This window comes from Streptacidiphilus sp. ASG 303 (assembly GCF_020991365.1).
GTDB lineage: Bacteria > Actinomycetota > Actinomycetes > Streptomycetales > Streptomycetaceae > Peterkaempfera.
The window spans coordinates 1-57,062 of record NZ_JAJLRA010000006.1 but is presented as its reverse complement, the minus strand read 5'-3'; the positions used below and the strand labels follow the sequence as shown (position 1 = coordinate 57,062).

Below are 57,062 nucleotides of genomic sequence, written 5' to 3'. Positions count from 1 at the left end.
CGGCCGGGCACCGCCGGGCCGGCCGCGGACGAGCCGCGTACGCCGGGCGGCCGCGGGGGCGCCCCGGCGTGCATACTCTCCGTAAGCGGACGCGCGGCCGGCCGCCTCCGGGCGGTCGGCCGCCGCCGCGCCCGCGGGGAGACCGGCCACCGGACGGATGGGAACCGCGGGTGCGGCGGCGCGCACGTCGGCACGTCGGCCGGAACCGAACCTTGGGGGATGTGTCCATGGCATGGCTGCTGGTGGTCTGCGCGGGCCTGTTCGAGACGGGCTTCGCGGTCTGCCTCAAGCTCAGCGACGGGTTCTCCCGCCTCTGGCCCACCGTCGCCTTCTGCTGCTTCGCGCTGGCGAGCTTCGGCCTGCTCACGCTCTCCCTCAAGCACCTGCCGGTCGGTCCCGCGTACGCGGTCTGGACCGGGATCGGCGCGGCGGGCAGCGCCACGTACGGCATGATCTGGCTCGGCGAGAGCACGAACACGCTGAAGCTGGTCTCGATCGCCCTGGTCGTGGCCGGGGCGGTCGGCCTGCAGCTCAGCGGCACCGCGCACTGAGCGGGCGGGAGCGCGGAGGGGGCCGGGGCGCGGAGGGGGCCGGGGCACGGAGAGGGCCGGGGGGCGGAGAGGGCCGGGGCGCGGAGAGGGCCGGGGCACCGGGCGGACCGGCCCGGCGGGCCGGCGCCGCGGGTCCGGCGGACCGGCCGGGCGGCTCACTCCTCGCCGGGGTCGCTGTTGGCGTCCCTCAGCACCTGCATGAGCGCGGCCAGCTGGTCGGCGCGGTCCGCCCCCAGCGGGGCCAGGAAGTGCCGCCGCAGCAGGGCCGCGTGGCGGCGGTGCCCCTCCTCGGCGAGCCGCGCGCCGCGCGGGGTGAGCACCGTGTAGGTGACCCGGCGGTCGCCGGGGCAGGGCTGACGGTCGATCAGGCCCGCCGCAGCCATCCGGTCGGCAAGCTTGGTGAAGCCGCCGCTGGTGAGGGAGACGTCGTGGGCCAGCCGCGTCATCGGCAGCCGGCGGCCGGGGGTGCGCAGCAGTCTGACCAGCACCTCGAACCAGGGACCGGGCAGGTCCACCCCCGCCACCCGCTCGACGCGCACCCGGCGCTCGGTGCGGACGCACCCCTCCAGCAGCAGCCCGTAGAGGGTCACCAGCTCGTGGTCGGAGATGTCCGTGGCGGCCGCGCCGCCGGCGGCCGGTCCCGCTGCCCGCTGTCCCATGGGGCCACAGTAGCCATGCGGGGCCCCGTCCGGACCCCCCGATCGGACGGGTCCGCATCCGCCGGGCGCACGAGCCGGGGCGCACCGCGCGCGAGCCGAGGTGACCCGCGGGCGCGCGGGTGGCTACGGTGAGGCCATGCCGGACTACCACGACGACCTCCGCCTCGCCCACGTCCTCGCCGACTCGGCCGACTCCGTCACCCTGGAGCGCTTCCGGGCCCTCGACCTGGAGGTGGAGACCAAGCCGGACCTCACGCCGGTCAGCGACGCCGACAAGGCGGCCGAGGAACTGGTGGCCGGCGTCCTGCAGCGCGCCCGGCCGCGCGACGCCGTGATGGGCGAGGAGTTCGGGCGGCGGGGCACCGGGCCCCGCCGCTGGGTGATCGACCCGATCGACGGCACCAAGAACTACGTGCGCGGCGTGCCGGTCTGGGCCACCCTGATCGCCCTGCTGGAGCTGGGGCCGGACGGCGAGCAGCCGGTGGTCGGCATCGTCTCCGCACCGGCGCTGGGCCGCCGCTGGTGGGCGGCCCGGGGGGCGGGCGCCTACACCGGGCGGGACCTGACCCGGGCGAGCCGGATCCACGTCTCCGGGGTGTCGCGGCTGGAGGACGCCTCGTTCTCGTACTCCTCGCTGTCGGGCTGGGAGGAGCGCGGACGGCTGGAGCCCTTCCTCGACCTCACCCGGTCCTGCTGGCGGACCCGCGCCTACGGCGACTTCTGGTCCTACATGATGGTGGCCGAGGGGGCGGTGGACATCGCGGCGGAGCCGGAGCTGTCGCTGTGGGACATGGCGGCGCCCTGCATCGTGGTGCAGGAGGCGGGCGGCCGCTTCACCGGCCTGGACGGGGTGGACGGGCCCGGGGGCGCGGACGCGGCGGCCTCCAACGGGATCCTGCACGGGGAGCTGCTGTCCCGGCTGAGCGTCTGACGGCGGGCGCGCGGAAACGGGCGCGCGGAAACGGGCGCACGGGCACGGGCGCGTGAACACCGGCGCGTGACGGCTCGTCCGTGCGGGCGCGGCCGGCGCGCACGCCGGGCACGGACGCCGCCGGGCGGACCGCGGACGGCACCGCGCACCGTCCGGGGTGCCGGATTCCCCCGGTTCCGTCCGGCCCTCTGGTCAGGGCGGTACGGGCATGTGAACATGGGAATCCCGGAGCTTGTGAATGTGTGAAGGGATTCCCGAGCTCGCCCGCCCCCCTGCCCAGGAGGTGGTCCGCACGTGCTCGTCCGCGACGCCATGAGTCCGGTGGTGCTCACCATCGGCCCCGCCCACACCCTCCGCCACGCCGCACGCCTGATGTCGGGGCGCCGCATCGGCGCCGCCGTCGTCCTCGACCCCGACACCTGCGGGATCGGCATCCTCACCGAGCGGGACGTCCTCAACGCCCTCGGCCGCGGCCAGGACCCCGACCTGGAGACCGCCCACGCCCACGTGACCACCGACGTCGTCTTCGCCGGCCCCGAGTGGACCCTCGACCAAGCCGCCGCCGCCATGGTGCGGGGCGGCTTCCGCCACCTGGTGGTGCTCGACGGCGGAGGGGTCGCCGGCATCATCTCGGTGCGGGACGTCCTGCGCTGCTGGGTCGGGGCGGGCCGCACGGCGGCCCCCGGGTCCGCCGCAGCCGTCCCGGCCTGAACCCCTCCGGCCCGATCCCCCGCCGGCCCGATCCCCCGCCGGCCCGATCCCCGTCCCGCGCGATCGGCGTCCGGCCCGAACCCGCCGCCGGCCCGAACCCTCCGAGCCGGACCCGCCGCCCGGGGTTCCGGCCGTGCGCGGCGGAAGCGTCCGCCCCGGCGGCGAGGGCGGCCCGGGTCCGTCCCGGGCCGCCACCGGAGCGGTTCCGCGGGGTCGGGCCGCCACGGCGCGCGATCCCGATCACCATCGCGATCGGGCCCCCGGACCACGACATGGACAAAGTCCAATTCACTATCATGACCAATTCACGACATATTACGGGTTCGGACATCCCCTGGTATCCTGACGGAATGAGCGACCTCCTGGAACGACTGCGCACCCGCGGCTGGCGGCTCACCGCCCAGCGGAGGGTCGTCGCCGAGGTGCTCGACGGCGACCACGTCCACCTGACCGCGGACGAGGTCCACGCGCGGGCCGCGCGGCTGCTGCCGGAGATCAGCCGGGCCACCGTCTACAACACCCTCGGCGAGCTGGTGACCCTGGGCGAGGTGCTGGAGGTCAGCACCGACGGCCGGGCCCGGCGCTACGACCCCAACGCCCACCACGCACACCAGCACCTGGTCTGCTCGCACTGCGGGACGATCCGCGACGTGCACCCGGTCGGCGACCCGCTGGCCGCCCTGCCGGCCGGCGAGCGGTTCGGCTTCACCGTCTCCGACGTCGAGGTGACCTACCGGGGCACCTGCCCCGACTGCAGCGCCACCGCCGCCTGAGCACGGCCCGGGAGACCGCCGGGACGGCACCGGTCCGCCGGCCCACCGGGGCCGGACGCCCACCCCTCCCGGGGCGGGACCCGGAGGGCCCGTGCCCGTCCGCGGGTCAGGCGGTCAGCTCGGCGTCCAGCGCCTCCAGCAGGCGCCCAGCCCGCTCCGCCACCTCGGCCGGCCCGGCCTCCGCCGCCCTCCGGCACCAGTTCCGGGCCTGCGCGAGGTCCCCGCGCCGCACGGCCGCCAGCGCCAGCCGCAGTGCGGCCCGGCCGTGGCCCGCGTCGGCGGCCCGGGTGTACCAGAGCGCCGCCGCCGCCTCCGCGCCCTCGCGGGCGAGCAGCAGGCCGAGGTTGAACGCCGCGCTGCGGCTCCCGGCCTCCGCCGCCCTCCGGTACCAGCCCTCCGCGGCGTCCACGTCGCCCTGCGCCGCCGCCCGCACGCCCATCCGCACCTGCGCGCGGCTGTGGCCGCCCTCGGCGGCGGCCTCGTACCAGCGGGCCGCCTCGTCGTCGTCGCCGCCCTGCCGCTCCAGCAGCGAGGCCAGCCGGAAGGCCGCCTCGGCCGAGCCCGCCCCGGCGGCCTGCCGGTAGCGGTGCTCCGCGGCGTCCAGGTCGCCGCGCCGCTCCCTGGCGACGGCGAGCTGCAGGGCGGCCTCGCCGTGGCCCTCGGCCGCCGCCCGGGCGTACCACTCCTGGGCCTCGTGCTGGTCGCCGCGGGCGGCGTGCAGGATGCCCAGGTTGAAGGCCGCGTCGACGCTGCCCGCCTCGGCGGCCTTGGAGAACCAGGGCAGGGCGCCGGAGGGGTCGTCGCGCTGGAGGAGCAGCACGGCGAGGGCGTTGCACGCCTCACGGTGGCCGGCGTAGGCCGCCCGCCGGTACCACTGCTCGGCCTGCGCCCCGCGGCCGGCCGCGGCGCACAGCAGGCCGAGGTTGAAGGCGCCGTTGTGGTCGCCCGCGTCCAGTGCGGCGCGGTACCAGCGCTCGGCGAGGGCCGTCTCACCCCGTTCGGCGTGCAGGGCCCCGAGCGCGTTGGCGGCGTTGCCGTCCCCGCCCTCGGCCGCCTGCCGCCACCAGTCGGCCGCGGCGGCGGTGTCGCCGGAGTCGCGCAGCAGGAAGCCGAGGGCGCAGGCGGCCCGGGGCTCGCCGCCGCCGGCCGACTGCCGGTACCAGCGGGCCGCCTCGTCCCGCTCGCCACGCTCCTCCAGCAGCACACCCAGCCGCAGGGCGGCGCGGGCGTGGCCGCGGGCGGCGGCGGTGCGGTACCAGGTCCCGGCGGTCTCCTTGTCCCCCGCCGCCTCCCGCATCCGGGCGAGCCGGTACGACGCCTCGCGGTGCCCCGCCTCGGCGGCGGCGCGGAACCAGCGCTCGGCGCGGACGTCGCGGCGGTGCTCCAGCAGGTCGGCGAGCGCGTAGGCGCCCAGCGGGTGCCCCTGGTCGGCGGCGGAGTGCAGCCAGTACTCGGCGCCCGACTCGTCGCCGTGGTCGCGCAGGTGCAGGCCGAGGGCGTGCGCGGCGGGCGCGCTCCCGGCGACGGCCGCCTGCCGCCACCACTGGGCGGCCTCCTCGCGCAGGCCGCGCCGGTGGAGCAGGACGCCGAGGTTGTTGGCGGCGGGCCGCAGGCCCGCGGCGGCGGCGCGCCTCAGGTGGGGCTCGGCCTCCTCCAGGTCGCCGCGGCGCAGCAGCAGGGCGCCGAGCAGGCTGGCGGCGCCGGGGTCGCCCGCCGCCGCGGCACCGCGGTAGCGGGCCTCCAGGGCCGCCTCCTCCCGGGCGGCGAGGGCGGCCTCGAAGCCGGCGGCGGACGCGGACCGGTCGGCGGTGCCGGGCCCCGGCAGCGGGCCGCCGTCGTCCTCCGCGGGGCCGTCCGGAAGGTCTGCGGGGTCGGCGGCCGGGCCTGCGGCGCGGTCCGCCGGGAGGTCCGCGCCAGCGGGGTCCGCCGCCGGGAGGGCGGCGGCGCGGCCGGACAGGGGGCTGCGGGGCGGGGCCAGGAGGGCGACGGCCTGCGGGACCTGGAGGTCGACCAGGGAGTGCACGCCGGAGCGCTGGGCGGGCAGCGCCCCCGAGGGGCTGTCGTCGGCGTGGTCGGCGAAGACGGCGGCGAGCGTGTCCGCGAGGCGGTGGAGCAGTGAGCCCGATCCGCCTGCAGGCGTACGCACCTGACCCTTCAAAACCTCTGCACCCTCCCCCATGCCGCTCATCGTCGCACCACCCGGAAGCCGCGTACACCTGGTATACCGCAGGACCTGATGTTACTTCAGCGTTTTATCGACTTCCCGACAGATCAACTCCACAAACCCCGTCGGCGTGTCGCCGGGTCCGACGGGGCGGCCCGCGCGGGCCCCGCCGGCGCCGCGTCGGCGCCCCGTCGGCGGAGCACCGGGGCGCGGCCCGGAGACGGGGGGACGCCTCCGGCGGAAAGCAGAAGGGCCCGCAGCCTGATCGGCTGCGGGCCCTTCTGACGCAGTAGCGGGGACAGGATTTGAACCTGCGACCTCTGGGTTATGAGCCCAGCGAGCTACCGAGCTGCTCCACCCCGCGTCGTTGTGTCCCAACCGTAGCACGCGTTCCGCCGCGACCACGAATCGCTTTCCGACCCGTCGTTCTGCTGCCCGCATCCGGGACGGCGAACCCCCGTGGACGCGTTCCCGTCCGGACACGAACCGTCACGGGCCGCAATCCCCGGGAAGACCGCGGAAAGCCGCCGGGGCGGCGGTCCGGGATCGCGCAGGGGCCGGGCAAAGCGGAAGGCCCGGTGCTGGCGCACCGGGCCTTCCGACGGAGTAGCGGGGACAGGATTTGAACCTGCGACCTCTGGGTTATGAGCCCAGCGAGCTACCGAGCTGCTCCACCCCGCGTCGTTGTGTCCCAACCGTAGCACGCGTTCCGCCGTGATCACGAATCGCTTTCCGCCGCACCGCTCCGCACCCCCTTCGCGCGGACTGCCGGAGTTCCGGGGAACCGGCGGGAAGGGGCCGCGGAAAGCCGCCGCGGCGGCGGCCGGGGATCCGGGGAGGGGAAGGCCCGGGCCGCCGGGAAAGGAGGCAGGAGCCGGAACCGCAGCCCGGACCGCAACCGCAACCGGGAAAAGCGGAAGGCCCGGTGCTGGCGCACCGGGCCTTCCGACGGAGTAGCGGGGACAGGATTTGAACCTGCGACCTCTGGGTTATGAGCCCAGCGAGCTACCGAGCTGCTCCACCCCGCGTCGTTGTGTCTCAACCGTAGCACGTCCCGGGCGGGGGGCGTCACGCCGGACGCCCCCCGCCCCGCCGTCACGGCGTGGGGCTCGGTGCGGGCGAGGGCGCCCCCGAGGGCGCGGGGGACGGCGAACCGGACGGCGCGGGGGACGGCGAACCGGACGGCCGCTGGGCCTTCACCGCCGCGTCGAGCGCGTCCCGGAGCTTCTTCTGCTGCTCGCCGTACGCGGCCCAGTCGCCCTTCCGGAGCGCCTCCTGGCCGGCCTGGAAGGCCGCCTGCGCGTCGTCCAGCGCCTTCTGCACCGCGGGGTTCGCGGGGCCCGCCGGGCCGGTGGGCGAACCCGGCGCGGTCGGCGTCCCGCCGGACGGCGGCGCGGTGCCGCCGGGCTCCGGCACGGTGCCGGCGTCCACCTTGAGCACCTGCTGCAGCGCCTCCTTGAGGGTGTCCGCGTAGGCGACGTTGTCGCTGCCGCCGTAGACGGCGAGCACCTTCTTCAGCTGCGGGTAGTTGATGTTCTTGCCGCGCACGTAGACCGGCTCCACGTAGAGCAGGCCGTCGCCGACCGGGAGGGTCAGCAGGTTGCCGTACTCCAGCGAGGAGTCGCCCTGCTTGAGCAGGTTGATGTCGTAGGCGATGCGCGGGTCGGAGTTGAACTTCGCCTGCACCTGCTGCGGACCGCGGACCGCCTGGTCCCCGCTGCGCTCCGGCATGGTCAGGATGTGCATCCTGCCGTAGTCCGGCCCGGGGTTGGCGTTCACCGCCATGAAGGCCGCCAGGTTCTGCCTGCTGGACGGCACGAAGCTGGTGGTGAGCGAGAACGCCGCCTGCTCGCCCGGCATCCGCACCGTCAGGTAGTACGGGGGCTGGTCGGCGCGGTTCTCGCGGGTCGGGTCGGTCGGCACCTTCCACACGTCGCTGCCGGCGTAGAACGCGGCCGGGTCGGTGACGTGGTAGCGGGTCAGCAGGTCGCGCTGCACCTTGAAGAGGTCCTGCGGGTAGCGCAGGTGCTGCATCAGGGCCGGGTCGATGGCGGACCGGGGCTTCACCGTGCCGGGGAAGGACTTCATCCAGGTCCTCAGCACCGGGTCGCGCTCGTCCCACTGGTAGAGGGTGACCTCGCCGGTGAAGGCGTCGACGGTGGCCTTGACCGAGTTGCGGATGTAGTTGACCCGGTCGGCCTGGGCCAGGACCTGCCGCCCGTCGGCGGTGAGGGAGTCGGCGGTGACGTCGCCCAGGGTGGTGCGGGAGGCGTAGGGGTAGCCGTTGCTGGTGGTGTAGCCGTCCACCACCCACTTCACCTTGCCGCCGACCACGACGGGGTACGGGTCGCCGTCGATGGACAGCCAGGGGGCCACGGCCTCGACGCGCTCCTTGGGGGTGCGGTCGTACAGGATCCTGGCGCCGGGGGTGATCGCCCCGGAGTACAGCAGCTGCGGCTCGGAGAACTTCACCGCGTAGGCGGCCCGGGTGAGCGGGTTGTCCAGGGAGACGCCGCCGCCGCCGTCGTAGGTGTAGGTGACCTCCTTGCCCGCGTCACGGTCGTAGTAGTCGAGCTCCTTGTTGGAGCCGCCGACGACGGAGTACGCGGTGGTCCGCTCGCCGAAGTAGACGCGCCACCTGGTGTCCGCGGGGAACTGCCCCCGGGGCGGCAGGCCGGACTCGGTGAAGACCGGGTCGCCGTCCGGGCCGACGGTGTTGCCCTTGGCGGTCACGGCCGCGTAGCCGTGGGTGTACTTGAAGTGGTCGTTGACCCAGTTGCGGCTGGGGACGCCAGCGAGGTTGAGCTCGCGCAGGCCGATCACGGTGTCCTGGACGCCGGCGCCGGAGCCGTAGCGGTCGATGTCCAGCGGCGAGGCGAAGGAGTAGTAGGACCGCTGCTGCTCGCGCTGGGTGAAGGTGGGCGACACGATGTTGGGGTCCAGCACGCGGATGTTCCCGAGCGTGGCGGTGTCCTTGTCGAGCGCCGCGCGGTCCGGGTCGACGGCGGCCCTGTACTGCTGGACCCTCGTCCCGTCGATGCCGTAGGCGGCCCTGGTGGCGTCGATGTTCTTCCGGATGTACGGCGCCTCCTTGCTCGCCTCGTTGGGCTTGACCTGGAACTGCTGCACGATCGCCGGGTACAGCCCGCCGATCAGCAGCGCGGAGAGCACCATCAGGCCGAAGCCGACCAGCGGGAGCGTCCAGGTGCGGCGCAGCGGCGTGACGAGGAAGAGCAGCGCGCAGATGACGGCGACGCAGCAGAGGATGGTCTTGGCCGGCAGGTAGGCGTTGGCGTCGACGTAGCGCAGGCCGGTCCAGCTGTCGGTGCCGCGGATGGCGCCGGACTTGAGCGCCAGCCCGTACCGGTCCAGCCAGTACGCGACCGCCTTGAGCGCCACGAAGACGCCCAGCAGCACCGCGAGGTGGCCCTGCGCGGCGGTGGAGACCCGCCGCCCCGGGCCCTGCAGCCGCAGCCCCCCGTACAGGTAGTGCACCAGCACGGCGGCGAGCAGCGCGACGACCACGGCGCTGAAGCCGAAGTCGAGCAGGAAGCGGTACCAGGGCAGGTCGAAGGCGTAGAAGGAGACGTCCTTGTGGAACTGGGGGTCCCGGGTGCCGAAGGAGGTGCCGTTGACCCACTGGAGCCAGGTACGCCAGCGGCCGGTCGCCGCGGCGCCGGCGATGAGGCCGGTGACCACGGAGGCGCCCAGCAGCACCCAGCGGCGGTAGGGGGCGACGCCCATGCGGTAGCGGTCGAGGCCCTGCTGCTCCGGGGACATCGCGCTCAGCGGCGGGCGCAGGCGGTGGGCGAGCCAGATGTTCAGCCCGACGGTCAGGGCCATCAGCAGGCCGAAAACCGCGAAGAGCCCGGTCTTGGTCCACAGCCGGGTGGTGAACACCGAGGAGTAGTGCAGCGAGCGGTACCAGAGCCAGTCGGTCCAGAACCCGGCGAAGACGGCGAAGAGGAGTGCCAGCACCGCGAGCACGCCGGCGGTCAGCAGCAGGGCGCGGGAGCGCCGGGAGGACGCGCCGACTCTGAACCGGGGTCCGGAGGGCCCCGCCCCTCCGCGGTCCGGCATCTGGAATACCAAGGTGCACACCTCTGTCGTCAGTGGGTCGGTGGGTCGGTGGGTCGGTGGGTCGGTGGGTCGGTCAGCGTCAGATAGGCAACTTACCCGGCATTCGGCCGAGTTCCCGGGGCTCCCGGATTACCGGCCCCCGGACTCCGCGGCGCCCGGCGGGAGCGGGGCGCGGGGACGGGGCGGGCGGGGCGCGGGGGCGGGCCGGGCGGGGCGCGGGGGCGGGCCGGGCGGGGCGCGGACCGGGGGCCTCCTGGAGGGGGGCGGGGGCCGCCGGGCGTGTGAGGATAGGGCCATGTCCGAGCACCCCGAGACCCCCGACGCGGCCCTGCCCCCCGCCGCGACCCCGCTGACCCGCGCCGTGCTGGAGATCGACGGCTACGCGGCCACCCTGGGCTGGGACCTGCCCGCGCGGCTCTTCGCCCTGGTGGACACCGGCCGCCTGCTGAGCAGCGAGCCCGCCCTGGCCGAGCAGCTGGGGCTGGAGGGCGCCGAGCCCGGCGGCCTGACGCCCGTGGAACAGGACGAGCTGCCCGAGGGCGCGGCGCTCGACGACTTCCTCGGCACCATCGCCTGGCCGGACGTGGTGTCCGGCTGCGCGCTGGTGGTGGAGCGGCTGATGCTGCCGCCGGACGCCGAGGCGAAGCTGCCCGAGGGGGCGGACGAGCAGCAGCTCGCCGCGTGGGTGGCCGAGCACCCCGAGCGCCAGGAGGTGCGGATCACGGCGGCGGTGCTGCGCGACGGCTCCCGGGAGACGGCGCTGCGGCTGCGGTCGAAGGACTCGGCCCGCGAGGTGCTGACCGGCGAGAGCCTGGTCCCGGGCCTCTCCGAGGCGCTGCTGGCGACCTTCGCCTGATCCTGCGCGGCCGGCGCACCCTCCGGACGGCCCGGCGGGCGCCGGGCCGTCAGCGGGCCTCCGGGCACCGGCGGGAGCGGGCCGCCGTCAGCGGGAGCAGGACGGCAGCGCGGCGGTGTCGCCGGTGCGGATGGCGTCCAGCGCCTCGAGCGCGCCGTGCAGGGTCTCCACCTTCACCAGGGTGAGTCCCGCCGGGGTGTCCCTGGCGGCCTCGGCGCAGTTCTCGGCCGGGGTGAGGAAGTACTGCGCCCCCGCGTTGCGGGCGGCGATGGTCTTCATGGAGATGCCGCCGATCGGGCCGACCCTGCCCGCGTCGGTGATGGTGCCCGTGCCGGCGACGAACTTCCCGCCGGTGATGTCGGACGGCTTCAGCTTGTCGACGATGCCGAGGGAGAACATCAGCCCCGCGCTCGGCCCCCCGACGTCCTGCAGGCCGATGTCGATGCTGAACGGGAAGGTGTGCTTGGTGCCGGGCTGGATGCCCACCATGGCGCGGTCGCCGTCGGGGGCCTTGACGGTGGTGACGGTCACCTTGCGGGCCGCGGAGGCGGCCTTCCCGTTCGGGACCACGGTGAAGACGACCGGCTGGCCGGGGCGGTGGCGGGTGACGAGCTTGGCGACCTGCTCCGGCGCGGTGACGGCGGTGCCGTCCACGGCCTTGACGGTGTCGCCCGCGTGCAGCCGGCCCTGGGAGGGCGAGCCGGCGACGACCGAGCCGACGATCACGTCGGTCCCCACCTTGTAGCCGAGCTCGCGGAGGGCGGCGGCCTTGGCACTGTCCTGCGAGGAGGCGAACTCCTCCGCGTTCTGCTGCTCGGCCTCCTGCTCGGTCTGGTGGTCCGGGTAGAGGTTGTCGTGCGGGACGACGGCGACGTCGTTGCGCAGCCAGCCGATGACGGCGGAGACCAGGCTCGGCTGGTAGTCGGCGCTGGTGACCTGGACCGTGGTCATGTTGAGGTGCCCGCTGGTCGGGTAGGTCCGCTGCCCGGTGATGCTGATCACCGGCTTGCCGTTCTGCTGCCCCAGCGTGTTGTAGGTGGGGCCCGGGCTCATCTCCGAGTACGGGACCTTCATGGCCGGCAGCACGGAGGCGCACAGCATCGCTATGAGCAGCAGGGTCGCGGCGAGCATCGTCGCAGAGCGGCGTGGCATGCCACGACAGTACGGGACGGGAACGGGCCTGCGCGTCCCGGCCCTCGCACCCGGCAGGGATCAGCCCCGCTCGGCGGGTACTGGCGCGGCGGTGCTGCGCTCCATGGCGGCCCGGAAGCGCTCGTAGTCGGCCAGCGAGGCGCCGTCGCCGGTCGCCTTCGGCGGCCTGGCGGCCCAGGCGGCCCACAGCGCGGCGGCGACCACCGCGACGACCGGAATGACCAACCAGGCGAGCGCGCCCATACCCGTACTCCCAGCTCAGATGCCTATGAGCAGATTATCCACCGGACCGGGGGACGCAGACGGCGCCCCGGCCCCGTATTCGCCCGGACGGGTGACGGCCCCGGGCGGGGCCGGAGACGGCGGCGGGCCGGGGTCAGCAGGCGCCGACCCACTCCTCCCCGCCGTCCGCGAACACCTGGTGCTTCCAGATCGGGACCTCGTGCTTGAGGTCGTCGATCAGGCGGCGGCACGCCTCGAACGCCTCCGCCCGGTGCGGGCAGGAGACGGCGACGATCACCGCGGTGTCCGTCACCTCCAGGTCGCCCACCCGGTGCACGGCGGCGAGCGCGCGGACCGGGAAGTCCGCCGCGACCTTCTCCGCGACCCGGCGCAGCTCGCGCTCGGCGGTGGGGTGGGCGCTGTACGCCAGGGAGGTCACCGGCCGGCCGCCGTCGTGGTCGCGGACGGTGCCCACGAAGACGGCGGTGCCGCCGGCCGCGGTGTCGCCGACGGCCGCGTACACCTCGTCGAGGGAGAGCGGCGTGTCGCGCAGCGCGAGCAGGCGGACGGGGTCGGGGATCTCCGGCATGGCCCCTACGATACGGCCTCCCCCCGACAGCCCCCGCAAGATCAACCCCGTCGGGTCCGGCGCGTCACCGGGTCGGGCCAGGGATGTCACCGGGTCGGGCCATGCGCACGGCCGGACGGGGGCCGGACAGGGCGCGGGGCCGGGGCCGGAGAGGGCGCGGGAGCGGCGCCGGACAGGGCGCGGGGCGTGGGGGCGGGGCCGGTACCGGGCGGGACCGGGGGCGGGGCCGGAGCGCGGCCGCGCACGGGCGGGCCCGGCGCTGCGGGCGCCGGTCAGGCGCGGCGGCGGCGGCGCGCCCGGCGGACCAGCGCGGCCGTGCCCACCAGCGCCACCGTGGCGCCCGCCGCGCCCAGCGTGGTGGCGGCGTCCTTGCCGCCGAGGCGGCGCCCGGCCACCGCGTGGTTGCCCTCCACCTGGGCGAGCAGCTCGGCCAGCACCTCCTCGTTGGTGTGGACCGGGCGCCAGCCGGCCTCGTGGAGCCGGCTGCCGGAGACCACCCACGGGTACATGGTGTACGCCAGGTCCCCGGCGGGGGCCGGGGTGAGGCCCAGCCGGTGGAGCCGGGCCGCGGTGCCGAGCGCCAGCGAGGCGGGCAGCTCCATCCGCCGGATGCCGGAGAGCTGCTCCACCTCCTCCTGCTCCAGCCAGCCGTCGCAGCCCACCGTGACCTCGCCCTCGACGCGGCCGAGCACGGCGTACTCCAGGGCGGAGGCCAGGTCGTCGACGTGGCAGAACTGCCAGCACGGCCGGGAGCCGGCAACCACCAGCAGCCGGGGCGCCTCGAAGTGCCGGGTGAGGACGGTGTCGACGCCGGGCCCGACCACCACGGCCGGGCGCAGCACGGTGACGTTGAGCCCGGGGTGGGCGCGGGGGGCGCGCCGGCCGAGCCGCTCGACCTCCAGCAGGTCGCCGACGAGGGATGCCTCCTCCGTGGCGCGCAGTTCGGCGTCCTCCGCGAGCGGCACCTCGTTGTCGGGCAGCGCGCCGTAGACCATGGCGGAGGTGCAGAGGACCACCCGGTGCACCCCGGCGGCCGCGGCGGCGGTGAGCACGGTCTGGGTGCCGCGCACGTTGTAGGCGGAGCGGACCTTGGGGTCGGACTCCATGCCGAGGTCCAGGGCGAGGTGGACCACGACGTCGGCGCCCCGCAGCCGCTCGGCGACGGCGGGGTCCCGGACGTCCAGCACGCGCCAGTGCACGCCGGGGACGTCGCCGCGGCGCTCGTCGACGCCGAGGACCCGGCGCACGCCGGGCGACTCGACCAGGCGGGCGGCCAGCAGCCGGCCGAGGCCGGAGGCCGCGCCGGTGACGGCGACCACCAGGGGCCTGCCGTCGTACGGCACGGGGGCGGCGGCCGGGCGGGCGGCGGCGCCGGGCGAGGCGTCCGCGTGCTCCCCGGCCCCGCGGCCTGCGGGACCGTCGCCGACCGGACCGCCGTCGCCGGCCGGGCCCGCGCCCTCCGCCGGGCCGCCGTCCCCGGTCGGCCCGGCATCCCCGGTCAGCCCAGAGCGAACGTCCGAAGGCGGGGAACTCACCGGCCATCCTCCACGGTTAGTTTTGTTGCGTACGTACGTGTGTCACGTACCGACCATCCTGCCCGAGGCGAGGGCATGGCGGTGCACCCGGCACGGGCAGGCCGCCGACAAGGCCGCCCGCGCCGCGGCGGAGCCGCACGGAACCTCGGACGGGCCATACCCGCCACAGCATGCAGTGACGGCCGACGAGATCGAGGAACTCGTGAGCGACATCCCCTTCGGATTCGGTGTCCCCCCTGAGGAGCCCGAGGACGGAAAGCCCGGCAGGGGCGGTGAGGGGTCCGGCTCCGGCCAGAACTCCGGCGGCGGCCAGAACGCGGGCGGCGAGGGTCCCGGCGGCGGGAAGGGCGGACCGGGGCAGGGCCCCGGCGGCACGCCGAACCCCTTCGGCTTCGGCGGCAACCCGCTCGCCGGGATGTTCGGCATGGGCGGCGCCCCGGGCTCCGGCGGCCCGGCGGACAACCCGTTCGCGGCCATGATGGGCGGCGCCTTCAACCCGGCGGACCTGGGGGCGGCCTTCCAGCAGCTCGGCCAGATGCTCTCCTTCGAGGGCGGCCCGGTCAACTGGGACCTGGCCACCGGCATCGCCCGGCAGACCGTGGTCGCCGGCGACGCCGAGGGCGGCGGCAAGGACCGCTCGGTGCGCGACGCGGAGCGGGCCGCGGTCGCCGAGGCCGTGCGCCTCGCCGACCTGTGGCTGGACTCGGTGACCGACTTCCCCTCCGGCGCCGGCACCGCCGTCGCCTGGAGCCGGGCGGAGTGGATCGAGGCCACCATCCCGGTGTGGAAGGACCTCGTCGACCCGGTCGCCGAGCAGGTGGCCGGCGCCATGGGCGGCGTGGTCCCCGAGGAGATGCAGGCCATGGCCGGCCCGCTGCTGGGCGTGATGCGCAGCATGGGCGGCGCCATGTTCGGCACCCAGATCGGACAGGCGCTGGGCGCCCTGGCGGGCGAGGTGGTCGGCTCGGCCGACGTCGGCCTGCCGCTGGGCCCGCCCCGCCAGGCGGCGCTGCTGCCGCAGAACATCGAGAAGCTCGGGGAGGGGCTGGACATCCCCGCCGAGGAGGTCCGGCTGTACCTCGCCCTGCGCGAGGCCGCCCACCAGCGGCTCTTCGCCCACGTGCCGTGGCTGCGGCAGCACCTGTTCGGCGCCGTGGAGGCCTACGCCCGCGGCATCAGGGTCGACACCGCGCGACTGGAGGACATGGTCGGGGAGCTGGACCCGTCCAACCCCGAGGCGCTGCAGGAGGCGCTGCAGGGCGGCGTCTTCCAGCCGGAGGACACCCCGGAGCAGAAGGCGGCGCTGGCCCGGCTGGAGACCGCGCTGGCGCTCGTCGAGGGCTGGGTCGACGCGGTGGTCCACGCCGCGGCGTCCCCGCACCTGCCGCACGCCGCCGGACTGCGCGAGACGCTGCGGCGGCGCCGGGCGACGGGCGGCCCCGCCGAGCAGACCTTCGCCACCCTGGTCGGCCTGGAGCTGCGGCCGCGGCGGCTGCGGGACGCCTCCCGGCTGTGGGCGTCGCTGGCCGACGCGCGGGGCCTGGAGGGCCGCGACGCCCTCTGGGGGCACCCCGACATGCTGCCCACGGCGGACGACCTGGACGACCCGGACGGCTTCGTCCACCGTGAGGAGCTGGACCTGAGCGGCTTCGACTTCTCCGACCTGGAGAAGCCCGGCACCGCGGGGCAGGCGCAGGAGGGCGGCTCCGGGCGGGAGAATGGCCCCGGCCCGGAGAAGGGCACCGGCCCGACCCCCCCGGGGGAGGACCCGGACGGCGGGACCGGCGACGGGAAGGACGACCCCACCGCATGACGCTGCACGACGACGCCCTCCGGGCACTGAAGGACTGGACCGCACCGGACACGCCCGAGGGCGGCCAGGAGCAGCTGCGGCTGGACTACATCGAGCACCTCGCGTCCCACCGGGACGGCCTCTGGCGGTCCTGCACCCCCGCGCACGTCACCGCCAGCGCCGTGGTCGTGGACCCCGGTCACGGTCGGGTGCTCCTCACGCTGCACCCCAAGGTGGGCCGCTGGCTGCAGATGGGCGGCCACTGCGAGCCGGAGGACGCCACGCTGGCCGGCGCCGCCCTGCGGGAGGCGACGGAGGAGTCCGGCATCCCGGGCCTGGTGCTGCTGGACGCCGGCGACGGCGTCGCCCCGGTGCGGCTGGACCGGCACCGGGTGCGCTGCGCCGGGCGCGACCGGCCGGAGAACGTCCACCTGGACGTCCAGTACGTCGCCGTCGCCCCGGCCGGGGCGGAGGCCGCGATCAGCGAGGAGTCCCTGGACCTGCGCTGGTTCGACTACGGCGCGCTGCCCGAGCTCGCGGACCGCTCGGTGCGCGCACTGGTGGAGCGGGCCCGCCTGCTCACCGGCTGACGCCGCCGCCGCGGAGAAGGCCGCGCCCGGCCCCGGCCCCCCGTCAGCGGGGGCCGGGCCGGGCCGCCGGCACGCGCAGCGGGACGCGCTGCGGGGGCAGCAGCTCGCTGGGCTGGACGACGACGTAGCCCGAACCGGAGAACGCCATCTCCCAGCCCTCGGTGGCGGTCCCGCGGCGCCGCCACACCTCGGTGTTGCGGCTCTGGGCCTGGAGCTGGACGTCCAGCTGCGAGGACCAGGCGACCACGGCGTCGGCGTCCGCGTAGCAGTACGCGCCGGGCTCGACGCGCATCACCAGCGGCTGCCCGGAGGTCATCAGCACCACCCGGCCGCTGCCCGACAGCTCCAGGCTGTACGCGCCGACGCCCGCGATGTGCTCGCCGCCCTGGATGTTGACGACCTGCCAGCGGACGGCGGAGTCCAGCGCGAGGACGTAGGGGCTGGTGACGGTCAGCTTCTCGCGCTGCAGGTCGAGGATGTGCAGGTGCTGGGCGAGGTTGGCCAGGTAGACCGTCCCCTCGCCGCTGCAGCGCATCAGCTCCAGGACCAGCGGGTTGCCGCTGCGGCGGCCCTGGCCGGGCGGGGTCCAGCCGGTGAAGGCGACCCGGCCGGTGTGGGCGACCATGGCGCCGCTGCGGGCCAGCACGTCGGAGCGCCCGTCCAGCCGGACCCGCAGCATCTGCGGGTTCTGCAGGGCGTAGCGGTCGTCGGTCCGGTTCTCGGTGTGGCCGAAGAGGGGGCTCTGCACGGTGACGGTCTCCTGGCTCAGCCGCGGATCTTGAGTCGGTCGGAGGTGTCCTCGCTGGGCTGCACCACGACGAAGCCGGAGCCGCCGAAGCCCAGCTGCACCGCCTCGCCGCTGCCCCGGCCGATCAGGGCGCCGACCTTCAGCGTGGAGCGGGCCTTGACCTTCAGCCCGGTGGTCCAGGCGACCAGCGCGTCCGGGTCGACGAAGGTCTCCGCCTCGGCGCAGTCCAGCACCACCGGCACGCCCCGGGAGGTGACGGCGATCCAGCCGCTGCCCGAGACGGTCACGTTGTACAGGCCGGTGCCGGCCAGCAGGGCGGGCCCCTTGACCTTCTCCACCCGGCAGGCGAGTCCGGCGTCGAGCGCGAGGAGGTGCGAGCCGTTCACCGACAGGGACTCGTCGTCGAGCTGGAGGACCAGCACGTCGGCGCCGTAATCGGCGAGGTAGAGGGTGCCGTCGCCCGACCAGGACATCAGCGGGGTGCGCTCCCCCGACGCCCACTCCCCCAGCGCGCTGCGGAACGACTGGGAGAGCGGCTCGTACTGCAGGAAGCCCTCGTAGGCGACCATGGCGCCGGGCTTGGCGTAGACGTCGCGGCCCGCCGTGACGGCGACCCGGCACATGGCCGCCCCGTGGTTGGCCATCCGGGCGCCGGTGGGGGCGGGGGCGAAGTGCCCGATGCCCTGGCCGGGCAGCGGCTGCGTGTCCATGGGCGGCGGCCTCTCAGACCTCGAAGGGCTGGACGACGATGAAGTTCCCCGGTGCGCCGCGGAACTGCAGGCTGTACGACTCGGCGGCGTGGCCGGCGTACGCGGAGCGGCGGATGCGGACCGGGGCGGTGGTGATCACCTGGGCGCCCCTGGTCCAGGCGACCAGGGCGTGGGCGTCGGCGTGGGTCTCGGGCGCCGGGGTGACGGGCAGCACCACGGGGGTGCCGTTCGTCTTGATGACGACGGTGCCGTGGCCGCCGAACATCAGGGTGTGGAGGCCGCCGTTCGGCAGTCCCTCGCCCTCGATCCGGCGCACCTCGTGCTCGATGCCGGCGTCGAAGGCCAGCACCCGGTCGGCACTGACGCAGAGCGCGTCGCCCTCCAGCCGCACCACGTGCAGCTGGGACGCCTCGTCGGCGAGGAAGACCTGGCCCTCGCCGCTGACCCGCATGAGCCTGAGCTGCTGGCCGGTGAGGTTGGCGGTGAGCCTGCGCAGCATGCCGGAGCTCTCGTGGGCGAAGTCCGCCTTGCCCTGGTAGGCGACCATGCTGCCGTGCAGGGCGAGGACGTCCCGGCCCTGGGTGACGGTCACCCGGACCAGGTTCGGGTTCTGCTGCACCCAGCCGGACTGCTCGGGGACCTCGGCGTACTTGACCAGCGACACCTTGACGCCCGGCTGCTGCGCGGGGGCTGGGGCGGGGGCGTGCGGCGGCACGGGGGACCCCGCCGGGACGCCGGCCGGCGTGCCCGCCGGAGCGGGTGCGGGGGCCGGCGCGGGCACGGAGGCCCGGGCGGGCCCCGCAGGGTCGGCCTGGGCGGGAACGGTCGGGGCGGGAACGGTCGGGGCGGGGGCCTGGGGCGCGTCGTCCTCCAGCACCTCGCCGCCGAAGTTCTCCAGCAGGGCGCGGAGCCCGCCGTCGAAGCCCTGCCCGACCGCGGCGAACCGCCACTCGCCGCCCTTGCGGTAGACGTCGGCGAGCATCACGGCGCGCTCGGTGCTGAACTCGGCCCCGGTGAAGGAGTACCGGCCGACCTCCTCGCCGCCGGCGACGATGCGCACGCAGCCGGCGGAGACCTGGGACATCCGCCCGTCGCCGTCGACGGTCGCGGTGAGGCTCAGCTTGTGGACCGCCTCCGGCACCTGGTCCAGCAGCAGGCGGAACGACTCGGTGTCACCGGACTGGGCTCCGAGGAGCCGGACCGACCCCTCGGGCGAGGCGGGCTGGTTGAAGAAGACGAAGTAGCGGTCGTCGCTCAGCCGCTCGGCGGCGTCGAGGCCGAAGCAGCTGATGTCGAAGCTCAGTCCGGGGGCGGAGATCTGCACGCCGATGTAGAGGTCGGTGCCCGGGGTGAGGTCGCCGATGCGGACCCTGGCTGCCTTGACGAGTTCCCTGGTCATGGCTGGCGGTGCTTCCCCTCCCTGCGGTCCGGCACGGATCCGGCGACCCTAGCACCGCCCCGTCGGGCGGTGTGAGGCTGCGGCCCGGTCCGGTCAGACGCACTCCTCGTGCGGGACGGCGGCCGGCTCCCCCGCGCCGGGGGCGGCGGGACCGGTCCCGGCGCCGCCTCCCGGCGGGTGCGGGAGCCGTGCGGCGGCGACCACCCCCTCCAGGTAGCCGCGGGCCCGCTCGGTGCGCGGGTACGCCTCCAGCAGGGCCCAGAAGCGGGGGCCGTGGTCGGACACCAGCAGGTGGGCCAGCTCGTGCAGCAGGACGTAGTCGACGACGTACTCGGGCATGCCCTGCAGCCGGTGGGAGAGCCGGATGGACCGCTCGGCCGGGGTGCACGACCCCCAGCGGGTGTTCTGGTTGGTGACCCAGCGGACCCGGGCGGGCACGGCCCGCCCGCCGAGGTACCGGTCGGACAGCTCGCGGGCGCGGGCGGCCAGGGCCTCGTCGCCGAGGGTGCGGCGGCTCTCCTGGGCGGCGAGCTTGTCCAGCATCAGGGCGACCCAGCGCTTCTCCTCGGCCGCGGACATCCGGGCCGGGATGAGCACGACCGTCCGGTCGCCCTCGCGGTAGGCGGAGACGGTGCGACGGCGGCGGGCGCTGCGGCGCACCTCGACGTCCCGCCCGTCGGCCTCGCGCCGGGCCGTGCCCTGCGCGCCGGGGTCGGAGGGCCGCGCCGGTCCGTCGGGGGCAGGCCGACGCGGCACCGCGGAAGAGAGGTCCCTTTCGGCTGCCACGGCGACGACGTTACCCGGTGGGTATGACAGAAGTCCCCCGCCCCGGCCGGATTCCGTGCCGGAGGCGGGCGGAGGTTGTCCACAGGGTGTCCCCCGGCTGCGCGAAGACGATCGGATGATCTCCGGGGCCTGTGGACGACCGGCTTCCGCTCCGGACCGCCCCCGCAGCATGCTGCGGGGGTGGCCGAAAGGAGGGGCGGATGTCCCGACCCGTGACCGAGACCCTGACCGAGCGCGTGCGCAGGCCCGTGACCGCGGCCGGACCCGCAGCCGGACCTGCGGCAGAGCCCGCCGCCGGACCTGCGGCCGGGCCCCTGGCCGGACGCGCGGCCGAGCCCGTGGCCGGACGCGCGGCCGAGCCCGCGGCCAGGCCCGCGCTCAAGGGGGCGCTGCCCCGCGTCTGGCGGGACCGCGACGTACTGCAGTTCGGAGCCGTGGCCGAGCGGGCGGTCGTGCTCGACGGCGTCGGGCCGGCCGTGAGCGCCTTCCTGGACCTGGTCGACGGCAGCAGGGGGACCGAGGAGCTGGCTGCGGAGGGCGAGCGGCTGGGCGTCGGCGCGGGGCCGGCCCGGGAGTTCCTGGCGTCGCTGGCCGGCGCGGGCCTGCTGGACGACGCGGGGGCGCAGCAGCCCCTCACCCCGCTGCCCGCCGCGCAGCGCGGCCGGCTCGCCCCGGACATGGCCTCCCTCTCCCTGGTGCACCCGGAGCCCGGGGCGGCGCCCGCGCTGCTGGCCGCCCGGAGCCGGGCCTTCGTGCAGGTGCGGGGCGCGGGCCGGGTGGGCGCCGCCGCGGCGGCGCTGCTGGCGGCCGCGGGCGTCGGCAGGGTCGACGTGGTGGACGGCGGGCGGGTGTCCGCCGGCGACTGCTCTCCTGCGGGGGTGCCGCCGGAGGACGTCGGCCGGCTGCGCACCACCGCGGCCCGGGAGGCGCTGCACCGCGCGGTGGGGCGGGGCGTCCGGGCGGCGCCCTCGGACGGCTCGCGGCCGGACCTGGTGGTGCTGGCGCCCCGCGACTGCGCCGCCGGACTCGCGACGGACCCGGTGCAGGGCCGTGAGCTGATGCGGGCGGGGGTCCCCCACCTGTGGACGGGCGTGACGGAGCACCTGGGCCTGGTGGGGCCGCTGGTGCTGCCGGGGGCGTCCGCGTGCGCCGGGTGCGCCGCCCTGCACCGGGGCGACCGGGACCCCGCCTGGGCCCGGCTGGTGGCCCAGCTCTGCTCGGACGGTCCCGCCCGGGCCCGCACGCCGGCCTGCGACACCGCCCTGGCGGCCGCCGTCGCCGGGCTCGCGGCGCTGCACGTGCTGATGCTGCTGGACGGACTGCGGCCGCCCAGCGTGGACGGGGTGATGGAGCTGTCGGCGGCGGACGGCATGGCGCGGCGCCTGCGGACGGACCTCCATCCCGCGTGCGGGTGCTCGTGGTACGGCGGTTAGCGGCGGGCGGGGGCGGGCTGCGCGGCGGGCCGGGGAGGACGGCGCGGCGGGCGGGGTCGGGCGGGGACCCGGGGGGCAGCGGGCACAATGGCGGGGGGACCGCCCCCCGCGACCGCGTGGGAGCAGGGCGGACGTGTGCCAGGGAGGCCAGTGTGAGCGATCTTCCACGCAAGGCAGTGACCCGGACCGCGAAGCTCGCGGCACTGCCGCTGGGGATAGCGGGTCGCGCCACGCTAGGCCTGGGGAAGCGGATCGGCGGCCGGCCCGCCGACGTCGTCGCTGCCGAGCTCCAGCAGCGCACCGCCGAGCAACTCTTCAAGGTGCTGGGCGAGCTCAAGGGCGGCGCGATGAAGTTCGGGCAGGTGCTGTCGGTGTTCGAGGCGGCCCTGCCGGAGGAGGTGGCGGGCCCCTACCGGGCGGCGCTGACCAGACTGCAGGACGCGGCCCCGCCGATGCCCTCGGCCACCGTGCACGCGGTGCTGGCGGAGCGGCTGGGACCGGGCTGGCGCGACGACTTCCTGGAGTTCGACGACCGCCCCGCGGCGGCCGCATCGATCGGCCAGGTGCACCGGGGCGTGTGGCGGGACGGCCGGCAGGTGGCCGTGAAGGTGCAGTACCCGGGGGCCGGGGAGGCGCTGCTCGCCGACCTCAACCAGCTGGCCCGGGTGGCGCGGCTGGTCGGACCGCTGGTCCCGGGGCTGGACATCAAGCCCCTGATCACGGCGCTGCGCGAGCGGGTGGCGGAGGAGCTGGACTACGCCTTGGAGGCGGAGGCGCAGCGGGCGCACGCGCGGGAGTTCGCCGACGACCCGGACATACTGGTGCCGGACGTGGTCTCCCAGGCGGACCAGGTGCTGGTGACGGAGTGGATGGACGGCGTGCCGCTGGCGGAGGTCATCGCCCGCGGCAGCCAGGAGGAGCGCGACCGGGCAGGGGAGCTGCTGGTGCGGTTCCTGTTCGCCGGGCCGGCCCGCACCGGGCTCCTGCACGCCGACACCCACCCCGGCAACTTCCGGCTGGTGAAGGGCGACGGCCCGGCCGGGACCTGGCGGCTGGGCGTCATGGACTTCGGCACGGTGGACCGGCTGCCCGACGGGCTGCCCCTGCCCATCGGCACGGCGCTGCGGCTGGCGCTGGCCGACGAGGCGGGCGCGGTGCTGGAGATGCTGCGCCGGGAGGGCTTCGTCCGGCCGACGATCGAGCTCGACCCGGAGGCCGTGCTGGACTACCTGCGGCCGATGATCGAGCCGGCCGCCACGGACCGCTTCACCTTCACCCGGAGCTGGATGCGGACCCAGGCGGCGCGGATCGCGGACCCGCGCTCGCCGGCGTACGACCTCGGCAAGCAGCTCAACCTGCCGCCGTCGTACCTGCTGATCCACCGGGTGACGCTGTCCACGGTCGGCGTCCTGTGCCAGCTGGGTGCGGAGGCTCCGTTCCGGGAGGAGCTGATGGAGTGGCTGCCCGGTTTCGCCGGGGACGAGGGCCTGGGCTGAGCCCGGACGCCGTGCGGCCCGCCAGGCGGCTGGGGTGCCTGGCGGGCCGTGGTGCGGTGCGGTGCATGTCGGTCGTGCGGTGCAGTGCGGTGGAGTGCGGTGCGGTGGCGCGGTGCGGTGCACGTCGATCGTGCGGTCCGCCGGATGCGCCCCCTCGGCCTCCTACTGCATGAGGGCGACGGCGAGGGCCCGGCGGGCGCGCAGGCCGGCGCGCTCGGCACGCCGCTTCATCCGGCGGGCGTCGACGAACTGCCGGACGAGGCGTTCGTGCTCCGCCTCCCGGTGCATGTGTTGCATATGGGCACGGGCCATGGCTTCGTGCATGAGATGCATGTCTCGGGTCCTGTTCTGGAGTGTCAGTTCGGAGGTCTGCTCGGGGCGGACGGCGGGGTCGGCGATCGGGGTCATCGTGGGGTCCTGCTCGCGGTACGGGGAGTCGGGGAGTTGGGGATCGGCCTTGGCGGCGGCGATGCGGACGGAGATCCGCAGGACGTCGGCGGGGCTGACGTCGGCCGGGCGGACGGCGGTGGCGGTCACGCGGCGACCTCGGTCTTGCGCGGACGGCCCCGCGGCCGCTTGCGGGCCACGACCACACCCTGGACGAAGAGCTCCCCGCCCCAGACGCCCCAGGGCTCACGGCGCTCCAGCGCGCCCTGGAGGCAGGCCGCCTTCACCGGGCAGGTGGCGCAGAGGGTCTTCGCGTACTCCACGTCCGCCGGGGTCTCGGCGAAGAAGACCTCGGGGTCGTAGGAGCGGCAGGGGATCGTCTCACCGAGGGCGTCGGCCTCGGCGAGGGCGGTGATCTGCATCAGGGAAACCTCCGGGGGGCCGGCCTTGTCGGCCGGGGTGATCGGCTCTGTCGTCGGTACGGACGGGGGGTGCGGTGTGGTGACCGTGGACACGTGTGCGTCTTCCTCGTCTGGTGTTGTCGTGCCGGCCTTGTGGGCCGGTGGGGCGGTGGTACCGGACAAACAGAAGGGCCGCGGATCCCGGTGACGGGTTCCGCGGCCCTGGAGGCGCCGACCTGATGCTGGATCAGGTTCGCTCTCTCCAGGGTGCTCGGCCGCGGAAGGCCTTCGCCGAACGGGCGGCATCGGCCGCAAAATCGGCCGCTGCCTGGTGGATCCGGTAGTCCTGCTGGTTGTCGGCACCGAGGGTGTGGACGTGGCCGTACAGGTCGGCCGCTGCCACTGCCTTCGGTGCCTGGACCGGTCGCTCGCTGCGCTCCACGACGACGGGGGTCCAGCCACGGGTGAGACCGGTGGCGGCAGGCATGCCCGCACCGGACAGACCGGTGCCGTACATGCCGGTGCCGGACAGTCCGGTCCCGCCGAGAGCGGGAACGCCTGCAGCCAGGACGACGCAGCCGCGCAGACGCGCGGCGGCGGAGACGCCCTTGGCGGCGAGGACGGTCTCGCCCGTCAGTTTGATCGTCGTGATCGTCTTCGTGGTCTCCACGGTCTCCGCCTCCTCTCGGCGTCTCACGGGCTCCGGTCCCCCGGCTCCCGACTGGCTGGCATGGTCGGTCGTGCGTGTGGTGCGCGTTGTGCGTGTGCAGGCGTGAGAGGCGGGTTCCGCATGGTGTGCGGCTACGCCCCCCGGCTGCCTCGGCAGGCTATTGCGCCCGGGTCGGGACGCGCAAACTATTTTTCGGGCGAGTCCTCGGGAAGGTCGCCGGCGCCGTCCCCCGGGGCCTCCGGGGGGTCGTCCGGCAGCCGTCCGTCCGGGGCGCCGCCCGGCTCCTCCCCCGCGCAGAGCGCCAGCACGTCGGCGCCGTACTTCTCCAGCTTGGAGGGGCCCACCCCCGGGATCCCGGCGAGCGCGCGCTCGCTGCCCGGGGGGTCCTCCGCGATGGCCGTCAGGGTGGCGTCGGTGAAGACCACGTAGGCGGGGACCCCCTGGCTGCGGGCCTGCACGCTGCGCCACTCCCGCAGCCGCTCGAAGAGCGCCTCGTCCATCGAGGAGGGGCAGTCCTCGCAGCGGCGCAGCTTGCGCTCCACCGCCTCGGTCAGCGTCCGGCCGCAGACCCGGCACTTCACCGGCCCGCGGTTGCGGCGCGCGGCGCGCTCGCCGGCCTCCGCGCCCCCCGGGCCGCCCCGGCCGCCGCGCCCGCCGGCGCGGGAACCGGACCCGGGCCGCAGGCCGTCCAGGAAGCGGGTGGGGATGCGGCCGGCCCGGCCGCCCGGGGAGCGGGCGAGGGCCCAGGAGAGGGAGAGGTGTTCGCGGGCCCGGGTGACGCCGACGTAGAGGAGCCGCCGCTCCTCCTCGATCTGCTCGTCGGTCTTGGCGTAGGTGATCGGCATCATGCCCTCGGTGAGGCCGACGAGGAAGACGGCGTCCCACTCCAGGCCCTTGGCGGCGTGCAGCGAGGCGAGGGTGACGCCCTCCACGGCGGGCGCGTGCTGGGCGTTGGCCCGGGCGTCGAGCTCCGCGACGTACGCGCCCAGGTCCGCGGGCAGCCCCGCGCCGCGCTGCGCCGCCTCGAACTCCTCCGCCAGCCGCACCAGGGCGGCCAGCGACTCCCAGCGCTCGCGGACCGCGCCCGAGCCGCCCGGCGGCTCGGGGGTGAACCCGCGGGTGGCCAGGACCGCGCGCACCTGGGCGGCGAGGTCCGGCCCGTCCACCGCGAGGGTGTCGGCACCGGCCCGGGCGGCGCCGCGCAGCAGCATGCCCGCCTCGCGGATCTCGGGCCGCTCGAAGAACCGCTCGGCCCCCTTGAGCTGGTAGGGCAGGCCGAGGTCGGCCAGCGCCTGCTCGTAGACCTCCGACTGGCCGTTGGTGCGGAAGAGCACCGCGATCTCGCTGGCCCGCACGCCGCGCGCCAGCAGCTCCCGGATGCGGTGCGCGGTGCCCTCGGCCTCCGCGGGCTCGTCGGCGTACTCGGCGTAGACCGGCTCGGGCCCGGCGTCGCGCTGGGACACGAGCTCCAGCCGGTGGCGGGCCGCCTCGCCGCGGGCCTGGGCGAGGAGGCCGTTGGCGAGGTGGACGACCTGGGGGGTGGACCGGTAGTCGCGCACCAGCTTCACCACGGTGGCGTCCGGGTGCCGGGTGCGGAAGCCCAGGAGGTAGTCGGGGGTGGCGCCGGTGAAGGAGTAGATGGTCTGGCTGGCGTCGCCGACCACGCAGAGGCTGGAGCCGGGGCCGACCCACTGGTCGAGCAGCCGCTGCTGGAGCGGGGAGACGTCCTGGTACTCGTCCACGGTGAAGTGCTGGTACTGGGCCCTGACCTGCTCGGCGATCTCCGGCCGGTCCTCCAGGACGGCGGCGGTGAGCAGCAGCACGTCCTCGAAGTCGATGACGCCGCGGTCGCGCTTGAGCTGCTCGTAGAGGCCGTACACCCGGGAGACCTCGGCCGGGTCGCGGGGCGCGTCGCGGCCCGCCTTGGCGACGGCGGCCGCGTAGTCCTCCGGGACGATCTGGGTGACCTTGCACCACTCGATCTCGCCGGTGAGGTCGCGCAGCTCGGTGCGCTGCACCCGCAGCCCGCAGCGGCCGGCGGCCTCGGCGACGAGCTGGACCTTGCGCTCCATGAGCCGGGGCACCTCGCCGCCCACGGCGCGCGGCCAGAAGTACTGGAGCTGGCGCAGCGCCGCGGAGTGGAAGGTGCGGGCCTGCACGCCGTCGGCGCCCAGCTGGCGCAGGCGGCCGCGCATCTCGCCGGCGGCGCGGGCGGTGAAGGTGACGGCGAGCACCTGCTGCGGCCGGTAGACGCCGCTGCGCACGCCGTAGGCGATGCGGTGGGTGATGGCGCGGGTCTTGCCGGTGCCCGCGCCCGCGAGCACGCAGACGGGCCCGTGCAGCGCCGTGGCGACCGCGCGCTGCTCGGGGTCGAGGCCGGCGAGGACCGCGTCGGCGTCGGCCGGGGCGCCGGGGGCGGCGCCGTGCGGTGCGCGGGAGTCGTCCGGGACCGGGAGCTGTGCCTGCATGGCCCCATCCTCTCAAGTCCGGCGGACAGCCCGCTCCGGGTTGTCCACAGGCGCGGTGTGTTCGTACGACCGGAACCCGTGCGGCGGGCGGCGGGCGGCGGGTGCGGGGGCGACCGGAGGGGGGCGCCCGCGGGGCGGGCGGAATGTTCCGGGCGGGCGGGTCGTTGCACCCGCCGGCAGCGCGCTCCCGAGTGCGCCGCGCACACCCCACGAGCGAAGGAGTCCACCGCGATGTCCGTCACCATGTACAGCACCACCTGGTGCGGCTACTGCCGCCGACTCAAGGGCCAGATGGACCGCGAGGGCATCGCGTACACCGAGGTCAACATCGAGCAGGACCCGGCGTCGGCCCAGTTCGTGGAGTCCGTCAACAACGGCAACCAGACCGTGCCGACCGTGCTCTTCGCGGACGGCACCGCGCTGACCAACCCCTCGCTGGCCCAGGTGAAGGCCAAGCTGGGCGTCTGACCCCGCACGCCCGGGCCGCCGGCCCGCGACCGTCCACCGGTCGCGGGCCGGCGGCTTTCGCACGGCCGCACACGCCCGCACGCCCACGGGCGCACCCGGACCGGACCGGACCGGCCGACGGGCGCACCCCCGCGGCGGGCGGCCCTCAGCGCTGCGCGGAGGCCCGGACCGGACGGGCGTCCCGGGCGGCGAGGTCGCCGAGGCCGTACCGCAGCCGGCTGCGGTCGGCCGAGTAGCGGGTCTCGATCACCCGCACCGGTCCGCGCACGTCGTAGGTCGCCCGGGTCTGCACCATGAGCGGCACGCCCGGCCCGGCCTGGAACCACTGCGACTCCTCCGGCCCCGGCATCCGGGCGGTGACGTGGTCCACGGCGCCGATCTCGGTGCGGCCGATGCCGGCGAGCACCTTCTCGTCCCCGCCGTCGACCGGGTCGGGGTCCATCAGCGGGGTGCCCGCGGCGAGCCCGGCCGGGAAGTGGCTCTCCTCGATGGACCACGGCTCGCTGTCCATGAAGCGGAGCACGCGGCGGAGGACGACGGCCTCGCCGGGCCGCAGCCCGAGCCGGTCGGCGATGTCGGTGCGGGCCCGTACGATCAGCATCTCGAAGTCCGCCGTCAACATGCGGCCCGCGGCCCGCGCCTCTTCCGTGTACACCTCGGAGGGCGCCGCCAGGATGTCACGGGGCTGCGGTTCGGACGGGGAGCGGTATGCGTGGTGGTCCAGGACCGAGTGGTCCTTCAGGAATGTGCCCTTGCCCTGCACGCGGATGAGCAGACCCTCGTTGACCAGCACGTCCACGGCCAGCCGGACGGTGTTGCGGGCGACTCCGTACTGCGTCTCGAGATCGGCCTCGACGGGCAGCGCCGCCCCGCCCTGCCACTCGCCGGCGGCGATCCGGCGGCGCAGGTCCGCGGCGAGGCGCTGGTATTTGGGCGCTTGTCCTGGGCCTCGGGAGATGTTCACCCGATGAATGTAGCGATTCCGGTTGCACCCATTCCAGGAAATCAGCCAACATAAGTCAAGACTGGAACCATTAGATTGATTCCAATGACTTGCCATCGGGGGCGGAATTCATGCCCGTACACATCAACGCGCACGGAGCCGGAAGGCAACGGGCCTGCCTTGGAGCAGCCATGAACGATCGGGGTGCATGGGCCACGACGGCCACTTTCCCGCCCCACCCACGGAACGTCGCCCGCAGCAGGCTGCTGACCAGGACCGCCCTGGCCGCCTGGGGCGCGCAGCAGCTGTCCGACAGCGCCGAGATGGTGGTCTCCGAGCTGGTCACCAACGCCGTGCGCTACGGCTGCGGCCCGGTGTCGCTGGCCCTGGTCCTCACCGCGGAGGCGCTGCAGATCTCGGTGTCGGACGGCGGCCCGGCGCTGCCCGCGCCCAGGGACGCCCGTGCCGACGAGCCGGGCGGCCGGGGCCTGCAGATCGTGGAGACCCTCTGCGACGGCTGGCAGGTGACCTCCCGGCTGACGGGCAAGACCGTCACCTGCTGGCTCGGCGGCGACCGCGCCGCCGAGCCGCGCCCCGGACCGGCCGGACGGCACCGGCGGCCGTAGCCGTCCGGGGCCCGCGGGAGCGGACGCGGCCGGACCGGGCCGCCCCGCAGGACGCCGGGTGCACCCGATCGGGTGCACCCGGCGCTGGGGGCGTGCGCCCGGCGCCGGGGGCGCGGAACCGGCGCCCGGGGTGCACGCGGGGCGTGGAGCGTGCCGAGTGCGGGACGGGCCAGTGCGGGACGGGCCGGCGCGGGACGGCCGCCGGCCCCGGTGCCCGGGACACCGGCGTCCCGGGCGCCGCGCGCCGGTCCGCCGGTGCCCGGAGCACCGCTACCAGCGCACCGCTACCAGCGCGCCGCCGCCGGGATCGGCTCGCCGTACCAGCGCTCGATCAGGTGCCGTGCGATCGAGATACCGGACGGCGGCAGCATCTCGCCGGACTCCCACCCCGCCCGCAGCTCCTCCCGGCTGACCCACCGGGCCTCGGAGAGCTCCTCGCCGTCCACGGTGATCGCGGTGCCGTCGGGGTGCGCCCGGGCGGTGAAGCCGAGCATCAGGCTGGACGGGAACGGCCACGGCTGGCTGGCGACGTACTCGACCTCCGCCACCCGCACGCCCGCCTCCTCGGCGACCTCCCGCACCACGGCCTGCTCCAGCGACTCCCCCGGCTCGACGAAGCCGGCCAGCGTCGACCAGCGCCCCTCGGGCCAGAGCGTCTGGCGCCCCAGCAGGCAGCGGTCCTGGTCGTCGGTGACCAGCATGATCACCGCGGGGTCGGTGCGCGGGTAGTGCTCGGCCGCGCAGGAGGTGCAGCGGCGGACGTGCCCCGCGCCCGCCTTGCGGGTCGGGTGCCCGCACCGCGAGCAGAAGGAGTGCAGCCGGTGCCAGTTCTCCAGCGCCACCGCGTGGACCAGCAGCCCCGCGTCGCGGTCGGAGAGCAGGCCGCCCACCTCGCGCAGGCCCGCCGGCCGGGCGTCGCCGTCCAGCCGGCCGGGCAGCGACTCGCCCGCCAGGGAGAAGTACGAGACCCCGTCCTCGTCGGTGCCGAGGAAGTAGCGGTCGCCCTCGTCCGGCGCCTCGAAGGAGGGGACCAGGACCAGTTCGGTGCCGCGCTCGGTGTCGACGACGAACGCCTCGCCGCCCGAGATCGGCAGCACCCGGGTGCTGGGGTGGCTCCAGGCGGCGGCGAGCCAGGGCTCGTCGAAGCGGCGGTGCGCGGCCCGGTCCACGCCGGCCCGGGAGAGGGCGAGCGCGAGGGGGGCCGGTACCGCCTGCTCCCCGGGGCCGGGCGCCGCGGTGCTCATCGGGCGTCCTCCCCCGGGGTCCAGGTCTCGGCCAGGTCGCCCCAGAGGTAGGCGGAGGTCTCCACGCCCTTGAGGAGCAGGTCCAGCTCGACCTTCTCGTTCACCGAGTGCCAGCCGTCGGACGGCACCGAGATGCCGAGGAAGAGGACGGGGGCGCCGAGGACGTCCTGCAGGTCGGCGGCGGGTCCGGAGCCGCCCTCGCGGGTGAACCTGACCTCCTTGCCGAAGGACCGGCCCATCGACCGCACCACGGACTGCAGGGCGGGGTGGTCCAGCGGGGTGAGGCAGGGGCGGGTCGCGCCGGGGAAGGTGATCTCGTGCCGGATGCCGTCGGGCAGCTGCGCGGCGGCCCAGGCGCGGACCGCCTCGCGGACCTTCTCCACCTCCTGCCCGGCCACCAGCCGGAAGGAGAGCTTGAGGTGCGCGGAGGACGGGACGATGGTCTTGCCGCCGGGGCCGGTGTACCCGCCCCAGATGCCGTTGACCTCGGCCGTCGGCCGGGCCCAGATGCGCTCCAGGGTGGTGTACCCGGCCTCGCCGAGCACGCCGTGGGAGCGGGCCGTGCCCAGCCACCGCTCCTCGTCGAAGGGCAGCTCGGCGAAGAGCTCGCGCTCCCGGTCGGTCAGCTCCACCACGCCGTCGTAGAAGCCGGGGACGGCCACCCGCCGGTCGGCGTCGTGCAGGGCGGCGGCCAGCCGGGCGGCCTCGGTGGCCGGGTTGGGCACGGCGCCGCCGAAGGACCCGGAGTGGATGTCCTGGTCCGGCCCGTACAGGTCGACCTGGCAGTCCGCGAGGCCGCGCATGCCGGTGCAGACGGTGGGGGTGTCCTCGGCCCACATCCCGGTGTCGGAGACGATCACCGCGTCGCAGGCCAGCCGGTCGGCGCGGCAGCGCACCAGGTCGGCGAAGTTCGGGGAGCCGGACTCCTCCTCGCCCTCGATCAGCAGCTTGAGGTTGACCGCGGGGGCGGTGCGGCCGGTCGCGGCCAGGTGGGCGCGCACGCCCAGGGTGTGGAAGAAGACCTGGCCCTTGTCGTCGGCGGCGCCGCGGGCGTACATCCGGCCGTCGGCGACGACCGGCTCGAACGGGTCGGTGGCCCAGCCGTCCTCGCGGGCGGCGGGCTGGACGTCGTGGTGGCCGTAGACCAGCACGGTCGGGGCGTCCGGGTCCCCGGAGGGCCACTCCGCGTACACCGCCGGCAGGCCCCCGCCCGCGGCGCCCGGCTCCTCGGCCCCGGCGCCGGTCTCCCAGACCTCCGCGACCGGGAAGCCGGTCGCGCGCAGCCGCTCCGCCAGCCACTCGGCGGACCGGCGCACCTCGCCGGCCCGGGCGGGGTCGGCGGAGACCGAGGGGATGCGCAGCCAGGCGGCGAGGTCGTCGAGGAAGGCGGCGCGGTGCTGGTCGATGTGGGCGCGGACGGCGCTGTCCGGGGTTTTCGTCATGGAGACGACTTTAGTTCGCCCGGGGCGGGGCGTGCCGCCGGCCGCCGGCCCGCGGGGGCCGGCCCCGGACGTGTGATGCGTCACGCCCGGGGCCGGCGGCGGTGCGGCGGTGCTCAGCCGGCGCGCCTGACCAGGGCGATCCGGGAGCGGGAGAGCAGCGCGGCGAGCAGGGCCGCGACGGCGGGCAGGACGGCCACCGTGGCGGCCAGCTGCCACCAGGGGAAGACGATCGAGACCGTGTCCAGGGAGCCCATCGTCGCCTGCTCCACCTCGCGCAGCGCCACGGCGGGCACCACGCCGCAGACCGTCCCCAGCAGCGCGCCCATCGCGGCGACCACCCCGCACTGGAGGCCGGAGAGGCTCCGGCGGATGCGGGGGGCGGCGCCGACGGCGGCCAGGGTCGCCAGGTCCTGCTGGGAGTCGGCCGCGGCGAGGCCGGTGGCGATGCCGGCGGCGCCCAGGGCGACCAGCGCCGCGAAGAGCGTCAGGCCGAGGGTGGTGAGGGTGCCGCTGGAGCGGTACCCCCGCTCGACGTCGAGCGAGGCGTCGGGCGTGATCGGCGCCACCGCGGCGTAGGCCCGCTGCACGTCCGCCTCCGAGGGGGCGGCGGCAGGCTGCCACACGGAGCCCGCCTCGGTGAGGCGCAGACCGGCCCGGCGTGCGGCGGCGGGCGGGAGCATGGCCTCGGCCGTGTACGCGGACGGGGTCCGCACGATCGCCGGGAGCCGCACGTCGCGCTCCTTGGGCGGCGCCTCCTGCCCGTCGGCCGGGGCCGGGGCGGACTCGGTGGTGATGTGGAGGGTGACGTGGCCGTCCTTGACGTAGCGGGCGTCGAAGACGACGGCGCTGCCGGCGGCGAGCGCCCGCTCCGCGGCGGGGTCGTGGACGCCGAAGAGGGTGCGGAGCACCGCCGCGTCCCCGACGGGGACGCCCTCGAAGCGGCTGGCCCAGGAGGAGCGGTCCGGCCGGCAGCGCGGGTCGTCGCGCTGGAGGCGGGCGGACTCGGCCTCCGAGAACCGCCCCGGCCCGTGCAGCGGGCACTCGCGCTCGGGCGGCAGGGCGAGGGAGGGGGCGATGCAGCCACCCGTGGGCGGGCAGTCCGCGGGGAAGGCGCCGTACACGTCGGCGCGCGGTCCGAGGCCGGCGACGGCCCGCTCCACGGCGGCGCGGGCCCGGTGCAGGGCCGCCCCGTGGTCGGCACGGGCGGGGATGCCGGTGAGGGTGAGCGCCCCGGCCGGGGCGGAGGCCTCGTAGTGGCGGCGGGCGTCCGCGTCCTGGCTGGTGGTGTAGACGCCGACCGCGACGGAGCCGGCCACGGCGGCCATCACCGCGGCGACGGCGGGGGCGGTGCGTCCGCGGTGGCGGACCGCGTCGCGCAGGGCGAGGCGGGGCGTGAGCGGCAGGTGGCGGCCCAGCCTGCCGAAGAGGCCGACGAGGAAGGGGGTGCAGGCGACCATGCCCAGTTCGGCCAGGGCGGAGCCGCCGACCACGGCGGGGGCGCCCCGTCCCGCGGCGGCGCCGAGGACGGCGAGGGCGGAGCCGCCGGCCACGGCGAGGAGCCCCACGGCCGCGAGCCGCCGGGACGGGGGCTTGACGGTGCCGCGTCCGGTGAGCGCCGCGACGACGTCCTGCCGGGACGCCTGGACGGCGGGGACGACCGCCGCGAGCACGCCGGTGGCCAGGCCGAGGGCGGCGACGGCGAGGAGGTCGAGCGGGTGCAGGTCGACGTGGCCGAAGCGCTGCCCGGCGGTCTCCTCCAGCCAGGGGCGGGCGGCGGCCACGGCCGCGACGGCCAGGGCCGTGCCCGCGACCGCGCCCGCGGCGCCCAGCACCACGCCGCCGCCGAGGACGACGCCGCGGACGTGGGAGCGGTCGCCGCCGCCCGCGGCCAGCAGGCCGAGCTGGCGGCGGGAGCGGCGGGCGCCGACGGCGAAGGCGGGCCCGGCGAGCAGGACGACCTCCAGCAGGGCCATGCCGGCGACGGTGACGGCGGAGGCCAGCGTGACGGGGTCGGTCCCCTCCTCGTGCTGCCGCACCAGGCGGTGGTAGGGCACCGCGGAGCGCGGCGGCGGGTTCAGGACGGCCTGCCGGGAGGTGACCTGGAAGCCGTACCGGTTGGCCTCCACGACCTTCTCCCAGGGGAACCCGGCGCCGCCGGGGACCTTGACCAGCCAGCTGCCCGCGTCGGACAGGGCGCCCCCCTGCGGGCCGCCGTCGGCCCGGGCGAGCGGGGCGGCCAGGGCGCCGGGACGGCCGATCAGCTCGGAGTCACCGAGCGCGCCGGGGTACTCCACGGCGGCGGTGATCGTCAGGGGGCGGGGGAGGCCGCGGACGGTGGTGGTGTCGCCCAGGTGCAGTCCGGAGTCGTCCAGGAACCTGCGGGTGGCGGCGACCTCCCCGGGGGCGGCGGGGACGCGGCCGCCGACCACGTTCACGATGCCGTGCCAGACCGGGTCCGCCAGGTCCATCTCGGCGGTGCCGACGCGGGCCAGGCCGTGGGCGGTGGAGGCGACGGCCTGGGGGCCGCCGAGCTTCGGGACGAGGGTGCTGCCGGCCGGGACCAGCCGCCGGACCAGCACGGCGGGGTCGGTGGCGGCGGACGTCCGCTCCTCCGGGGTGAGCCGGTGCTCCTTCGCGTCGAGGCCCACGGGGTAGGTGCCGTCCTGCGGGTCGGGCAGCTGCACCATCGCCTGGCCCTGCTGCCAGAGGATGATCTCGGCGTCGGCGGAGCCCATCTGACGGGTGATCCGCTCCGCCGGGTCGAGGCGACCGCTCTGGTAGACGATGTCGGCGCCGGCGACGCCCAGCACGGGCAGGGCGATCATGGCGGCGACCAGGGCGCTGCGGCCCTTGGCACGGAGGGCGTCGCGGCGGGCGATGCGCAGGGCGACCCGCCAGGCGGCGGGCCTCACCGGCCCACCGGGCCGCTGCCGTCGCGGGCCGCACCCGCGAGCAGGGACTCGGCCGGGGCCGCGCCGGCCTCGTCCACCACGCTGCCGTCGCGCAGGAAGACGACCCGGTCCGCCCAGGCGGCGTGGCGGGCCTCGTGGGTCACCATCATCGCGGCGGCGCCGGCGTCGCAGCGGGCCCGCAGCACGGCGAGCACCGCCTCGCCGGTGGTGGAGTCGAGGGCGCCGGTGGGCTCGTCGGCGAGGACGAGGCGGCGGTCGCCGATGAGGGCGCGGGCGATGGCCACGCGCTGCTGCTGGCCGCCGGACATCTCGTCGGGGAAGCGGTCGGCCAGGTCGGCCAGGCCGAGCTCCTCGAGGGCGGCCAGCGCCTCGCGGCGCGCGGCGCGGGCGGAGGCGCCGTCGAGCTCACGGGGCAGGGAGATGTTCTCCGCCGCCGTGAGCGCCGGTATCAGGTTGTAGTCCTGGAAGACGTAGCCGACGGCGCGGCGGCGCACCGCCGCCAGGCGCTTGCGGGAGAGGTCGCCGAGGGGCCGCCCCTCGACGAGGACCCGGCCCGAGGTGGGCGTGTCCAGGCCGCCGGCGAGGGTGAGCAGGGTGGACTTGCCGGATCCGGACGGGCCCATCACGGCCACCAGTTCGCCCGGATGCACCTCCAGGTCCACGCCGCGCAGGGCGTGGACCTCGGCGGCGCCGCGTCCGTGGACGCGCGAGACGTCCTCCAGCCTGAGGACCGGCGCTGCGGCGCCGGACCCGGTGTTGCCTGTCATGTTCCCCCCTGGGGGTCGTTCGCGGAATCGGGTGCGACGGCGTCAGGCCCGTCGGGGCCTGGTCCCCCGCCGTCGGAAGGAGCCGTGGGGCTCCGGTTCGGGCTCCGGCCCGGGCTCCGCCCGCGGGCCGGTCGCGGCGGGCGCGGCAGCGGCGGCGGGCCGGTGGCGGGCGAGCCGGCTCTCGCAGTGGTCGAGCCAGCGCACCTCCGCCTCCGTGCGGAAGATCATCTGGTCGAGGACCAGCAGCCAGGCGAGGTCCCCGTCGGAGTCGGCCGCGCCCTCGGCCATGGCCCGGGCCTTGAGCCGGGTGCAGTCCTGCAGGGCGCGGATGCTGTGCCGGCGCTGGGCCTGCACCACCTCGCGGACGTCCACGCCGGGGACGGTGACGGCCATGGCGAGCTTGATGGCCAGTTCGTCGCGGGGCGGGTCGTCCCGGCTCACGGGGGAGCCGAACCAGGAGCGCAGTTCGGCGCGTCCCTTCTCGGTGACGGCGTAGAAGACGTGGCCCTCGTCGTCCTCCCCGGAGGGCTCGACGAGTCCGTCGCGCTCCAGCCGGCCGAGGGTGGTGTAGACCTGGCCGACGTTCAGCGGCCAGGTCGCCCCGGTGCGGGCCTCGAACTCGCTGCGCAGCTGGTAGCCGTAGCGCGGCCCCTGGTCCAGGAGGGCGAGCAGCCCGTGACGGATTGACATACCGAGTATGTATACCCGGTATGCAGGGCGCGTTCAACCGCGGTCCGCGCGGGACCCGGCCGGGACCCGGCCGGGGCACGCCGGCGGCGCGGTACCGTCGCGGGGTGGACCGGCTGCGCATCGCGACCTTCAACCTGCTGCACGGGCAGCCCCTGGCCCGGGACGGGGCCCCGCTGCCCTTCCCCCCGGACCCGGCCGACCCGGCGGCGGCCGCCGCGGGGCTGGCCGAGGCGGTGGCCTCGCTGGACGCCGACGTCCTCGCCCTGCAGGAGGTCGACCGCCACCAGCCCCGGTCCGGACTCGTCGACCAGGCGGCCGTCGCGGCGGAGGCGATGGGCGCCGCCGACTGGCGGTTCGCGGCCGCCCTGCACGGCCGGCCGGCACCGGTCTCCGGCTGGGTGCGGGACCCCTCGGCGACGGGCTTCCGGGTGTACGGGCCCGGGCAGGCCGGCAGCGGCGGCGACCTCCCGTCGTACGGGACGGCGCTGCTGACCCGGCTCCCCGTGCACCACTGGCGGGCCCGGCGCTTCCCGCCCGCACCGTTCGGGCTGCCGCTGCGGGTGGCCGGGCGCCGCGGGCTGACCCGGGTGCCCGACGAGCCGCGGGCGGCGCTGGCGGCGGTCCTGGAGGGGCGGCGGGGGCCGTTCACCGTCGTGGCCGCGCACCTGTCGTTCGTCCCCGGCTGGAACGTCGCCCAGCTCGCGGGCATCCGCCGCTGGATCTCCGACCTGCCGGCGCCCTACCTGCTGCTGGGGGACTTCAACCTGGTCGGGGCGGTGCCGCGGACGGTCCTGGGCGGGGCGGCCGTGGTGGACGGCGTGGCCGTGGCCGCGCCGCGCCTGCGCAGGCGGCGGCCGGCGCCGGCCGGGGCGCAGGCCCCGGCGGCACGGCGGTCCGCCGGGGCCCCCGGACCGACGACCGCACCCGCACCCGCACCCGTGCCGGCGCCCCTGCCCGTGCCCGTGCCGGTGCCCGCGCCGGGAGCCGCCTCCCCGCGGACGGCCCGGCTGCGCGGGGCGGGGGGCCCGGAGGGTCAGCGGGGCCTGCGCCGCCTGCGGGTCCTGTACGGGCAGCGCGCGCCGCGCGGAGGGGCCGCGGGCGAACCGCGGGGCGCGCACGGCCCGCACGGGACGCCGGACGCGGCCGGGGCGCGCCCCGCGGGCGGCGGTCCGGGGGCAGTCCTGGAGGGCGTCCCGGCCGCCCTGCGCGGGCTGCCCGCGCAGGGCGGCGTGCCGGTGCAGGGGGGTCCGGGCGGCCCGCGGGAGGCCCGCCGGGCCGGACTGCGGCGGGTGTCCCGCGAACGGTTCCGCCGCCGCCGGGCGGCGCGCAGCCGGGCCCGGGAGCGGCTGCAGGGGTGGCGCGACCTGGCCCGGACGCCGACCTACCCCTCGCACCGGCCGGCCGTGCAGTTCGACCACGTGCTGGCGGTGGGGGTCCTCCCGGCCTCCGTGGGCGCGGCGGAGAGCCCCCGCACCCCGATCTCCGACCACCGGCCGCTGGTGGTCGAGGTCGACCTCTGAGCCGGGGCGCGGGCCGGGCCCTCTTCCCGGGCCGGCCGGGGCCGACCGGGACCGGCCGGGCCCGGCCGAAGGGGGCCGTCCGGCCGGCACCGGCCGCAGCCGCCCCGACCGCCCGGGAGCCGACCGCCCGGGGCCGGGCGGACCGGGGCCGGGCGGACCGGGGCCGGGCCGCCGGGTCAGCCGCGCTGCGGCACGTGCCCGTTGGGCCGGGGGAGCTGCTCCGGGACGACCACCGGCTCGTACTGCAGCAGCAGCATCGCCGCGTCGTCGCCGAGCTGGCGGCCGACGTGGCGGACCACGTCCTCGTGCACCCGGTCCAGGACCTCGCCGGGCCCGCCGGTCCGGGCGCAGCCGGGCAGGCGGTCCAGCAGCGGGTAGAAGCGGCCCCTGCCGTCGCGCGCCTCGATCACGCCGTCGGTGTAGAGCAGCACCCGGTCGCCCGGCAGGAACGCGGTGCACCGCACCGGCGGCCGCACCGACTCCGGCGGCAGCACGCCGAGCGGCGGCACCGGGGAGAGCGGCTCCAGCAGCCGGACCGGCTCGCCGGCGCGGAGCAGCACCGGCGCGGGGTGGCCGCAGTTGACGATCTCGGCGATCCCGTCGGGGCGGACCCCGATCATCACGAGCGTCACGAACTCCTCCCCCAGCCGGTCGTGGCCGTTCTCCCGCAGCGAGCGGTCGAGGCTGTCGGCCAGCCACCCGGCCACCCGGTCCAGGGCCTGCTCCTGGTGGGCGGCCTCGCGGAAGGCCCCGAGCACGGCGGCGGCGGTCTCCACCGCGCCCAGCCCCTTGCCGCGCACGTCGCCGACGACGGCCCGCACGCCGTGCCGGGTGTTGACCACCTCGTAGAGGTCGCCGCCGATGCGGGCGTGGGCGGCCGCGGCCGCGTAGTGGACGGCGGCCCGCACGCTGCCGACCCGGTCGGGGATGGAGCGCAGCAGCACCCGCTGGGCGATCTCGGCGACCAGCCGGGCGTCGGCGAGGGCCCGCTCCTGGCGCATGCGCAGCACGGCGCTGATCCAGCCGATCACGGTGACCAGGACGACCGCGAGGACGCTGGCGGTGTGGACGGACTCGGTGAGCACGCCGTTGTAGGCGGCCATGCCGAAGGCGCACACCACGGTGACGCCGCCGACGAGCAGGGGGTACCAGGTGCGGCGGCAGACCACGGCGGCCAGCGCCGGGGCGGAGGTGAGGGCGGGCTCGACGGTGACCTCGGACTTGCTGGTCAGGTCGAGGGCGACGATCATCACCAGGGCGAGGAAGGGCAGCGCCAGGGCTGTGCGGGACCAGCCCCCGGCGAGCAGCTGCTTGAGGCGGCGGAGCCGCCCGGTCACGCTCAACGTCGGATTCTCCAGCGGGAAGCGCCCTTGTGGCGGTGACTGAGGGTTAAGCGCAGGGCCTGGCAGGCGGCCGGGGAACGGGGTGACCGGTTACCGACCCCACAATAGGCGCGAAAAGTGCAAGCCGCACAGGTTTTTCACGTACCCGTGACGACTTGGGTGCTCTCCGTGACCCATTCCTCACTGTTCCCGGTCAGGATGCGTTCCAATGCTGTTCGATCGGGGAGATCTGACAGGTATTCGACCCGGCCGCTGCGCACGTACAGGAAGGCGGCCGTGACCTGCTCCGGCGGCAGGCCCTGCTGCTCGGCCCAGGCGAGCCGGTACACCGCCAGCTGGAGCGGGTCGGCGTCCTCCCGCCGGCCGGTCTTCCAGTCCACCACCTCGAAGCGGGGGGCGCCCGGTGACGTTCCGTCGCCGCCCTCGCACCGGTACACCGCGTCGATCCGGCCGCGCACCACCCGCCCCGCCAGCACCAGCTGGAACGGCGCCTCCACCCGGTGCGGGGTGCGGTGGGCGTACGGGGTGCGCAGGAAGGCCTCCTTGAGGCGGGCCAGGTCGCGCTCGTCCTCGATGCCGTCGTCGTCCTCGCCGGGGAGCTCGTCCGGCCCCACCAGCATCAGCGGCTCGAAGCGCGACTCCACCCAGGCGTGGAAGCGGGTGCCGCGGCGGGCCGCGGGCTGCGGCGGCCGCGGCATCGGACGGGCCAGGTCGCGGGCGAAGCCGTCCGGGTCGGCGGCCAGCCGCATCAGCTGGGAGGCGGAGAGCGACGGCGGCACGGGGACGTCCCGCACCGCGCGCCGGGACCGCTCCAGCTCGCCGAGGAGGGCCGCCAGGTCGCGGTCCCAGGACTCCACCAGGCGCCGCTCCTCCGGGGTGGGCGGGGCGGGCGGCACCGCGGGCGGGTGCCCGTCCAGCCGCGCCAGCACCGTGCGGGCGGCCAGCCGGCGCGCGTGCATCGCCGCCGGGTCGAGCGGCAGCGGCCAGGGGGTCTGCTCCGCGGCCCCCAGCGCGGGGTTCTCCTCGTCCTCGCCGGGCGGCTCGGCCCAGGCCTCGACCTCGCCGAGGCCGCCGGGCCGCTCGCAGTGGTCGCGCAGCTGCAGCAGGAAGTCCGAGGGGCCGGCGGGCCGGCGGCGGGACGCCCCCCACCAGTGGCCGGAGGCGAGGAGCAGGCCGCGGGGGCGGGTGAACGCCACGTAGCCCAGGCGCAGCTCCTCCGTCGCGGCCTGCTCCTTCATCAGGGCGGCGAACCCCTTCATGCCGCGGGCGGTCCACTCCGGCGCGGGCGGCAGGGTGTCCGCGTCGCCGCGCAGGGCGTGCGGGAGCACGTGGCGGCGGGCGGTCCAGCGCTCGCGCGCCTTCGTGCTGGGGAACGCGCCCTGCACCAGGCCCGGGACGGCCACCACGTCCCACTCCAGGCCCTTGGCCTTGTGGGCGGTGAGCACCTTCACCGTGTCGTCGCCGCCGGGCAGGGTGCCGTCCAGGCCCCGGTCGTACTCCTGCGCCGCCCGCAGGAAGGCGAGGAACGCGCCGAGGGAGGGGTCCCCGTCGAGGTCGGCGAAGGAGGCCGCGACGTCGAGGAAGGCGTGCAGGGTCTCCCGACGGCGGGCCGCCAGGGCGTGCGGGGAGGCGGCCAGCTCCACGTCGAGGCCGGTCGCGGCGAGCACCCGGTGCAGCACGTCCATCAGCGGCTCGGCGAGGGAGCGGCGCAGGTCGCGGATCTCGCGGGCGAGGCGCGCGAAGCGCACCCGCGCCTCCGGCGAGAACGGCAGCTCGTCCTCCCCGTCGACGCCGCCCGGGTGCAGGAAGGTCTCCAGGGCGTCGGCGAGCGAGACCACCTCGGTGGGGTCGGCCTCGGCGACCGCGTCCGCCAGCCGGTCGGCGGGGTCGCCGCCGCGGTCCACCCGGACCAGGTCGCGGGCGCGGCGGCCGAGGAGCGCCAGGTCGCGCGGGCCGATCCGCCAGCGCGGGCCGACCAGCAGCCGCACCAGGGCGGCGTTGGCCGTGGGGTCCTGCAGCACCTCGCAGGTCGCCACCAGGTCGGCGACCTCGGGCAGGTGCAGCAGCCCGGAGAGGCCCACGACCTCCACGGGCACGTCACGGGCCGTCAGCGCCGCGTGGACGTCGGGGAAGGCGGCGCCGCCGCGGCAGAGCACCGCGATCCGGCCGGGCGCGGTGCCGGTGCGGACCAGGTGGGCGATGGAGTCGGCGAGCCACTCCACCTCCTCGGCGTGGGTGGGCAGCAGCGCGCACCGCACGAAGCCGTCGTGCTCGGCGCCGGGCGCCGGGCGGAGCGCCTCCACGCCCTCGTGCATGGCGCGCAGCGGCTCGGCGAGGCGGTTGGCGAAGTCCAGCAGGCGGCCGCCGCTGCGGCGGTTCTCGCTGAGCGAGTACCGGGCGGCGGGCCGCCCGTCGGCGTGCGGGAAGTGCTCGGGGAACTCGTCCAGGTTCGCCACCGAGGCGCCGCGCCAGCCGTAGATGGCCTGGCAGGGGTCGCCGACGGCGGTGACCGGGTGCCCGCCCGGGTGTTCCGGGCCGCGGCCGAAGAGGCCGGCCAGCAGCAGCCGCTGGGCGACGGAGGTGTCCTGGTACTCGTCCAGCAGCACCACCCGGTACTGGTCGCGCAGCAGCCGCCCGACCTCGGGGCGGGTCTGGGCGAGGGTCGCCGCGGCGGCGATCTGGTCGCCGAAGTCCATCAGCCCGGCGGCCTGCTTGCGGCGCCGGTACTCCTCCACCAGCCCCAGCAGCTCCAGCCGGCCGCGGGCCGCCTCCGGGACCCTGCGCAGCTCCTCGTTGGTGAGCCTCGCCGCGGCCAGGGCGTCGAGCAGGTCCCGGTCGTGGTCACGGAGCCGTTCGGGCGTGACGAGGTGCTCGGCCAGCTCGCCGTCGAGCGCGAGGAGCTCGGCGACGAGGGAGGAGACGGTGCCGGTGAGCGCCCGGTAGGGGCCGCGGGCCGATCCCAGCACCCGGGCGGCGAGCTGGAAGCGGGTGGCGTCGGCGAGGAGCCGCACGTCGGGCTCGATGCCGATCCGCAGGCCGTGCTCCTTGAGGAGACGGCCCGCGAAGGCGTGGTAGGTGGAGATCTCGGGGTCGCCGGGGGCGTCCCCCTCGTCGGCGGGCTCGGGGGTGGAGACCCCGGCGCGGGCCAGGGCCGTCCGCACGCGCTCGGACAGCTCGCCCGCGGCCTTGTTGGTGAAGGTGAGGCCCAGCACCTGCTCGGGCCGCACCAGGCCCCGGCCCACCAGCCAGACCACCCGGGCCGCCATCACCGTCGTCTTGCCCGACCCCGCCCCGGCCACGACCACGGCCGGGGCGGTGGGGGCGGTGATCGCCGCCACCTGCTGGTCGGTGAAGGGGATGCCGAGGAGCTCCTTGAGCTGCTCGGGGCTGGTGATGGCGGCGGACACCCGCACTACGGTAACCGGCGCCGCCGACAGCGCCGCCCGCCGCCCGGCCGGGCGGCGGGACGGTCGCCCGGACGAGCGGCCGGACGAACGGCCGGACGAGCGGTGGGCGGCGCGGCTCCGCGGGGGGTCAGCGTCCCAGCTTGGAGGGGTCGATGACCTGGTCGGCCGGAGGGGTCTGCACGACGACCGGCTCGCCGAAGCCGCCGAAGGTGACCCTGCCGGTCTCCTTGCCCGACGGGTGCGAGATCTTGACCGGGTACGGGGTGCCCGTGACCGGGACGTAGAGCAGGCTCTTGCCGTCCTTCGGGTCGACCGCGCCGACGACGACCATGGTGACCCCGCCCTCGGTGACGGTGCCCTCCTTGGTGTACTTCGTCCCGGTGTCCTTCTCCTTGGCGATCTCGTCGGCGAACTGCTTCAGGTCGCAGAAGGACCCCATGTCCTTCATCTGCCCGTCGGCCTTGAGGTACTTGCCGGCCATCAGCTTCGCGGCCTCGCCGCCGCCGCCGAAGACCTTCAGGAAGGCGGCGTCGGGCTTGATCCACATGCTGGCGCCGGACTTGAGGACCTCGAAGGACCCCATCCCCGGGACGGTCATGTTCCCCGCGCAGTGGCCCTGCCGGTCCAGCGAGACCTTGCCGCCCGTCGTCTTGCCGTCGACCTTGATGTCCAGAGTCATGGTGAGCGAGGGCGCCGACATGAGCGCCTGCTTGGCCTTCTCCGCGATCTGGGCCGCCGGGAGCGCCTCGATGCCGGAGGTCGCGGGGGACGGGGAGGGGCTCGCCGCGGCACCGGCGCCGCCGGAGGGGGCGGCCGCGGTCGAGGAGGAGGATCCCCCGTCGCTGCCGCAGGCGGAGAGCCCGGCTATGGCCGCGGAGCAGGCCAGGACGACGGCGGCGGGACGGGTGATGCGCATACGAATCTCAATTCTGCGGCGGGTGCCGGTGCAAGGGAGGGTGAGTGCCGCGAGACGCTATCAGCCGTCACGGACCAGCCGGGTTGATTTCCTGTCACGCTTCCGTCACCGCACGGCGGCCCCACGGATCCCTCACAGACCCCCCGCATATTCGACGCGCGTCCGTCACTCCACCACGTGGCGTCCCTCGGGCCGGGCCGAGCAGCTGCGCGCGAAGGAGCAGCGGTCGCAGCCCGCGCCGGGGGACGGGGTGAACCGCTCGTCCAGCACCCGGCCGGCGGCCTCGGCGAGCAGCCCCTCGACCCACGGCTCGGCGGGCAGCGCCTCCTGGGCCTGCACCTTCGGCAGGTCGGTGTCCTTGACCGGGGTGCGCAGCTGGACGAGTTCGGCGCCGCCGGGCCGCAGGCCGGCGCCGTCGAGGCCGGGCAGTCCGTCGAGGGCGCCCTCGCGCACGGCCAGCTGGTAGACGGCGAGCTGGGGGTGGCCGGCCACCTCGGCGGCGGTGGGCACCGACTTCCCGGTCTTGAAGTCCACGACGTAGGCGAGGCCCGCGGCGTCCCGCTCGACGCGGTCCATGCTGCCGCGGATCTCCACCGCCCGGCCGCCGGCCTCCAGCGTGACCTCGAAGCCGTGCTCGGTGGCCACCGGCACCCGGCCCCGCTCCAGGGTGTGCCAGTGCAGGAACCGCTCCAGGGCCGCCCGGGCCTCGCGGCGCTCCTGCTCCGACTTCCAGGGGGCGTCGAAGGCGAGGGCGTCCCACACCCGGTCCAGACGCTCCATCAGGACGTCGAGGTCGGCCGGGGTGCGGCCCGAGCCCACCTCGTCGGCGAGGACGTGCAGCACGTTGCCGAAGCCCTGGGCTCCCGAGGAGGCGGTGCGGGCGCGCACCTCCCGGTCCAGGAACCACTGCAGCGAGCAGGCGTCCAGCTGCTCCACCGAGCTGCCGGAGAGCTGCACCGGGCGCGCCGGGTCGCGGAGCGGCGTCTCGGCGGCGGTCGGCTCCTCCAGGCCCCACCAGCGGTCGGGGTGGGCGGCGGGCACCAGCGGCACGCCGTCCTCCCCCGTCGCCGCGGCGAGCCGGGCCAGCCGCTCGGCCGCGGCCAGGCGCAGCCCCGGGGAGGCGGCGGCGTCCACGCTGACGGCGCGCAGCTCGGCGACGAGCGCGGCCGTCGAGAGCGGGCGCCGGGGGCGGTGGGCGACGTCCTCGACCCGGACGGAGGGGACCCGCCGCAGCACACGGCCGTGCCGGTCCGTCTCCTCGCGGTAGAGCTCGCGCAGGAAGCGGGACGGCTCGTCGCCGTCCTCGGACTGCGCCTTGACCGCGGTCACCACCAGCCGCTCCCGGGCCCGGGTGACGGCGACGTAGAAGAGCCGCCGCTCCTCGGCGAGGAGGGCGCCGGGGGGCATGGGGGCGGAGAGGCCGTCCCGGCCGATGCGGTCGGCCTCCAGGAGCGAGCCGCGGCGGCGCAGGTCCGGCCAGAGGCCCTCCTGGACGCCCGCGACGACCACGAGCGGCCACTCCAGGCCCTTGGAGCGGTGCGCGGTCATCAGCCGCACCGCGTCGGGGCGGACCGCCCGCACCGTGAGGGTGTCGGCGGCGATGTCCTGGGCGTCGAGCTCCTCGAGGAAGTTGAGCGCCCCCCGGTGCCCGACGCGCTCCTCGGCACGGGCCGCGGTCTCGAACAGGGCGCACAGGGCGTCCAGGTCGCGGTCGGCGTTGCGGCCCGCCGGGCCGCCGCGCAGCGCGGCCCGCTCCAGCCGGTCCCGCCAGCGGACGCTGCCGTCCCACAGCGCCCAGAGCGCCTCCTCCGCCGTGGCGCCGCCGGCCAGCAGCTCCCGGACCTTGCGCAGCAGCACGCCCAGCTCGCGGGGGCGGCGGGCGTACGCCGGGTCGAGCGCCACCAGGCGCTCGGGCTCGGCCAGGGCCTCGCGGACCAGCTCGTCGGCCGGGCGGACGGCGGCTGCGGACCCCTGCTCCCGCAGTGCGGCCCGCTCCTCCTCGCGCAGGGCCCGGCCCAGGCGGCGCAGGTCGGAGCCGTCCATCCCGCAGAGGGGGCCGGTGAGCAGGGTGTGGGCGACCTCGGCCGTCAGGGGGTCGGGGCCGGCGAGGGGGTCGGGGCCGGCGAGGGGGTCGGGGCCGGCGAGGGGGTCCGCCGCGGCGCCGGCCGGCCCGTCGCCGGGCCCGTCCGGGGCGTCCTCGGCCGGTGCCGACGCGAGGCGGTTGTCGCGCGCGGCGCCGACGGCGGCGGTCCGCAGGGCGAGCAGCAGCGGCGCGACGGCGGGCTCGGCCCGCAGCGGGATGTCGTCGCCGTCGGTCTCCACCGGGACCCCGGCCGCGGTCAGCGCCCGGCGGACGCCCGGTATGGTGCGCCCGCCCGCCCTGACCAGCACGGCCATCGAGCCCCACGGCACGCCGTCCTCCAGGTGGGCGCGGCGCAGCAGGTCGGCGACGCCGTCCAGCTCCGCACCGGGCGTCGGGTAGGTGAGCACCTCGACCCGCCCGCCGTCGCGGACCGGCTCGGGCGAGCGGTGGGCGGCGAGCGCCGCGGCGGGCAGCCGCCCCACCGGGATGCGCCGGGCCACCTCGCGGGAGGCGGCCAGCAGGACGGACCCGGAGCGCCGGGACACCCGCAGCACCCGGACGTCGGCCGGGCGGCCGTCCCGCCGCGGGAAGGCCGTGGGGAAGTCGAGGATGCCGTTGACGTCGGCGCCGCGGAAGGCGTAGATCGACTGGTCGGGGTCGCCCACCGCGACCAGGTCCCGGCCGTCGCCGGCGAGGGCCCGCAGCAGCCGCACCTGCGAGGGGTCGGTGTCCTGGTACTCGTCGACGAAGACCGCCTCGTAGCGGGCGCGCAGCGCCGCGGAGACCTCCGGCCGCTCCGCCAGCAGCACGGCGCGGTGGACCAGCTCCGCGTAGTCGAGCACGCCCTGCAGGTCGAGGACGTCCAGGTACTCGGCGTAGAAGTGGGCCGCCGCCGCCCAGTCGGGGCGGCCGTCGCGGGCGGCGAAGCGGCGCAGCTCGGCCGGGTCCAGCGCCAGCTCGCGGCTGCGGGCCAGCACCGCGCGCACCTCGTCGGCGAAGCCGCGGGTGGTCAGGCAGGCCCGGAGGTCGTCGGGCCAGGCGATGCGCCCCTCGCCGCGCCGGGCGTCCTCCGCGTCGCCGGCCAGCAGCTCGCGGACCATGACGTCCTGCTCGGGTCCGGAGAGCAGGCGGACCGGCTCGGCGAAGAGGTCGGGGTCCTGGTGGGCGCGGACCAGGGCGTAGCAGAAGGAGTGGAAGGTGGTGGCCTGCGGCACGGCCCCGAACCCGGCCCCGGCCCCGGTCCCGGCCCCCGCGCCGGAGCCGAGCCGGGCGGCCATCCGGTCGCGCAGCTCCGCGGCGGCCCTGCGGCTGAAGGTGAGCACCAGCAGGCGCTCGGGGTCGGCCCCCCGGGCGATCCGGGCCGCCACCGCCTCCACCAGCGTGGTGGTCTTGCCCGTGCCGGGTCCGGCGAGGACCAGCAGCGGCCCGCCCGCGTGGTCGGCGACGGCCCGCTGGTACGCGTCCAGCTCGGGCGGCGCCGACGGCGGCAGGGGGCCGCGCACCAGGCGGAAGGGGGAGGCGGGCGAGGTCACGGGCGGTTCCTGGGGGCTGCGGGCGTGGTGCGGACCCCGCCGGGCCGGGTGCGGCGGACGGGGAGGGCTGCGCCTCCCGTGCCGCGTCCGACCCCCGTGGGGTCCGCAGCCGTCGAGCTTACGATGTTCTCCCGACGGTCCCGTCCGCGTCCGGGCTTCCCGGAAACACCCACCCGTTCGAGTGCGGCAGGTGTGCGCGGGCGGCGGACGCTCCGGCGCGGAGGGAGGCTCAGGCCCCGTCCCACCGGGCGCGGGCCATGTCCACGCGCTGCGGGGCACCGGTCCGGGAGGTGCGCAGCGGCGTGCCCTCCTCCCGGTAGCGGGCGAGCGCGCGCCGCTCGTGGCCGGGCAGGAACGCCCCGTCCGCCCGGACCACCCGCCACCACGGGACCGCGCCGCCGTAGAGCGCCATCACCCGGCCGACCTGGCGGGGGCCGCCCTGCTCCAGGAACTCCGCGACGTCCCCGTACGTCATCACGGTGCCGGGCGGGATGCGCTCGGCGAGGTCGAGCACCCGCTCGGCGAACGGCGGGAGCGCCCCGTCGGCCCCCGGGCCGCCGTCCCCGAGACCGCCGTCCCCGAGACCGCCGTCCCCGGGCCCGTCGGCCGCCGTCGGTTCCGTCGCCCGCCGCCCTGTCCCCTGCTGCCGCGTCTCCCGCTGCTCCATCCCCGGGATTCTGCCGCACCCGGCGCGCCGGGGCCTGTGACGCGAGGCACGTCACAGGCCCCGTGCCGCCCCCTGCCCTGCACGCACCGCCCGGGCATGCCACCATCTTCGGGGCGGTGAATGGTGATACGAGGACACGAGCAGATGACGGGGAAGACCGGCGAGGAGGCCGGCCGGGGGGCGGCCGGCCCCGACACCGCCGTGCCCGCACACCCCGGCCCGGAGGGGGCTCCCCCGGCGCGGAGCACCGTTGAGGGCCCCGGGGAGGAGGCGGCCCCGGAGCGGGTCTCCCTGGTCAGGACGGACCGTCCCGCCCCCGCGGAGCCCGCCGCCCCGCACCCGGAGGTGCCGGCCGCCGGCTCCCACGTCTCCGTGGACGAGCCCCTGCTGGCCGCCCGGGTGCACCGCCCCTCGGACCTGATCCGCTTCCTCGCCGGGCTGCTCGGCGTGATCGCGGTGTTCGTCCTCGCGAACATCGCCCAGAACACCACCACCGGCATCGAGAACGACATCACCGTCGGCGCCACCAAGGTCCCGGGCTTCCTCACCACCGTCGTGGGGCTCGTCTCCAGCGTGGCGGTCCTGGTGGTCCCGGTCGCCTTCGCCGTCGAGCGGCTGATCAAGCGCGACGGCCTGCGGGTCGCGGACGGCGTGCTCGCCGCGGTGCTGGCCCACGGCCTGTCCCTGGGCATCGACCTGTGGGTCGCCGAGGCCGCGTCCGACAACATCCGCAGCGCCCTCACCCGGATCGCACAGCCCGGCGGCGGCCTCACCGACCCCGTGCACGGCTACCTCGCCCCCGTCATCGCGTACATGACCGCGGTGGGCATGGCGAGCCGGCCCCGCTGGCGCGTCGCCCTGTGGGCGGTGGTCGTCCTCAGCGGCGGCACCGAGCTCCTCAGCGGCTACACCACCCCCCTGTCCCTGGTGCTCACCGTCCTCCTCGGCTGGACCGTCGCCTACGGCACCCTGTACGCGATCGGCTCCCCGAACGTCCGCCCCACCGGGCACACCCTGCTCGCCGGCCTGCGCAAGGTCGGCTTCGCCCCGGTCAGCGCCCACCGCGCCCCGGACGCGCCGGGCGGCGCCCGCCGGTACTACGTGGTCCAGGGCGACGGCGTCCCGCTCGACGTGCACGTCATCGACCGCGAGCAGCAGGCCTCCGGGTTCTTCTACCGCCTGTGGCGGCAGCTGCAGCTGCGGTCGGTCTCGGTGCGGCGCAGCCCGCAGTCGCTGCGCGGAGCCCTGGAGCAGGAGGCCCTGATCGCCTACGCGGCCACCGCCTCCGGGGCGCGGGCACCGCACCTGGTCGCCACCTCCGAGCTGGGCCCGGACGCCGCCATCCTCGTCTACGAGCACACCGAGGGCCGCACCCTCGACCAGCTCCCCGACGAGGAGGCCACCGACGGGCTGATGACCGACCTGTGGGAGTCCGTCAAGGCGCTGCACGACCGCCGGATCGCCCACCGGAGGCTCACCGGCGAGTCGCTGCTGCGGACGGACGACGGGTCGGGCCGCCTGGTCAACCTCTCCGGGGGCGACATCGCCGCCGGCGACCTGGCCCTGCGGATGGACGTCGCGCAGCTGCTCACCACCTTCGCCCTGCGCACCGGGCCCGAGCGGGCGGTCGCCGCGGCCGCCGGGGTGCTCGGGCCGCGGCGGGTGGCGGCCTCGCTGCCGCTGCTGCAGCCGGTGGGGCTGAGCCGGTCCACCCGGCTGGAGCTGCGGCAGTCCAACCGGGCGCGCCGGGCGGCCGCCCGCGCCGCCGCCGACGCCCGGGTCGCCGCCGAGGAGATCACGCAGGCGGAGGCCGACGAGGAGCTGGCGGACGGCACCCGCTACGACCTGCTGGCCCGCATCCGCGAGCAGGTGCTGGAGATGGTGCCGGAGGCCCCGATCGCCCCGGTGCGGCTGCAACGGCTGCGGCCCAGGACGCTGATCAGCATCGTGGCCGGGGCCATGGCGGTCTACCTGCTCTTCTCCAGCCTGGGCCACGTCCGCCCGGCCGAGCTGCTCGGGGAGGCCGACTGGGGCTGGGCGTTGGGCGCGGTGGGCGCCTCCGCGCTCAGCTACGTCGCCGCGGCGATGAGCCTCACCGGGTTCGTCCCCGAGCGGCTGTCGTTCGGGAAGGCCGTGCTGGCCCAGGTGGCGGGCTCGTTCGTCAAGCTGGTGGCGCCCGCCGCGGTCGGCGGCGTCGCGCTCAACGCGCGCTTCCTGCAGCGCGCGGGGGTGCGCCCCGTCCAGGCGGCGGCCAGCGTGGGCGCCTCCCAGCTCGCCGGCCTGGGCTGCCACATCCTGCTCCTGCTGGCCTTCGGGTACGTCGCCGGCAACGAGCAGACCCAGGACCTGACGCCCTCCCGCACCGTGATCGCCGGCCTGCTGACCGTCGCGGTGCTGATCCTGGTGGTCGCCGCGATCCCGCCGATGCGCCGCTGGCTGATGGCCCGGCTGCGGCCGCTCCTCACCGGTGTGATCCCGCGCATGCTCGACCTGGTGCAGCGGCCCTCGCGGCTGGTCACCGGCTTCGGCGGGACCATCCTGCTGACCATCGCCTTCGTCACCTGCCTGAACCTGTCGCTGCGGGCCTTCGGCGGGGAGCTCAGCTTCGCCGCCACGGCCGTGGTGTTCCTGGCGGGCAACGCCGTCGGGTCCGCCATCCCCACCCCGGGCGGCATCGGCGCCATCGAGGCCGCGCTCACCGGCGGCCTCACCGCGGCGGGGGTCGCCTCCCCCACGGCGTTCTCCGCGGTGCTGCTCTTCCGGCTGCTGACCTTCTGGCTGCCCGTCCTGCCCGGCTGGGGCTGCTTCGCCTACCTGCAGCGCAAGAAGGCCCTCTAGGAACGGTCCGGCCGGCCGTGGGACCGGCCCGTGCCCGGGTCGCCGGTGCGGGCACAGGGCGGGGCGGGGCGGGGCGCCCACCCGACGCCGTGCGGGGGGCGGCTGCGGCCGTTCCCACCGGCCGGCACCGGCCCGCCGCGGTCGGCAGGCCGGTGCCTACCCGGCGGAGTGCGGGCCCGTCGTGCCCGTGAACGGGAAGAGGGGATAGCCCTCCGTGCACGGCCCTCCGGGCGGCTGGTACGGCCAGCCCATCCCCCACCGGTACAGCAGGGCCAGACCGACGCCCGCCGCGACCGGCGCGAGCCACAGGACCGCCCGCCCGCCCCGAGGGGGCCACCGCCGCAGCGCGAGCTGGAACAGCAGCAGCACCAGGGTCGTGCAGAGCCACACGGCGGACATCGTCATCTGCAGGCCGACGGTGCCGCCGGCGTCGTTCCCGAGCGGGCAGCCCGCCCACGACCGGACGGTCCACACCGTGCCGCCGTACACGCCGAAGGCGGCGACGACGGGAGCCAGCAGGTACCAGCCGCACCCCTGGGCAGGAGCGGGCGGCCTGCCTTCCGCCCTCGTGCCGTGCATTCCCGTGCCTCCCCGGACGACCTCGCCGCGGAGGGGCCGGCCGGGCCGGCGCCCCCCTGCGGCGGACGGACCGCCTCACCCGCACGGACCGGGGAAGGACAGGATCGGTTCCCGCCCGGGCCTCCCCGCCTCGACCGGCAGGCCGGGCCCCCTCCGGGCCCCGTCCGGGCAGGAGGCTCCCCCCGGTCGCGGCGGGCTCAGGGCGGGCCGGGGCCGAGCAGCCAGAACGCGCCGTAGGCGGCCGAGACCAGCGCGGCGGCGCCCAGGACGGCGGCCGCACGGCGGGGGCGCAGCCGGGCCAGCGCGAGGGACACGGGGAGCAGCAGGGGGAAGGCGGGCATGAGCAGGCGGGGCCTGGAGCCGAAGTAGCCCGCACCGGTGAGGGCCAGCGCGAGGACGACGCCCGTGTACACCAGCAGCGGCAGCGGCTGGCGCTGCCGTACGCAGCGGGCGTACAGCCAGGCGAGCAGGGCGACGCCGGCCAGCAGCCCGAGGCCGCCGGCGTACGGGGGCGCGGTGAGCTGGCGGAGGACGAAGCGGGCGAAGGCCGCGCCGCCGTCGAAGCCGTTGCCCCAGCCGCCCTGGACGTCGAGGTAGCCAGTGGGGCTGCCGGTGCGGAACCCGACCCAGGCGACGTACCCGAGCCAGCCGAGCGGGGCCGCCGCCAGGCCCGCCGCCACGCCCGCCGCCGTGCGGGGCGCGGCGGGGCGGCCGGCGGCGGGGCCCCCGGCGGCGGTGCCTCCGGGCGGACCGGGGCGGCCGGTCCGGGCGCGGTACAGGTCGAGGGCGGCCGTCGCCCACACCGCGGCGACCAGCGCGACGCCGACCGGCCGGGTCAGCCCGGCGAGGGCGGCCAGGACCCCCGCAGCGGCCCACCGGCGGGCGAGCAGGGCGTACAGGGACCAGGCGGCCAGCGCGGTGAAGAGCGACTCGGTGTACGCCATCGACTGCACGGCGGCGGTCGGCAGCACCCCCCAGAGCACGGCGAGCAGGACGCCCGTGCGGCGGCCGTGGAGGCGGTCGCCGACGGCGAAGAGCCCCCAGGCGGCGGCGAGCGCGGCGAGGGCGCTCACGGCGAGCCCCGCGTCGGGCGGGCCGAGTGGCGTCACGGCGGAGAGCGCGCGCTCCAGCCAGGGCAGCAGGGGGAAGAAGGCCAGGTCGGAGTGGATCCGGCCGCCGGGCAGGTGGAGCGTGAAGCCGTAGCCGTGCCCGGCGATGCGGGCGTACCAGATCGAGTCCCAGCGGCCCGAGAGGAGCTTGTGGGCGCTCCTGCCCTCCGCACCGGCCCACGCGGCGAGGACGTCGAGGCCGAGCAGCCGCACCGCGGCGTACGCCAGCAGAGCGGGCGCGGCGCGGCGGACGGCCGCCCGCGCGGCCCGGCCGCGGGACGGCGGCGCGGCACCGGGGACCGGGCGGTCGGGGGCAGCAGTGGCGGTGGTGTCCGACGGGGTACCTGCCGGCACCTGGCCGTCGGGAGGCGGGCCGTCGCCGGCGGGGTCCGGGCGGCCGCCCGGGGCGGCGAGGGGTGCTGCGGAGTTCACCGGAGCGATTATCCAGGCCCGGGACCGCCGACGGGCCGGGCGGCATCCGCCTGACGCCCGGAGCGGCGCTGTCCGGAGGATCGGACGGGTATCGGTAGGATCCTCCGGCGCACCCATGCGGAGGCTGCCCTCTAGCGTGTCCTTCCGTGAACGACGAAGCGGAGCACGTGCTCGACTGGCTGCAGGGCTGGTACCTCTCGCACTGCGACGGACGGTGGGAGCACGAGCGGGGTGTCCAGATCGACACCCTGGACAACCCCGGCTGGACGGTCTCCGTCGACCTCCGGGGAACACCCCTCGAAGGGCGCGCGTACCCCCGTCGGGAGATCGACCGCAGCGACGACGACTGGGTGGAGGCATGGTCGGCCAGAGGTGCCTTCCACGCGGCGTGCGGGCCGCGGAACCTCACGGAGGCGCTCATGCTCTTCCGCACGTGGGCGGAGGAGTGCGCGAGCGGCACCGCCTGACCGCGAGGCACAGTCCGGTACGGGAGGGGGCGGGAGGCCTCGGGCAACCTGGGGAGCGGCGCTCGCAAGGCCCCCCGGAGCCATTCGCGGCGCAGAGGCGGGACGGCCCCGGGCAGGGAAGGCCCGGGGCCGTCTCCGAACCGTGGAACGTCGGTCAGGACCGGCCGGCCATGACAACGTCCGACGACATGGGCGTCGACAGGAGGACACCCAGTTGGCCGGCGCGGTTCGGCGAGCCGGCTGATCAGTAGACGGGCTAGCCAGCCAGCATGGCGCATGAGCTGTGTGTTTGTGGTGCGCTCACCCGCCCTGGGCCGTCGTGGGGCCGTCACCCGATACGGGGCCATTCCCGAAGGCCCTGTCGACAGCCTCTCGGGTTCGCTTCTCACTGCTCGGCATGAGGTGGGTGTAGGTCCGGAGCGTGAAGCCAGGATCATGGTGCCCCAGGTACTCGCTGAGAGCCTTGATGCTCTCCCCCGCGTCCAGCAGGACCGACGCATAGAAGTGGCGAAGGGCATGCATGCCGTTCTCACGTCCATGAGGTACGTCGGCCGCGGTCAGTGCGGGACGCCACACCGACCGGTTGAAGGCGTTCCTGTTCACTGCCAGCCCACGGTCTGTGAAGAGCAGCGCCGCCGTGACGGGCGGACCGTCCACAGTGCGCCACGGCAGAGTGACGCTGAGCGGCGGATGGCTGGTGATGTGCTGCTCCAGGGACCGGGCGATGGACTCGGGCAGCGGCACCGTACGAGCTTTGCCACTCTTCGGCGGGGCGAACACCGGACGGTTCCGGATGAGCTTGACCTGTCGCGTCACGTGCACCAGGCCCTCGATCGAGTCGAGGTCCTCGACAGCCAAGCCCAGGACCTCCCCCTGTCGCATGCCGCAACCGCCGGCCAGATCCACGATCGGCCGGTACCTCTCAGGCAGAGCAGCCCGCACGGCCAGGACTTGCTTGCCTCGCCATGGGACCACTCGTCGGGCATCCAGGCGAGGGGCACGGACCGAAGACGAACGGCACGGGTTGTGCGGGATGACGCGGTCGTCCACGGCCGCGTTAAGCATCGTGCACAGGTTGGCGAAGATGACGCGCTGATAGGCGGGCGCCAACCGCTGGTCCTGGAGCTGCCGGAGCCACTCACGGACGTGCAACGGCTTGAGTGACCCCAGGGGGCGCGAGCCGAGGTGCGGCAGCACGTGCAGGCGGATGCGCTGCTCGGTGCTGACATAGGTACCCGGGTCCATGGTGAGCGAGCCCAACCAGCGCTCGGCGTACTGCTTCACTGTGATGCGTCCGGCACGGGGATCGGCGTACTGCCCCCTTGCCATGTCGGCCTCGACCTGAGTGAGCCATGCCTCCGCCTGGCGCTTATGCCGGTCGGGGAAGGACTGGCTGCGTTCGGTGCCGTCGGGACCGACGTACCGGGCGCGGTAGCGCATCCCGGTGCCGTGGCGGTCGGTCTTGACCTTGACGGGCTTGCTGTCGGGGCCGGGCTCGGTCTTGTACCAGCGGTCCTGGACGTGCCCGGCCATCAGGCCACCTCCTCACTCAGCGACTCGATCCAGGCGTGCACCTTGGCGGGGTCGAAGCGCAGGTGCCGGCCGACGCGGAAGCCGGGCGGGCCGGTGCGCTTGCGGCGCCACTGGTAGACGGTCTCCACGCTCGGCAGACAGAACATGACGACCAGGTCCTCGGGGGTGAGGTACCGGTCCGGAAGTGCCCCCCTCACAGCCATGCGGATGCTTCCTCCTCTTCGGCCAGCAGTGCGGCCATCTCCTCTCGGGCGGTGGTGCGGTTCTCGTGGCGCTCGCGGGCGACGGAGGCCGCGAGCAGGGATTCGCCGGGGGTGTTGCCGGACCCGGCGTAGGTCCAGTGGGCCAGGACGAGGGTCTCGGCCTCGGGCAGGTCGTCCAGGTCGGGCAGTCCGGCGGCCAGCAGCCGGGCGCGGAGGTCGTCGTGGGCCTGGGCGGCGCGGTAGTCGGCGCGGACCTGCCGGAGGGCGCCGAGGGTGACCGAGTAGCGGGGGGACTTGGTGGAGAAGTGGCCGCGGAAGCCGAGCATGTGCGACCAGTGGGCCAGCCGCCGGTCGGGGTAGGCCGGGTCGAGGTCCCAGCAGGTCTCGATGAGGCGGCGGGTGTGGTCGGGCAGCTCCAGGCGCTCCAGGTCGTGCCGCTCGATGATGCGGCGGTCGGCCATGCCGGTGGTCTCGGCTGCCTTGGTGGCGTACTTGGCGACGTAGGAGGCCACGGCCTGTTCGGTCAGCTCGCCGGTGGCCAGGGCGCCGATGGGGCGGACGTCGACCTGGTCGCCCCAGCGCAGCACGCGTGCCGGGTGGTCCCCGGTGGCGGCCAGCGGGACCCAGGCGGCGCGGGCGGCGGCGCGGATCGCGTCGTCCAGCAGGGCGAGGGTGGCCCAGGGCGGCGGGGTTGTGTTGGCGCCGTCGGGGCCGTCGAGGCGGATGACGGCGTGGAAGTGGACGGCGCCCCGGCGCTGGTACTCGGCGACCTTCCCGAAGGAGACCCGCACGTGTTCGCCGAGGCGGGTGCGGGGGATGCCGGCGCGGGTGGCGATCTCGCGGCGCAGGTAGACGGTGAAGCGGCGCCACAGGTCGGGGGCGTGGTTGTTCCAGAGCACGGCGTGGGCGTAGTCGTAGCGGTCCGGGTCCAGGGGGGTGCCCAGGCGGGGGTCGCTCTCGGGGTGGGGGGTGCCGCAGCGGCAGGCTCCGGTGTCGGGGCGGTTGTGGACCGGGCCGAAGGAGGGGGCGGTGAGGGTGGCGAACACGCGCGGGTGGGTGCGCACGGTGCCGGGGACGCCCTTGGCGGTGTCGCCGACCAGGCCTGCGCGGATGAGGTGGTAGGTGTCGGCGGCGTAGGTGCGGGCGCAGGCGGGGCAGCGGGTGGCGCGGCGGTTGCCGCAGGCGAGCTTGAGGCGGTGGCCGGGCTGGTCGTGGGTGGAGAACTCGTGCCACACGGCGCCGGTGGGGGCGTGGACGAGCTTGCGGAAGCCGCGGATGTGGATCGGGCGGGCGCAGCCGCCGGTGCGGGTGATCTGGTGGTGCAGGGCGGGCAGGTCGCCCCGGGAGCACAGCCGCGCCAGGTCGGCCAGGGCGGCGGGGTCGGTGCCCCCGGGGAGGGTGGTCGGGTCGGTCACGCGGCCACCGCCGAGACGGCCGGCACCGGAGCGGGGAGCGCGGCGGGGAGGGGCTCGGGTCCGGTGAGGGGTCCGAAGGTGGGGTCGGCCGGGCAGATCACGTCCCCGTCGTGGGTCAGCACCCGCACTCCGCCCCCGCGCACCCAGCGCCAGCCCGGGGCGGGGGCGAGGCAGCGCGGGCAGTGGCCGGGAACTGTCACCCGGGCGCGGCGGGCCAGGCTCAGGAGGGCGGCGCGGTCGACGGCGGCCGGGGCGCTCACGCGGCCACCCCGGTTCCGGGCAGCGCCGCCGTGGCGTGGATCGGGCAGGGCCGCAGGAACGGGCTGTCGTCGTCGAAGTCCTCCAGCGGAATCCTGACCCACCCGGTGAAGCCGCCGTTCTCCGGCCACACCGGCAGGTGGCACGGGCACAGGCCCCGCACCCCCAGGAGGGCGTCGGTGCAGCCGCACGGGACCATCGCCCCGGCCGTTCCGCACACCGACCCGTCCCGGTCGGGGTACCGCAGCGTCCCGGCGCAGTCCTCGCACAGGTCCGCGTCCCGCCGGGAGAGCGGAGCCGTGAGCATTGCGTGCATGATGGAAGCTCCCTTGAGAGAGGGACCGGGGCGGCGGCTTGCTTGGCGGTAGGGCGCCGTCCCGAGCTGTCTTGAGTGTCATAGTACGCTTAGGACGCTTAGCGTCAAGACACATGAGTGACCTAGGCCGTGTCTGACAAATGATCATGTCTGGGGTTCGCGGAGCCACAGGATGAGTGAGGCCAGGACGAGGCCGGTGCGGTAGCGGGTGGCGAGCTTGTCGAAGCGGGTGGCGATGGCGCGGAACTG

At 76.3% G+C, this 57,062-nt stretch carries 47 protein-coding genes, 3 tRNA genes and 1 pseudogene; 14 read left to right on the top strand and 37 right to left on the bottom strand.

Annotated elements, in window-relative coordinates; translation table 11 throughout:
* Positions 1-227: 227 nt before the first annotated feature.
* Entirely contained in the window at positions 228-551 is a 324-nt protein-coding gene (locus tag LO771_RS10665; RefSeq protein WP_230650412.1) for a multidrug efflux SMR transporter, read from the top strand.
* A 155-nt stretch (positions 552-706) separates the two neighbouring features.
* On the opposite strand, the gene LO771_RS10660 is transcribed toward LO771_RS10665, so the two are convergent.
* A complete protein-coding gene (locus LO771_RS10660) occupies positions 707-1,210 on the bottom strand; it encodes a MarR family winged helix-turn-helix transcriptional regulator (RefSeq protein WP_230650409.1) in 504 nt (167 codons plus the stop codon).
* Positions 1,211-1,346: 136 nt separating this feature from the next.
* Here LO771_RS10660 and hisN point away from each other — a divergent pair, with 136 nt between their 5' ends.
* The 3 genes from hisN to LO771_RS10645 all read left to right on the top strand — a co-directional run bounded on the left by hisN (position 1,347) and on the right by LO771_RS10645 (position 3,625).
* A complete protein-coding gene (gene hisN / locus LO771_RS10655) occupies positions 1,347-2,141 on the top strand; it encodes a histidinol-phosphatase (RefSeq protein ID WP_230650403.1) in 795 nt (264 codons plus the stop codon).
* A 294-nt stretch (positions 2,142-2,435) separates the two neighbouring features.
* Positions 2,436-2,852, top strand: a complete 417-nt coding sequence (locus LO771_RS10650; protein WP_230650399.1) for a cyclic nucleotide-binding/CBS domain-containing protein — start codon at positions 2,436-2,438, stop codon at positions 2,850-2,852.
* 350 nt (positions 2,853-3,202) lie between these two features.
* Positions 3,203-3,625, top strand: a complete 423-nt coding sequence (locus tag LO771_RS10645; protein ID WP_230650395.1) for a Fur family transcriptional regulator — start codon at positions 3,203-3,205, stop codon at positions 3,623-3,625.
* 106 nt (positions 3,626-3,731) lie between these two features.
* On the opposite strand, the gene LO771_RS10640 is transcribed toward LO771_RS10645, so the two are convergent.
* The 5 genes from LO771_RS10640 to LO771_RS10620 form a co-directional block, all read right to left on the bottom strand.
* Entirely contained in the window at positions 3,732-5,450 is a 1,719-nt protein-coding gene (locus tag LO771_RS10640; RefSeq protein WP_230650970.1) for a tetratricopeptide repeat protein, read from the bottom strand.
* 629 nt (positions 5,451-6,079) lie between these two features.
* Positions 6,080-6,153: transfer RNA gene (locus tag LO771_RS10635), tRNA-Met, on the bottom strand.
* A gap of 243 nt (positions 6,154-6,396) precedes the next feature.
* Positions 6,397-6,470 (bottom strand) — tRNA-Met (locus LO771_RS10630).
* Between the two features lie 273 nt (positions 6,471-6,743).
* Positions 6,744-6,817: transfer RNA gene (locus tag LO771_RS10625), tRNA-Met, on the bottom strand.
* 67 nt (positions 6,818-6,884) lie between these two features.
* Positions 6,885-9,869 carry a UPF0182 family protein gene (locus LO771_RS10620; protein ID WP_230650967.1) on the bottom strand — a complete coding sequence of 995 codons (2,985 nt, stop codon included), beginning with the start codon at positions 9,867-9,869 and terminating at the stop codon, positions 6,885-6,887.
* Positions 9,870-10,164: 295 nt separating this feature from the next.
* Here LO771_RS10620 and LO771_RS10615 point away from each other — a divergent pair, with 295 nt between their 5' ends.
* Positions 10,165-10,725 carry a PPA1309 family protein gene (locus LO771_RS10615; RefSeq protein ID WP_230650392.1) on the top strand — a complete coding sequence of 187 codons (561 nt, stop codon included), beginning with the start codon at positions 10,165-10,167 and terminating at the stop codon, positions 10,723-10,725.
* Positions 10,726-10,812: 87 nt separating this feature from the next.
* Here LO771_RS10615 and LO771_RS10610 read toward each other — a convergent pair whose 3' ends face one another.
* From LO771_RS10610 to LO771_RS10595, 4 genes are all read right to left on the bottom strand, one after another.
* Positions 10,813-11,877 (bottom strand): PDZ domain-containing protein, encoded by a 1,065-nt coding sequence (locus LO771_RS10610; RefSeq protein WP_230650389.1) that lies wholly within the window; start codon positions 11,875-11,877, stop codon positions 10,813-10,815.
* A 60-nt stretch (positions 11,878-11,937) separates the two neighbouring features.
* Positions 11,938-12,102, bottom strand: coding sequence for a hypothetical protein (locus LO771_RS10605; RefSeq protein ID WP_374228133.1), 165 nt, complete (start codon positions 12,100-12,102; stop codon positions 11,938-11,940).
* A 151-nt stretch (positions 12,103-12,253) separates the two neighbouring features.
* Complete coding sequence (locus LO771_RS10600; RefSeq protein WP_230650383.1) at positions 12,254-12,688, bottom strand: molybdenum cofactor biosynthesis protein MoaE; 435 nt, start codon at positions 12,686-12,688, stop codon at positions 12,254-12,256.
* Positions 12,689-12,960: 272 nt separating this feature from the next.
* Positions 12,961-14,031, bottom strand: coding sequence for an SDR family oxidoreductase (locus LO771_RS10595; RefSeq protein WP_230650962.1), 1,071 nt, complete (start codon positions 14,029-14,031; stop codon positions 12,961-12,963).
* A gap of 394 nt (positions 14,032-14,425) precedes the next feature.
* Here LO771_RS10595 and LO771_RS10590 point away from each other — a divergent pair, with 394 nt between their 5' ends.
* Both LO771_RS10590 and LO771_RS10585 read left to right on the top strand, forming a co-directional pair.
* The gene (locus LO771_RS10590) at positions 14,426-16,036 is read left to right on the top strand and encodes a zinc-dependent metalloprotease (RefSeq protein ID WP_230650955.1); all 1,611 of its coding nucleotides are present in this window, start codon (positions 14,426-14,428) and stop codon (positions 16,034-16,036) included.
* Positions 16,033-16,605 carry an NUDIX hydrolase gene (locus tag LO771_RS10585; protein ID WP_230650380.1) on the top strand — a complete coding sequence of 191 codons (573 nt, stop codon included), beginning with the start codon at positions 16,033-16,035 and terminating at the stop codon, positions 16,603-16,605. Before LO771_RS10590 ends, LO771_RS10585 begins: the two co-directional genes overlap by 4 nt.
* 43 nt (positions 16,606-16,648) lie before the next feature.
* Here LO771_RS10585 and LO771_RS10580 read toward each other — a convergent pair whose 3' ends face one another.
* The 4 genes from LO771_RS10580 to LO771_RS10565 all read right to left on the bottom strand — a co-directional run bounded on the left by LO771_RS10580 (position 16,649) and on the right by LO771_RS10565 (position 20,248).
* Entirely contained in the window at positions 16,649-17,353 is a 705-nt protein-coding gene (locus tag LO771_RS10580) for an AIM24 family protein (protein WP_230650374.1), read from the bottom strand.
* A gap of 17 nt (positions 17,354-17,370) precedes the next feature.
* Complete coding sequence (locus LO771_RS10575; protein WP_230650371.1) at positions 17,371-18,063, bottom strand: AIM24 family protein; 693 nt, start codon at positions 18,061-18,063, stop codon at positions 17,371-17,373.
* 13 nt (positions 18,064-18,076) lie between these two features.
* The gene (locus LO771_RS10570) at positions 18,077-19,462 is read right to left on the bottom strand and encodes a TerD family protein (protein ID WP_230650368.1); all 1,386 of its coding nucleotides are present in this window, start codon (positions 19,460-19,462) and stop codon (positions 18,077-18,079) included.
* Positions 19,463-19,555: 93 nt separating this feature from the next.
* On the bottom strand, positions 19,556-20,248 hold the full coding sequence (locus LO771_RS10565) for a M48 family metallopeptidase (protein WP_374228132.1): 693 nt from the start codon (positions 20,246-20,248) through the stop codon (positions 19,556-19,558).
* A 200-nt stretch (positions 20,249-20,448) separates the two neighbouring features.
* Between LO771_RS10565 and LO771_RS10560 the strand changes: the two genes are divergently transcribed.
* Together LO771_RS10560 and LO771_RS10555 are read left to right on the top strand one after the other, a co-directional pair.
* Complete coding sequence (locus tag LO771_RS10560; RefSeq protein WP_230650357.1) at positions 20,449-21,681, top strand: ThiF family adenylyltransferase; 1,233 nt, start codon at positions 20,449-20,451, stop codon at positions 21,679-21,681.
* 152 nt (positions 21,682-21,833) lie between these two features.
* Positions 21,834-23,177, top strand: coding sequence for an AarF/ABC1/UbiB kinase family protein (locus LO771_RS10555; RefSeq protein ID WP_230650354.1), 1,344 nt, complete (start codon positions 21,834-21,836; stop codon positions 23,175-23,177).
* A 162-nt stretch (positions 23,178-23,339) separates the two neighbouring features.
* On the opposite strand, the gene LO771_RS10550 is transcribed toward LO771_RS10555, so the two are convergent.
* From LO771_RS10550 to LO771_RS10535, 4 genes are all read right to left on the bottom strand, one after another.
* Positions 23,340-23,714 carry a hypothetical protein gene (locus LO771_RS10550; protein WP_230650352.1) on the bottom strand — a complete coding sequence of 125 codons (375 nt, stop codon included), beginning with the start codon at positions 23,712-23,714 and terminating at the stop codon, positions 23,340-23,342.
* Positions 23,711-24,079, bottom strand: a complete 369-nt coding sequence (locus LO771_RS10545; RefSeq protein ID WP_374228131.1) for a WhiB family transcriptional regulator — start codon at positions 24,077-24,079, stop codon at positions 23,711-23,713. Before LO771_RS10545 ends, LO771_RS10550 begins: the two co-directional genes overlap by 4 nt.
* Before the next feature lie 133 nt (positions 24,080-24,212).
* The gene (locus LO771_RS10540; RefSeq protein ID WP_230650346.1) at positions 24,213-24,635 is read right to left on the bottom strand and encodes a hypothetical protein; all 423 of its coding nucleotides are present in this window, start codon (positions 24,633-24,635) and stop codon (positions 24,213-24,215) included.
* A 185-nt stretch (positions 24,636-24,820) separates the two neighbouring features.
* Entirely contained in the window at positions 24,821-27,103 is a 2,283-nt protein-coding gene (locus tag LO771_RS10535) for an ATP-dependent DNA helicase UvrD2 (protein ID WP_230650343.1), read from the bottom strand.
* A 231-nt stretch (positions 27,104-27,334) separates the two neighbouring features.
* On the opposite strand from LO771_RS10535, the gene LO771_RS10530 reads away from it, so the two are divergent.
* Positions 27,335-27,571, top strand: a complete 237-nt coding sequence (locus LO771_RS10530) for a mycoredoxin (protein WP_230650340.1) — start codon at positions 27,335-27,337, stop codon at positions 27,569-27,571.
* 145 nt (positions 27,572-27,716) lie between these two features.
* On the opposite strand, the gene LO771_RS10525 is transcribed toward LO771_RS10530, so the two are convergent.
* Complete coding sequence (locus LO771_RS10525) at positions 27,717-28,535, bottom strand: GntR family transcriptional regulator (RefSeq protein ID WP_230650338.1); 819 nt, start codon at positions 28,533-28,535, stop codon at positions 27,717-27,719.
* Between the two features lie 170 nt (positions 28,536-28,705).
* Between LO771_RS10525 and LO771_RS10520 the strand changes: the two genes are divergently transcribed.
* On the top strand, positions 28,706-29,140 hold the full coding sequence (locus tag LO771_RS10520; RefSeq protein WP_230650336.1) for an ATP-binding protein: 435 nt from the start codon (positions 28,706-28,708) through the stop codon (positions 29,138-29,140).
* A gap of 284 nt (positions 29,141-29,424) precedes the next feature.
* Here LO771_RS10520 and nudC read toward each other — a convergent pair whose 3' ends face one another.
* The 5 genes from nudC to LO771_RS10495 all read right to left on the bottom strand — a co-directional run bounded on the left by nudC (position 29,425) and on the right by LO771_RS10495 (position 36,195).
* Positions 29,425-30,384 (bottom strand): NAD(+) diphosphatase, encoded by a 960-nt coding sequence (gene nudC, locus LO771_RS10515; protein WP_230650332.1) that lies wholly within the window; start codon positions 30,382-30,384, stop codon positions 29,425-29,427.
* Positions 30,381-31,826, bottom strand: coding sequence for a M20/M25/M40 family metallo-hydrolase (locus LO771_RS10510; RefSeq protein WP_230650328.1), 1,446 nt, complete (start codon positions 31,824-31,826; stop codon positions 30,381-30,383). Before LO771_RS10510 ends, nudC begins: the two co-directional genes overlap by 4 nt.
* A 113-nt stretch (positions 31,827-31,939) precedes the next feature.
* The gene (locus tag LO771_RS10505) at positions 31,940-34,738 is read right to left on the bottom strand and encodes an FtsX-like permease family protein (protein ID WP_230650325.1); all 2,799 of its coding nucleotides are present in this window, start codon (positions 34,736-34,738) and stop codon (positions 31,940-31,942) included.
* Positions 34,735-35,505 (bottom strand): ABC transporter ATP-binding protein, encoded by a 771-nt coding sequence (locus LO771_RS10500; RefSeq protein ID WP_230650322.1) that lies wholly within the window; start codon positions 35,503-35,505, stop codon positions 34,735-34,737. Before LO771_RS10500 ends, LO771_RS10505 begins: the two co-directional genes overlap by 4 nt.
* Positions 35,506-35,547: 42 nt before the next feature.
* Complete coding sequence (locus LO771_RS10495) at positions 35,548-36,195, bottom strand: PadR family transcriptional regulator (RefSeq protein WP_230650318.1); 648 nt, start codon at positions 36,193-36,195, stop codon at positions 35,548-35,550.
* Positions 36,196-36,299: 104 nt separating this feature from the next.
* Between LO771_RS10495 and LO771_RS10490 the strand changes: the two genes are divergently transcribed.
* Entirely contained in the window at positions 36,300-37,715 is a 1,416-nt protein-coding gene (locus LO771_RS10490) for an endonuclease/exonuclease/phosphatase family protein (RefSeq protein ID WP_230650315.1), read from the top strand.
* 176 nt (positions 37,716-37,891) lie between these two features.
* On the opposite strand, the gene LO771_RS10485 is transcribed toward LO771_RS10490, so the two are convergent.
* The 5 genes from LO771_RS10485 to LO771_RS10465 form a co-directional block, all read right to left on the bottom strand.
* Positions 37,892-39,052 (bottom strand): PP2C family protein-serine/threonine phosphatase, encoded by a 1,161-nt coding sequence (locus LO771_RS10485; RefSeq protein ID WP_230650947.1) that lies wholly within the window; start codon positions 39,050-39,052, stop codon positions 37,892-37,894.
* Between the two features lie 143 nt (positions 39,053-39,195).
* Entirely contained in the window at positions 39,196-42,465 is a 3,270-nt protein-coding gene (locus tag LO771_RS10480) for an ATP-dependent DNA helicase (RefSeq protein ID WP_230650312.1), read from the bottom strand.
* Between the two features lie 127 nt (positions 42,466-42,592).
* Positions 42,593-43,381, bottom strand: a complete 789-nt coding sequence (locus tag LO771_RS10475; protein ID WP_230650309.1) for a hypothetical protein — start codon at positions 43,379-43,381, stop codon at positions 42,593-42,595.
* Between the two features lie 165 nt (positions 43,382-43,546).
* The gene (locus LO771_RS10470; protein ID WP_230650306.1) at positions 43,547-46,996 is read right to left on the bottom strand and encodes an ATP-dependent DNA helicase; all 3,450 of its coding nucleotides are present in this window, start codon (positions 46,994-46,996) and stop codon (positions 43,547-43,549) included.
* A 229-nt stretch (positions 46,997-47,225) separates the two neighbouring features.
* Positions 47,226-47,663 carry an MGMT family protein gene (locus LO771_RS10465; protein WP_230650303.1) on the bottom strand — a complete coding sequence of 146 codons (438 nt, stop codon included), beginning with the start codon at positions 47,661-47,663 and terminating at the stop codon, positions 47,226-47,228.
* A 144-nt stretch (positions 47,664-47,807) separates the two neighbouring features.
* Here LO771_RS10465 and LO771_RS10460 point away from each other — a divergent pair, with 144 nt between their 5' ends.
* Positions 47,808-50,501, top strand: a complete 2,694-nt coding sequence (locus tag LO771_RS10460; RefSeq protein WP_230650301.1) for a lysylphosphatidylglycerol synthase transmembrane domain-containing protein — start codon at positions 47,808-47,810, stop codon at positions 50,499-50,501.
* Positions 50,502-50,657: 156 nt separating this feature from the next.
* Here LO771_RS10460 and LO771_RS10455 read toward each other — a convergent pair whose 3' ends face one another.
* The gene (locus LO771_RS10455; RefSeq protein WP_230650298.1) at positions 50,658-51,080 is read right to left on the bottom strand and encodes a hypothetical protein; all 423 of its coding nucleotides are present in this window, start codon (positions 51,078-51,080) and stop codon (positions 50,658-50,660) included.
* A gap of 197 nt (positions 51,081-51,277) precedes the next feature.
* Positions 51,278-52,621 (bottom strand): glycosyltransferase family 39 protein, encoded by a 1,344-nt coding sequence (locus tag LO771_RS10450; RefSeq protein ID WP_374228129.1) that lies wholly within the window; start codon positions 52,619-52,621, stop codon positions 51,278-51,280.
* 146 nt (positions 52,622-52,767) lie between these two features.
* On the opposite strand from LO771_RS10450, the gene LO771_RS10445 reads away from it, so the two are divergent.
* The gene (locus LO771_RS10445; RefSeq protein ID WP_230650295.1) at positions 52,768-53,088 is read left to right on the top strand and encodes an immunity 53 family protein; all 321 of its coding nucleotides are present in this window, start codon (positions 52,768-52,770) and stop codon (positions 53,086-53,088) included.
* A gap of 300 nt (positions 53,089-53,388) precedes the next feature.
* On the opposite strand, the gene LO771_RS10440 is transcribed toward LO771_RS10445, so the two are convergent.
* From LO771_RS10440 to LO771_RS10415, 6 genes and pseudogenes are all read right to left on the bottom strand, one after another.
* Positions 53,389-54,621 carry a site-specific integrase gene (locus LO771_RS10440; protein WP_230650292.1) on the bottom strand — a complete coding sequence of 411 codons (1,233 nt, stop codon included), beginning with the start codon at positions 54,619-54,621 and terminating at the stop codon, positions 53,389-53,391.
* On the bottom strand, positions 54,621-54,824 hold the full coding sequence (locus LO771_RS10435) for an AlpA family transcriptional regulator (RefSeq protein WP_230650289.1): 204 nt from the start codon (positions 54,822-54,824) through the stop codon (positions 54,621-54,623). Before LO771_RS10435 ends, LO771_RS10440 begins: the two co-directional genes overlap by 1 nt.
* The gene (gene repSA / locus LO771_RS10430) at positions 54,815-56,239 is read right to left on the bottom strand and encodes a replication initiator protein RepSA (RefSeq protein ID WP_308188873.1); all 1,425 of its coding nucleotides are present in this window, start codon (positions 56,237-56,239) and stop codon (positions 54,815-54,817) included. The genes LO771_RS10435 and repSA overlap by 10 nt, the downstream gene beginning before the upstream one ends.
* Positions 56,236-56,499 (bottom strand): hypothetical protein, encoded by a 264-nt coding sequence (locus LO771_RS10425; RefSeq protein WP_230650286.1) that lies wholly within the window; start codon positions 56,497-56,499, stop codon positions 56,236-56,238. Before LO771_RS10425 ends, repSA begins: the two co-directional genes overlap by 4 nt.
* On the bottom strand, positions 56,496-56,813 hold the full coding sequence (locus tag LO771_RS10420; RefSeq protein ID WP_230650282.1) for a hypothetical protein: 318 nt from the start codon (positions 56,811-56,813) through the stop codon (positions 56,496-56,498). Before LO771_RS10420 ends, LO771_RS10425 begins: the two co-directional genes overlap by 4 nt.
* Before the next feature lie 144 nt (positions 56,814-56,957).
* Positions 56,958-57,062: pseudogene (locus tag LO771_RS10415) on the bottom strand (IS5/IS1182 family transposase); the annotation flags it as partial.

Coding starts and splice junctions, on each gene's coding strand:
- LO771_RS10420 (WP_230650282.1), bottom strand. CDS start 56,813: ATGCACGCAATGCTCACGGCTCCGCTCTCCCGGCGGGACGCGGACCTG.
- LO771_RS10665 (WP_230650412.1), top strand. CDS start 228: ATGGCATGGCTGCTGGTGGTCTGCGCGGGCCTGTTCGAGACGGGCTTC.
- LO771_RS10575 (WP_230650371.1), bottom strand. CDS start 18,063: ATGGACACGCAGCCGCTGCCCGGCCAGGGCATCGGGCACTTCGCCCCC.
- LO771_RS10560 (WP_230650357.1), top strand. CDS start 20,449: ATGTCCCGACCCGTGACCGAGACCCTGACCGAGCGCGTGCGCAGGCCC.
- LO771_RS10645 (WP_230650395.1), top strand. CDS start 3,203: ATGAGCGACCTCCTGGAACGACTGCGCACCCGCGGCTGGCGGCTCACC.
- LO771_RS10600 (WP_230650383.1), bottom strand. CDS start 12,688: ATGCCGGAGATCCCCGACCCCGTCCGCCTGCTCGCGCTGCGCGACACG.
- LO771_RS10455 (WP_230650298.1), bottom strand. CDS start 51,080: ATGCACGGCACGAGGGCGGAAGGCAGGCCGCCCGCTCCTGCCCAGGGG.
- LO771_RS10585 (WP_230650380.1), top strand. CDS start 16,033: ATGACGCTGCACGACGACGCCCTCCGGGCACTGAAGGACTGGACCGCA.
- LO771_RS10510 (WP_230650328.1), bottom strand. CDS start 31,826: ATGACGAAAACCCCGGACAGCGCCGTCCGCGCCCACATCGACCAGCAC.
- LO771_RS10520 (WP_230650336.1), top strand. CDS start 28,706: ATGAACGATCGGGGTGCATGGGCCACGACGGCCACTTTCCCGCCCCAC.
- LO771_RS10615 (WP_230650392.1), top strand. CDS start 10,165: ATGTCCGAGCACCCCGAGACCCCCGACGCGGCCCTGCCCCCCGCCGCG.
- LO771_RS10530 (WP_230650340.1), top strand. CDS start 27,335: ATGTCCGTCACCATGTACAGCACCACCTGGTGCGGCTACTGCCGCCGA.
- LO771_RS10610 (WP_230650389.1), bottom strand. CDS start 11,877: ATGCCACGCCGCTCTGCGACGATGCTCGCCGCGACCCTGCTGCTCATA.
- nudC (WP_230650332.1), bottom strand. CDS start 30,384: ATGAGCACCGCGGCGCCCGGCCCCGGGGAGCAGGCGGTACCGGCCCCC.
- LO771_RS10500 (WP_230650322.1), bottom strand. CDS start 35,505: ATGACAGGCAACACCGGGTCCGGCGCCGCAGCGCCGGTCCTCAGGCTG.
- LO771_RS10660 (WP_230650409.1), bottom strand. CDS start 1,210: ATGGGACAGCGGGCAGCGGGACCGGCCGCCGGCGGCGCGGCCGCCACG.
- hisN (WP_230650403.1), top strand. CDS start 1,347: ATGCCGGACTACCACGACGACCTCCGCCTCGCCCACGTCCTCGCCGAC.
- LO771_RS10465 (WP_230650303.1), bottom strand. CDS start 47,663: ATGGAGCAGCGGGAGACGCGGCAGCAGGGGACAGGGCGGCGGGCGACG.
- LO771_RS10460 (WP_230650301.1), top strand. CDS start 47,808: ATGACGGGGAAGACCGGCGAGGAGGCCGGCCGGGGGGCGGCCGGCCCC.
- LO771_RS10620 (WP_230650967.1), bottom strand. CDS start 9,869: ATGCCGGACCGCGGAGGGGCGGGGCCCTCCGGACCCCGGTTCAGAGTC.
- LO771_RS10535 (WP_230650343.1), bottom strand. CDS start 27,103: ATGCAGGCACAGCTCCCGGTCCCGGACGACTCCCGCGCACCGCACGGC.
- LO771_RS10435 (WP_230650289.1), bottom strand. CDS start 54,824: ATGGCTGTGAGGGGGGCACTTCCGGACCGGTACCTCACCCCCGAGGAC.
- LO771_RS10475 (WP_230650309.1), bottom strand. CDS start 43,381: ATGCGCATCACCCGTCCCGCCGCCGTCGTCCTGGCCTGCTCCGCGGCC.
- LO771_RS10570 (WP_230650368.1), bottom strand. CDS start 19,462: ATGACCAGGGAACTCGTCAAGGCAGCCAGGGTCCGCATCGGCGACCTC.
- LO771_RS10495 (WP_230650318.1), bottom strand. CDS start 36,195: ATGTCAATCCGTCACGGGCTGCTCGCCCTCCTGGACCAGGGGCCGCGC.
- LO771_RS10440 (WP_230650292.1), bottom strand. CDS start 54,621: ATGGCCGGGCACGTCCAGGACCGCTGGTACAAGACCGAGCCCGGCCCC.